General features: G+C 39.2%; 58 protein-coding genes (2 of these 58 cut by a window edge). 39 read left to right on the forward strand and 19 right to left on the reverse strand.

The annotated features are described in order from the left end of the window. Positions 1 to 497 carry the 5' portion of a DUF5723 family protein gene (locus CLV81_RS07175; protein ID WP_170068327.1) on the reverse strand. Its footprint begins 1,669 nt before the window's first position, so the window shows 497 of its 2,166 coding nt (coding positions 1-497); its start codon is at positions 495 to 497; its stop codon lies beyond the left edge, outside the window. Positions 498 to 1,173: 676 nt separating this feature from the next. Here CLV81_RS07175 and CLV81_RS07185 point away from each other — a divergent pair. Then, on the forward strand, positions 1,174 to 3,012 hold the full coding sequence (locus CLV81_RS07185) for a glutamate-cysteine ligase family protein (protein ID WP_245911949.1): 1,839 nt from the start codon (positions 1,174 to 1,176) through the stop codon (positions 3,010 to 3,012). Continuing rightward, positions 3,012 to 4,211, forward strand: coding sequence for a succinylglutamate desuccinylase/aspartoacylase family protein (locus tag CLV81_RS07190; protein WP_106144346.1), 1,200 nt, complete (start codon positions 3,012 to 3,014; stop codon positions 4,209 to 4,211). Before CLV81_RS07185 ends, CLV81_RS07190 begins: the two co-directional genes overlap by 1 nt. A 6-nt stretch (positions 4,212 to 4,217) precedes the next feature. Here the strand turns inward: CLV81_RS07190 and CLV81_RS07195 are convergent, their stop codons facing one another. Continuing rightward, positions 4,218 to 4,958 carry an HAD family hydrolase gene (locus CLV81_RS07195; protein ID WP_106144347.1) on the reverse strand — a complete coding sequence of 247 codons (741 nt, stop codon included), beginning with the start codon at positions 4,956 to 4,958 and terminating at the stop codon, positions 4,218 to 4,220. A gap of 80 nt (positions 4,959 to 5,038) precedes the next feature. Between CLV81_RS07195 and rpiA the strand changes: the two genes are divergently transcribed. After that, complete coding sequence (rpiA, locus tag CLV81_RS07200; protein WP_245911950.1) at positions 5,039 to 5,782, forward strand: ribose-5-phosphate isomerase RpiA; 744 nt, start codon at positions 5,039 to 5,041, stop codon at positions 5,780 to 5,782. A 13-nt stretch (positions 5,783 to 5,795) separates the two neighbouring features. Here rpiA and CLV81_RS07205 read toward each other — a convergent pair whose 3' ends face one another. From CLV81_RS07205 to CLV81_RS07215, 3 genes are read right to left on the reverse strand one after another with little or no spacing between them, the layout of a single operon-like run. Next, positions 5,796 to 6,659 carry an MORN repeat-containing protein gene (locus CLV81_RS07205; RefSeq protein WP_146129853.1) on the reverse strand — a complete coding sequence of 288 codons (864 nt, stop codon included), beginning with the start codon at positions 6,657 to 6,659 and terminating at the stop codon, positions 5,796 to 5,798. 30 nt (positions 6,660 to 6,689) lie between these two features. Next, a complete protein-coding gene (locus tag CLV81_RS07210) occupies positions 6,690 to 7,517 on the reverse strand; it encodes a DUF2490 domain-containing protein (RefSeq protein WP_106144349.1) in 828 nt (275 codons plus the stop codon). Next, positions 7,514 to 9,472: a hypothetical protein gene (locus CLV81_RS07215; RefSeq protein WP_106144350.1), complete on the reverse strand. Its 1,959-nt coding sequence runs from the start codon at positions 9,470 to 9,472 to the stop codon at positions 7,514 to 7,516. Before CLV81_RS07215 ends, CLV81_RS07210 begins: the two co-directional genes overlap by 4 nt. Before the next feature lie 226 nt (positions 9,473 to 9,698). Here CLV81_RS07215 and ggt point away from each other — a divergent pair, with 226 nt between their 5' ends. After that, entirely contained in the window at positions 9,699 to 11,402 is a 1,704-nt protein-coding gene (gene ggt / locus CLV81_RS07220) for a gamma-glutamyltransferase (RefSeq protein WP_245911952.1), read from the forward strand. Positions 11,403 to 11,457: 55 nt separating this feature from the next. Here the strand turns inward: ggt and CLV81_RS07225 are convergent, their stop codons facing one another. Then, positions 11,458 to 11,949, reverse strand: a complete 492-nt coding sequence (locus CLV81_RS07225; RefSeq protein ID WP_106144352.1) for a PAS domain-containing protein — start codon at positions 11,947 to 11,949, stop codon at positions 11,458 to 11,460. 158 nt (positions 11,950 to 12,107) lie between these two features. Between CLV81_RS07225 and CLV81_RS07230 the strand changes: the two genes are divergently transcribed. The 6 genes from CLV81_RS07230 (at position 12,108) to CLV81_RS07255 (ending at position 17,198) form a co-directional block, all read left to right on the forward strand. Then, positions 12,108 to 13,328: a GTP-binding protein gene (locus CLV81_RS07230; RefSeq protein ID WP_106144353.1), complete on the forward strand. Its 1,221-nt coding sequence runs from the start codon at positions 12,108 to 12,110 to the stop codon at positions 13,326 to 13,328. Between the two features lie 113 nt (positions 13,329 to 13,441). Beyond that, on the forward strand, positions 13,442 to 13,942 hold the full coding sequence (locus CLV81_RS07235; RefSeq protein ID WP_211297990.1) for a DinB family protein: 501 nt from the start codon (positions 13,442 to 13,444) through the stop codon (positions 13,940 to 13,942). Positions 13,943 to 13,992: 50 nt separating this feature from the next. Next, entirely contained in the window at positions 13,993 to 14,706 is a 714-nt protein-coding gene (locus CLV81_RS07240; protein ID WP_106144355.1) for a hypothetical protein, read from the forward strand. A gap of 94 nt (positions 14,707 to 14,800) precedes the next feature. Further along, the gene (locus tag CLV81_RS07245) at positions 14,801 to 16,084 is read left to right on the forward strand and encodes a dipeptidase (protein WP_106144356.1); all 1,284 of its coding nucleotides are present in this window, start codon (positions 14,801 to 14,803) and stop codon (positions 16,082 to 16,084) included. A 27-nt stretch (positions 16,085 to 16,111) separates the two neighbouring features. Beyond that, positions 16,112 to 16,612 carry a DUF6702 family protein gene (locus CLV81_RS07250; protein ID WP_158259090.1) on the forward strand — a complete coding sequence of 167 codons (501 nt, stop codon included), beginning with the start codon at positions 16,112 to 16,114 and terminating at the stop codon, positions 16,610 to 16,612. Position 16,613: 1 nt separating this feature from the next. Beyond that, entirely contained in the window at positions 16,614 to 17,198 is a 585-nt protein-coding gene (locus CLV81_RS07255; protein WP_106144358.1) for a HupE/UreJ family protein, read from the forward strand. Between the two features lie 70 nt (positions 17,199 to 17,268). Here CLV81_RS07255 and CLV81_RS07260 read toward each other — a convergent pair whose 3' ends face one another. From CLV81_RS07260 to CLV81_RS07285, 6 genes are read right to left on the reverse strand one after another with little or no spacing between them, the layout of a single operon-like run. Continuing rightward, the gene (locus tag CLV81_RS07260; protein ID WP_146129855.1) at positions 17,269 to 19,134 is read right to left on the reverse strand and encodes a DUF7800 domain-containing protein; all 1,866 of its coding nucleotides are present in this window, start codon (positions 19,132 to 19,134) and stop codon (positions 17,269 to 17,271) included. 28 nt (positions 19,135 to 19,162) lie between these two features. Beyond that, positions 19,163 to 19,567, reverse strand: coding sequence for a Fur family transcriptional regulator (locus CLV81_RS07265; RefSeq protein ID WP_106144360.1), 405 nt, complete (start codon positions 19,565 to 19,567; stop codon positions 19,163 to 19,165). A gap of 10 nt (positions 19,568 to 19,577) precedes the next feature. Next, on the reverse strand, positions 19,578 to 20,015 hold the full coding sequence (locus CLV81_RS07270; RefSeq protein WP_146129856.1) for a hypothetical protein: 438 nt from the start codon (positions 20,013 to 20,015) through the stop codon (positions 19,578 to 19,580). 4 nt (positions 20,016 to 20,019) lie between these two features. After that, positions 20,020 to 20,460 (reverse strand): hypothetical protein, encoded by a 441-nt coding sequence (locus CLV81_RS07275; RefSeq protein ID WP_106144362.1) that lies wholly within the window; start codon positions 20,458 to 20,460, stop codon positions 20,020 to 20,022. Further along, positions 20,453 to 21,847, reverse strand: a complete 1,395-nt coding sequence (locus CLV81_RS07280; protein ID WP_106144363.1) for an ABC transporter permease — start codon at positions 21,845 to 21,847, stop codon at positions 20,453 to 20,455. The genes CLV81_RS07275 and CLV81_RS07280 overlap by 8 nt, the downstream gene beginning before the upstream one ends. After that, on the reverse strand, positions 21,844 to 22,470 hold the full coding sequence (locus tag CLV81_RS07285; protein WP_245911953.1) for an ABC transporter ATP-binding protein: 627 nt from the start codon (positions 22,468 to 22,470) through the stop codon (positions 21,844 to 21,846). The genes CLV81_RS07280 and CLV81_RS07285 overlap by 4 nt, the downstream gene beginning before the upstream one ends. 128 nt (positions 22,471 to 22,598) lie before the next feature. Here CLV81_RS07285 and CLV81_RS07290 point away from each other — a divergent pair, with 128 nt between their 5' ends. Both CLV81_RS07290 and folE read left to right on the forward strand, forming a co-directional pair. Beyond that, positions 22,599 to 23,006, forward strand: a complete 408-nt coding sequence (locus CLV81_RS07290; RefSeq protein ID WP_106144365.1) for a MerC domain-containing protein — start codon at positions 22,599 to 22,601, stop codon at positions 23,004 to 23,006. 17 nt (positions 23,007 to 23,023) lie between these two features. Beyond that, positions 23,024 to 23,689, forward strand: coding sequence for a GTP cyclohydrolase I FolE (gene folE, locus CLV81_RS07295; protein ID WP_106144366.1), 666 nt, complete (start codon positions 23,024 to 23,026; stop codon positions 23,687 to 23,689). A 37-nt stretch (positions 23,690 to 23,726) separates the two neighbouring features. Here the strand turns inward: folE and CLV81_RS07300 are convergent, their stop codons facing one another. Together CLV81_RS07300 and CLV81_RS07305 are read right to left on the reverse strand one after the other, a co-directional pair. Further along, complete coding sequence (locus CLV81_RS07300) at positions 23,727 to 25,058, reverse strand: alkaline phosphatase D family protein (protein WP_106144367.1); 1,332 nt, start codon at positions 25,056 to 25,058, stop codon at positions 23,727 to 23,729. A 161-nt stretch (positions 25,059 to 25,219) separates the two neighbouring features. Next, the gene (locus CLV81_RS07305; RefSeq protein ID WP_106144368.1) at positions 25,220 to 26,428 is read right to left on the reverse strand and encodes an FG-GAP repeat domain-containing protein; all 1,209 of its coding nucleotides are present in this window, start codon (positions 26,426 to 26,428) and stop codon (positions 25,220 to 25,222) included. Between the two features lie 357 nt (positions 26,429 to 26,785). Between CLV81_RS07305 and CLV81_RS07310 the strand changes: the two genes are divergently transcribed. The 13 genes from CLV81_RS07310 to CLV81_RS07370 all read left to right on the forward strand — a co-directional run bounded on the left by CLV81_RS07310 (position 26,786) and on the right by CLV81_RS07370 (position 38,990). Continuing rightward, positions 26,786 to 27,745, forward strand: a complete 960-nt coding sequence (locus CLV81_RS07310; protein WP_106144369.1) for an NADH-quinone oxidoreductase subunit B family protein — start codon at positions 26,786 to 26,788, stop codon at positions 27,743 to 27,745. A gap of 26 nt (positions 27,746 to 27,771) precedes the next feature. Then, on the forward strand, positions 27,772 to 29,364 hold the full coding sequence (locus CLV81_RS07315) for a nickel-dependent hydrogenase large subunit (RefSeq protein ID WP_106144370.1): 1,593 nt from the start codon (positions 27,772 to 27,774) through the stop codon (positions 29,362 to 29,364). Between the two features lie 99 nt (positions 29,365 to 29,463). After that, complete coding sequence (locus CLV81_RS07320) at positions 29,464 to 29,943, forward strand: hydrogenase maturation protease (protein WP_106144371.1); 480 nt, start codon at positions 29,464 to 29,466, stop codon at positions 29,941 to 29,943. Continuing rightward, positions 29,940 to 30,257 (forward strand): hypothetical protein, encoded by a 318-nt coding sequence (locus CLV81_RS07325; protein WP_106144372.1) that lies wholly within the window; start codon positions 29,940 to 29,942, stop codon positions 30,255 to 30,257. Before CLV81_RS07320 ends, CLV81_RS07325 begins: the two co-directional genes overlap by 4 nt. Then, entirely contained in the window at positions 30,254 to 30,520 is a 267-nt protein-coding gene (locus tag CLV81_RS07330) for a hypothetical protein (protein ID WP_106144373.1), read from the forward strand. Before CLV81_RS07325 ends, CLV81_RS07330 begins: the two co-directional genes overlap by 4 nt. Beyond that, positions 30,495 to 31,970: a hypothetical protein gene (locus CLV81_RS07335; RefSeq protein ID WP_146129857.1), complete on the forward strand. Its 1,476-nt coding sequence runs from the start codon at positions 30,495 to 30,497 to the stop codon at positions 31,968 to 31,970. Before CLV81_RS07330 ends, CLV81_RS07335 begins: the two co-directional genes overlap by 26 nt. Before the next feature lie 4 nt (positions 31,971 to 31,974). Further along, entirely contained in the window at positions 31,975 to 32,322 is a 348-nt protein-coding gene (locus CLV81_RS07340; RefSeq protein WP_106144375.1) for a hydrogenase maturation nickel metallochaperone HypA/HybF, read from the forward strand. Positions 32,323 to 32,325: 3 nt separating this feature from the next. Beyond that, entirely contained in the window at positions 32,326 to 33,024 is a 699-nt protein-coding gene (hypB, locus tag CLV81_RS07345; protein WP_106144376.1) for a hydrogenase nickel incorporation protein HypB, read from the forward strand. 5 nt (positions 33,025 to 33,029) lie between these two features. Then, complete coding sequence (gene hypF / locus CLV81_RS07350) at positions 33,030 to 35,285, forward strand: carbamoyltransferase HypF (RefSeq protein ID WP_106144377.1); 2,256 nt, start codon at positions 33,030 to 33,032, stop codon at positions 35,283 to 35,285. A gap of 3 nt (positions 35,286 to 35,288) precedes the next feature. Beyond that, positions 35,289 to 35,564 carry a HypC/HybG/HupF family hydrogenase formation chaperone gene (locus CLV81_RS07355; RefSeq protein ID WP_106144378.1) on the forward strand — a complete coding sequence of 92 codons (276 nt, stop codon included), beginning with the start codon at positions 35,289 to 35,291 and terminating at the stop codon, positions 35,562 to 35,564. A 3-nt stretch (positions 35,565 to 35,567) separates the two neighbouring features. After that, positions 35,568 to 36,662: a hydrogenase formation protein HypD gene (gene hypD, locus CLV81_RS07360; RefSeq protein ID WP_106144379.1), complete on the forward strand. Its 1,095-nt coding sequence runs from the start codon at positions 35,568 to 35,570 to the stop codon at positions 36,660 to 36,662. Positions 36,663 to 36,820: 158 nt separating this feature from the next. Further along, complete coding sequence (gene hypE / locus CLV81_RS07365; protein WP_245911954.1) at positions 36,821 to 37,894, forward strand: hydrogenase expression/formation protein HypE; 1,074 nt, start codon at positions 36,821 to 36,823, stop codon at positions 37,892 to 37,894. Position 37,895: 1 nt separating this feature from the next. Continuing rightward, entirely contained in the window at positions 37,896 to 38,990 is a 1,095-nt protein-coding gene (locus tag CLV81_RS07370; protein ID WP_106144380.1) for an NHL repeat-containing protein, read from the forward strand. On the opposite strand, the gene CLV81_RS07375 is transcribed toward CLV81_RS07370, so the two are convergent. After that, positions 38,987 to 39,694 carry an urease accessory protein UreH domain-containing protein gene (locus CLV81_RS07375; protein WP_106144381.1) on the reverse strand — a complete coding sequence of 236 codons (708 nt, stop codon included), beginning with the start codon at positions 39,692 to 39,694 and terminating at the stop codon, positions 38,987 to 38,989. The two genes, CLV81_RS07370 and CLV81_RS07375, sit on opposite strands and share 4 nt — an antisense overlap. A gap of 302 nt (positions 39,695 to 39,996) precedes the next feature. On the opposite strand from CLV81_RS07375, the gene CLV81_RS07380 reads away from it, so the two are divergent. The 6 genes from CLV81_RS07380 (at position 39,997) to CLV81_RS07405 (ending at position 45,746) form a co-directional block, all read left to right on the forward strand. Further along, positions 39,997 to 40,827 carry a sigma-70 family RNA polymerase sigma factor gene (locus CLV81_RS07380; RefSeq protein ID WP_158259091.1) on the forward strand — a complete coding sequence of 277 codons (831 nt, stop codon included), beginning with the start codon at positions 39,997 to 39,999 and terminating at the stop codon, positions 40,825 to 40,827. A 58-nt stretch (positions 40,828 to 40,885) separates the two neighbouring features. Continuing rightward, positions 40,886 to 41,542 (forward strand): FMN-dependent NADH-azoreductase, encoded by a 657-nt coding sequence (locus CLV81_RS07385; protein WP_106144383.1) that lies wholly within the window; start codon positions 40,886 to 40,888, stop codon positions 41,540 to 41,542. A 51-nt stretch (positions 41,543 to 41,593) separates the two neighbouring features. Next, on the forward strand, positions 41,594 to 42,229 hold the full coding sequence (locus CLV81_RS07390) for a cupin domain-containing protein (protein WP_211297991.1): 636 nt from the start codon (positions 41,594 to 41,596) through the stop codon (positions 42,227 to 42,229). Between the two features lie 53 nt (positions 42,230 to 42,282). Further along, on the forward strand, positions 42,283 to 42,603 hold the full coding sequence (locus CLV81_RS07395) for an antibiotic biosynthesis monooxygenase family protein (protein ID WP_106144384.1): 321 nt from the start codon (positions 42,283 to 42,285) through the stop codon (positions 42,601 to 42,603). Positions 42,604 to 42,952: 349 nt separating this feature from the next. Then, on the forward strand, positions 42,953 to 44,206 hold the full coding sequence (locus CLV81_RS07400) for a S41 family peptidase (protein WP_106144385.1): 1,254 nt from the start codon (positions 42,953 to 42,955) through the stop codon (positions 44,204 to 44,206). Positions 44,207 to 44,522: 316 nt separating this feature from the next. After that, positions 44,523 to 45,746 (forward strand): site-specific integrase, encoded by a 1,224-nt coding sequence (locus CLV81_RS07405; RefSeq protein WP_106144386.1) that lies wholly within the window; start codon positions 44,523 to 44,525, stop codon positions 45,744 to 45,746. 240 nt (positions 45,747 to 45,986) lie between these two features. On the opposite strand, the gene xerA is transcribed toward CLV81_RS07405, so the two are convergent. Next, positions 45,987 to 46,787: a site-specific tyrosine recombinase/integron integrase gene (gene xerA, locus CLV81_RS07410; RefSeq protein WP_158259092.1), complete on the reverse strand. Its 801-nt coding sequence runs from the start codon at positions 46,785 to 46,787 to the stop codon at positions 45,987 to 45,989. A gap of 208 nt (positions 46,788 to 46,995) precedes the next feature. Here xerA and CLV81_RS07415 point away from each other — a divergent pair, with 208 nt between their 5' ends. The 8 genes from CLV81_RS07415 (at position 46,996) to CLV81_RS07455 (ending at position 54,908) form a co-directional block, all read left to right on the forward strand. Further along, positions 46,996 to 48,669, forward strand: coding sequence for a MutS-related protein (locus CLV81_RS07415; RefSeq protein ID WP_106144387.1), 1,674 nt, complete (start codon positions 46,996 to 46,998; stop codon positions 48,667 to 48,669). A 269-nt stretch (positions 48,670 to 48,938) separates the two neighbouring features. Then, entirely contained in the window at positions 48,939 to 49,685 is a 747-nt protein-coding gene (locus tag CLV81_RS07420) for a transporter (protein WP_158259093.1), read from the forward strand. A 270-nt stretch (positions 49,686 to 49,955) separates the two neighbouring features. Next, positions 49,956 to 50,330, forward strand: a complete 375-nt coding sequence (locus tag CLV81_RS07425) for an ArsR/SmtB family transcription factor (protein ID WP_106144389.1) — start codon at positions 49,956 to 49,958, stop codon at positions 50,328 to 50,330. Further along, the gene (gene merTP / locus CLV81_RS07430; RefSeq protein ID WP_106144390.1) at positions 50,327 to 50,932 is read left to right on the forward strand and encodes a mercuric transport protein MerTP; all 606 of its coding nucleotides are present in this window, start codon (positions 50,327 to 50,329) and stop codon (positions 50,930 to 50,932) included. The genes CLV81_RS07425 and merTP overlap by 4 nt, the downstream gene beginning before the upstream one ends. Before the next feature lie 47 nt (positions 50,933 to 50,979). Next, on the forward strand, positions 50,980 to 51,336 hold the full coding sequence (locus tag CLV81_RS07435; protein WP_106144391.1) for a heavy-metal-associated domain-containing protein: 357 nt from the start codon (positions 50,980 to 50,982) through the stop codon (positions 51,334 to 51,336). Continuing rightward, on the forward strand, positions 51,336 to 52,988 hold the full coding sequence (gene merA / locus CLV81_RS07440; RefSeq protein ID WP_106144392.1) for a mercury(II) reductase: 1,653 nt from the start codon (positions 51,336 to 51,338) through the stop codon (positions 52,986 to 52,988). Before CLV81_RS07435 ends, merA begins: the two co-directional genes overlap by 1 nt. Positions 52,989 to 53,310: 322 nt before the next feature. Continuing rightward, on the forward strand, positions 53,311 to 53,844 hold the full coding sequence (locus tag CLV81_RS07445) for an acyl-CoA thioesterase (protein WP_106144393.1): 534 nt from the start codon (positions 53,311 to 53,313) through the stop codon (positions 53,842 to 53,844). Positions 53,845 to 54,011: 167 nt separating this feature from the next. Next, the gene (locus CLV81_RS07455) at positions 54,012 to 54,908 is read left to right on the forward strand and encodes a 3-hydroxyacyl-CoA dehydrogenase (protein WP_106144395.1); all 897 of its coding nucleotides are present in this window, start codon (positions 54,012 to 54,014) and stop codon (positions 54,906 to 54,908) included. Positions 54,909 to 55,143: 235 nt separating this feature from the next. Here CLV81_RS07455 and CLV81_RS07460 read toward each other — a convergent pair whose 3' ends face one another. The 3 genes from CLV81_RS07460 to CLV81_RS07470 form a co-directional block, all read right to left on the reverse strand. Beyond that, a complete protein-coding gene (locus CLV81_RS07460) occupies positions 55,144 to 55,602 on the reverse strand; it encodes a hypothetical protein (protein ID WP_106144396.1) in 459 nt (152 codons plus the stop codon). A gap of 7 nt (positions 55,603 to 55,609) precedes the next feature. Continuing rightward, the gene (locus tag CLV81_RS07465) at positions 55,610 to 57,220 is read right to left on the reverse strand and encodes a GMC oxidoreductase (protein ID WP_106144397.1); all 1,611 of its coding nucleotides are present in this window, start codon (positions 57,218 to 57,220) and stop codon (positions 55,610 to 55,612) included. 106 nt (positions 57,221 to 57,326) lie between these two features. Beyond that, positions 57,327 to 57,671 carry the 3' portion of a nuclear transport factor 2 family protein gene (locus CLV81_RS07470; RefSeq protein WP_106144398.1) on the reverse strand. The gene runs 81 nt beyond the window's last position, so only the last 345 of its 426 coding nucleotides appear in the window; its start codon lies off the right edge, out of view; it ends in the stop codon at positions 57,327 to 57,329.

Raw genomic sequence — 57,671 nt, forward strand, 5'->3', positions numbered from 1 at the left:
ATACTTCCTGTAAAACTTCCTTCATTTATAAAAAAGCTTTCATTTTCATTAAAACCACCTTCTTTATCAATGATTTCCCCGTTCACATCATTTAAATTAAAAAAGGTTCTAGCTCTGGAATATAATGCTATTGAGTTCTTCTCATTTAAACTCAACATAAAGGATGGACCCAGTATGTCGAGATTACTTGCTAGGAAATTACTTTCATTAGCTGTTTGACTCGCTTTATCAAAGACATCATCGATGTCATCAAATGCGTCACTTAGATTTACCCCTATGTAGTCATTTCCGAAGAAGCCACTCACTCCTATGAGGTTAATGTCTAACTTGGTTCTTGAGTCAGCAATAGTGGCGGGGTTGGAAAGCACTCCGTGTACTCCGTTATAGTTATCTGCTAAATATCCAATATATGATTGCGCACTACCCATGCAATAGCATAAAAATGCGATACTAAGCAAACACTTCTTAAAATTTATAGTTCTTGGTCTTTTATGCATGATTCTTGGTTTTAAGATTGTTTATTGATAGGATTAAGATTGACTTAAAACTGGAGCAAATAGAAGACAAATAGAGTTTGTTTTATGGGTAAAATCCACGTAGCAAGGCTTTCAATTGATGGATTAACGGTTTGGCTTAACGGTATGGTTTTGAGTTGGGAAAAGGATGGCATCAAAATTTGAGGTTTTGCCTAATGCTACATACCTGTAAACAAAAAACCATTGTCACCAAGGAATTTCAATTCCTTGGTGCAATGGAAACCTCAACTAAACTAAACACTTTTTTGACCAAACAATCCAAAAGTGCATTACTAACTACTAGTCCGTCAATTGATTTACAAAACCAAAATAAAGACGTAATTGCTATACAAATGTAGAAAGGTGATTTGCCTAATACTGACTTCAATTAACGAATGTAGGGTTTCACTTTACGGATACAGGAGATGGACCAGTAACTGGATAACCTAATCGTATGTTTTTTCTCTAGTTCGAAATCGATTCATCATCTTTAAGAGTTTCAATCAACCAAGTCATAGCAATATGATATATCAACGAGTATATGGTAATCCGCATATAGCAATAAGCGCGCTTTGGATGAATCCTACTGATAATTGTCATGTTTTCATCAATATTGGATGGTTAGCTTTGTTCGTCAAGTAGTTATACCATGGGTGAAATGATAAAACAACGCTCTCAGAATACTACGGAGCGTATGGCTTTTGTGCAACACCTAATCAATGACGTAAAGGCTTTGGAGTTGCTCTTAAAAAACGGAAGTTTTGAGGATGATATAGTACGTATAGGAGCCGAACAGGAGCTATGTCTTATTGATCAGGAATATAGGCCATATGGTGTGAATCTAAAATTACTTGAGGCCATTAATGATGACCATTTTACCACAGAATTGGCCAATTACAACATTGAAATCAATTTGGACCCTTTTGAACTCAAAGGGAACTGTTTCAACTTGGTGGAGCAGCAGTTACGAAGTTTGTTGCAAAAAGCTGCTGAAAAGGCGGATGGCATGGGTGCTAAACTACTACTGGCTGGAATTTTACCGACCATAGGAAAAAAAGAGGTAGGGTTGGAATACCTAACCCCGATACCTCGATATTTTGCCTTGAACGATATGCTCAAAGCATACAAGGGTGGTGATTTCAACTTGAAGATTCGAGGGGTAGATGAGTTGTTTTTAAAGCATGATTCGGTAATGTTTGAAGCTTGTAATACCAGCTTTCAATTACATTTGCAAATACCCACATACGATTTTATCTCAAGCTATAATTGGGCCCAGGCCATTGCCGGCCCAGTACTTTCGGTATGTTGTAATTCGCCCATGCTCATGGGCAGGGAGCTTTGGAAAGAAACCCGTATTGCTCTCTTTCAGCAGAGTCTGGATACCCGAAAAACAGCGCATGCCCTTAAAAATCAGACACCCAGAGTAGGATTTGGGGATGATTGGGAAACTGGTAGCGTTGCAGAAATCTTCAAAAAAGATATTTCCAAGCACAGAATTCTTTTGACAAAACACATCGAGGAAAATTCTTTGGATATAGTTAAAAGTGGAAGAATTCCTAAGCTGCCCGCCCTATGCTTGCACAATGGTACGGTCTACCGATGGAACAGACCCTGTTATGGTGTAGGAGGTGGAAAACCACACCTCCGCATAGAAAATCGATATATCCCTTCAGGGCCGTCGGTATTGGATGAGATGGCAAACTTTGCATTTTGGGTGGGATTAATGAGAGGGAGGCCACGGTCTTTTGATGATATGGCTTCCCATATGGACTTTAAATCGGCCAAGACCAATTTCATAAAGGCGGCGCGTACGGGTAAGGAAACTCTCTTTTCTTGGTGTGGAGAAGCCTACAGTGCCAAAAAATTGGTTTTGAACAAATTACTTCCTATAGCTTACAAAGGATTACATAGATGTGGAATTGACGAGGAAGACGTTGAGCGGCTTTTGGGTGTAATTGAAGCCAGAACCAATGGTAGGACCGGTGAGCAATGGCAAGTGGCCAATATAAGAGAGCTGAAAAAAAGGTATAGAACAGATAAGTCTTTGGTGTTGTTGACAAAGCATATGGTGGAGAACCAGACGGAAAATCTGCCTATTCACCTTTGGAAAGATATTGACCTAAAGGAAATCAAGAGAAAACCAAAACTGGTCAAAGAAATCATGACCTCACATGTACTAAAACTCTATGAGGATGATTATGTAAGTATGGCCATGGCCATTATGGAGTGGAATCAAATCCATCACATTCCAGTGGAAAATGATCAAGGCGAATTGGTTGGACTTCTTACATGGAGTTATTTGGAATCTTTGGACAAATCAATTGATTTCGAAAAAACGACTGTTGCAGATGTTATGATAACCAGGATAGTTTCCGTTTCTCCGGACGAAAAAATTGAAAGTGCCAGCGCGATTCTGAAAAAGCATGAAATAGGTTGCCTTCCCATTGTTCTTGGTAAAACTATCGTTGGAATTCTAAGTAAATCTGATTTAGTTTGATGACTCAGCATTCTAATCCTTATACTTCCGTCACAGAAAATGTGCATCGTGTTATTGGCCATTTAAAGGGAGCTAAAGATGGTCCAACCATTGTTTTTTTTGGAGGAATCCATGGGAATGAGCCGGCTGGAGTAATTGCTTTGAAACAAGTATTTGAAAAACTGCAAGGAAGCAAGGAATCCCTCCACGGTGAGTTTATTGGACTAACAGGAAATCTAAAAGCCCTGAAAGAAGGGGTCCGTTTTATTGATGAGGACCTAAATAGAATTTGGCTTCCAAATCAATTAGAGGCACAGAAAGAAATTTCTAAAACCTTAAACGCCGAAGAGGAGGAAATGGTCGAACTCCATTCCCTTATTGAGCAAATTATTAATGGATTAAGCCCCCCCTTTTATTTTATTGATTTGCACACAACTTCTGGGGAAACGGAACCTTTTATTGTGATGAATGATAGCTTGCTAAACCGAAGTTTTACCTCAAATTATCCTTTGCCTGCAATATTGGGTATTGAAGAATACCTTACAGGTGCTTTGTTAAGTCATATTAATGAAATGGGGCATGTTGCCTTTGGTTTTGAAAGTGGACAACATTCCGATGAAAAGGCCATTGTGAACGCTTTTCACTTTATTGAATATACACTTGGGCTTGTAGGGTTTATTCCTATGGAGAAAGTTGATCTTAAAGGAATAAGAGCAAAGCTTCAACAGAATAGTGAAGCACCCCATCGCTTTTTTGAAATTTATTATCAGCACCTAATTCAAAAAGGAACCTCGTTCAAAATGCTCCCTGGGTTTGTCAATTTTCAGTCTGTACCCAAAGGGATGTCCATTGCCATGAACGGAAATGGACTAATAAAAACAGATAAAAGAAGGCAAATTTTTATGCCCCTATATCAGGACAAGGGATATGAGGGCTTCTATTTTATAAGAAGAATCCCTCTGTTTTATCTTTGGCTTTCCAAATACCTGAGAAAACTTAAAGTTGATGGATGGTTGTCCTACTTACCTGGAGTACGTTGGGCTTCATCAAAGAAGGAGGCTTTGATCTTGGATAAAAGAATCGCCCGTTTTTTTGCAAAATCTTTCTTCCATTTATTGGGGTATAGAGCTCGGGAAATGGATGAAACCCAACTTCTGCTTAAAAATAGGGAGCGCAATTCCAAGACTGCTTTTTACAAGAATGCGCCATGGCGCAAGTAAAACATCTTAACCTTCGGTACCAAGACTCTCAATAAAACCAAAAACTCTGGATTCCAATTCTTCAAGCTGATCGACAATGAACTTTGGTTCCAAAAGATTACAATCATGAACCGACTTTCTCGTAATATCATTGGTAACTGCAAAAACGGACATGTTAGCATTTTGAGCGGCCTTTACGCCATTGGCCGAATCTTCAATCACCAGACATTCTTCAGGTTTTAATCCCAGAATTTTTTTTGCTTTGTTATAAATATCGGGTTCTGGTTTTCCTTGTTCAACATCATCACGAGTCAATACCAAATTGAATTTGTCAAAAATCCCCATGGTTTGGGTGACTTTTTTAGCTTCTGGAAGATGAGACATTGTAGCAAGCACAAGAGTATATTCTTCGCTATACAATCTATGAAACAAACCAAGGGTAAAGGAACAGAAATGATTGGACAAGAGTTCAGTGTCATCTAGGATTTCCCTGTATACTTTTAGTCGTTTTTCTATTAGTTTTTCTTCAATCGACAGAACATCCTCTGTATCCAAAAAATGGGTTAACTGAGGCATATATCGTTTTGCCAATCCGCTCACTACCTCCTGTCGTGATAGACCCACGAATTGGTAGAAAACATCCAAAACGTGTTCCTTTGCCACCTTATTTTGGGTCAATTCATTAATTGCCGCAGCATAAGAAGTGGCTTTTAGGACCTCAGTTTGGATTAGTGTTCCATCCAAATCAAAAATTACCGCTTTGATCATGTTACTCAGGATTTTCCGAAAGTACAGCAAGCTAGGGGTTTCAAGTGGGAAAAAGAAACGTATTACATCTTCATAACAAAATGATAAGCTATGAATGCTCGCAATTCAATACTTTTAATGCAAAAGAAAGATATCCCATGCCGAACACTGAAAAAGAAAAGCAATTGGCGGCTGAAGCTTCCGTGAAATTTGTAAAGGATGGAATGGTTGTGGGGTTGGGAACGGGTTCTACAGCAGAATTCATGATTCGGCAGCTTGGAGAAAAAGTTGCAAATGGCCTTTCGATGACAGGGGTTCCTTCTTCGGAAAGAACAGCAAATTTGGCTCAGGAGCTTGGAATTCCCTTGACCCCCTTGGACAAAGTGGATAAGCTTGACCTCTATATCGATGGGGCTGATGAGATAGATGCACAATTCAACATGATAAAAGGAGGAGGAGGAGCGTTACTACGTGAAAAAATATTGGCCTACAATTCAAAATTCAATGTTATCATTGTTGATTCCAGTAAAAAAGTGGAAAGTTTAGGGAAGTTCAGATTACCCTTGGAAGTAATTCCTTTGGCACACAAAAAAGTAGTTGACCAACTTATACAACTTGGACTAAATCCTATACTGCGGAAATTGGATAATTCGGAGTACAGGACAGATGAGAACAATTTTATTCTGGATATTAATATATCAGGCCAGAAAAACCTGAAAGATCTAAATACAAGGCTTTTGGAAATACCGGGAGTGGTTGAAACCGGACTTTTTTTAGACTACGTAAATGTTTTGATTTTAGGAAGAGCTGGGGATGTTGAAGTCACCCATGTTAATAGAAATTAAAACCAAGACTATTTTATTTACGACGCCTATTGGGTTCTTGTACAAGTTCGTCATCTTCCCAAATCCCGCTGGCAACTATATCTCCTTTTTTGCCATAGAAAATACCTTCTCCAAAGCGTTCATCCGCTTTCCAATGACCTACGTATTTTTCCCCATTTGGCCAGTAGTAAGTGCCTTGGCCATCTCGTTTGTCATTAATATAAGTGCCCTCATAGGATTGACCATCGGGCCAATAAAATGTGCCTTGGCCGTGCCTTTGATTATTTTTCCATTGTCCTTCATAACGACTTCCTGTGCTAAGTAAGGCAACCCCCATACCGTTGGCTTTTTTGTCCTTAACATCACCAACGTAGTGCACAACGCTACCTTTACTGGTAATGAATGTCAAGTACTGTCCGTTGGCCTTTTTTCTCAATTGTTTTTGAAGTCTGGAGACCTGTGCTCGCATTTTTTCCATTGCAAATGTCAAAGAATCAATCGTATTGATTTCATCAGAACTAAATTCATTGACAACCTGCGGAGTCGTGTCCAAAACCGCCAAGTGATTGGAATCGGTATTATTTTTTTTGGTTTGAAGGGCCAAAAAAGTCTTGGCAAAAGCCATTCGCATTTCCAAGGCCGCACCATCACTTTCCGTTTTAGGTTCTTGCCCTTCACTGTACGACTGAATCGCATCATCGTAATTTCCACGTATTAGCAAAGAATCACCTTGTAACAGTGCTTCGTGCATAGCCAAACGTGAAAACAGATTTTGTTCGGTTTTTTGATTGACTTCAAGTTGCTGTTTTAGTGTTCTCGAGTTGGACCAAAAGTACAATGCCAAAGCTCCAAAAAAGAGAACCAAAACGTAGGTTAGTAGAGGGCGTATTTTTTTCATAGTGTCTGTCAACTATATGGATGTACGAGATTAATCACCAAAATGGATGGATGGTAGCTTATTTTTAACTTTTCTGAAATCTGGAGAGAAGTATAGATGAATACGAAATGTCCAATTTTGCTTGTAAATTCCACCATTTTCCAAGGTCTGTCCGGTTGAGTACATCAAACCAGCGGCAACAGTCAATCTCGGTTGGATAATGTACCCTAGAGTAGTGGTCAATCGTAAGTCCTCCATGGGGCTTGCCACAACAGCCTTTCCACTTTGCATGATAAGCTCTGCTTCAGGAGAAACGTAGAAAGTACCCGGTTCGAACTTATAGTTGTTCAATGGCACTTTGGCCCTGAGCATATACCTCCAGCGATTGCGGAATATATATTCACTGTTCTCGGCAAAACCTTGGGTCCATCTATGCTCTATTCGTATCCTATGATAAAACATAGTACTTCCCAACGGCATGGCATACTGATATTGATGCCAAATACGCCACTCGGGAACCACACTTCGGTCCTCAGAAGATTCATCAGTGTTGAAATTGACACGTAATACCCCTCCTAGACTTACATTAAAGCTTTTTGAATAAATATAACCAATGGCATGTCTGTTATAAATCTGGCCAATTTGTCCAATGAAGGGCGTGCTTTCAGTTTCTTCAAAACGAAAGTGGGTCTGTGCATCCCAGAAAAGTCTTTTCGAAATCCGAATATTACCATAGGTATTGAACCATACCCTGCCCACAGGATCCTTGAATTCTGCTTCCTCGGGGAGTACATTTCCCTCCTGAGTGTATCCCAATGACAAGCCAAACAACAGAAATAGACTCGCTATTATACTGCTAAAAACAAAATGATTTTTCAACGTTCAGCAGTTTTAGAGTTTGACACTATCCCCAATAATTCCAGTACAGTTTCTGGGTCCTGTTCCTTTCTAAGTTTCCGTTCCAATTTCTTGGTGGGTTCATCCCGAAGCTGCAACAGACGTGTTTGAATGTCTTTGAACAATTGAAGCATGTTGGTAACGTCTTCGCATTCTACTGGTGAAGCTACCAGATCTAAAACATAAGGAACAATGATATTTTGATGGGCGGAAGTGATACGCTTCTTGATATCCTCGTCCATAATGGTAGCGGTAAAAGGATTCCAAAATGTATCTTGGTAGGCTTCATTGATGACACGCTCTCGCTCAGGAAGATTTCCTACTTCCAATGCCAGTTCTCCCAAATTTTGAAGACAGGTCAACGTGTTTTGCCCATATTCCAGTTTTTCATCCGATTCCGGCATTTCAGCATAGGTCTTCAACGTGTTTTCCTTAGTCGCTAGAATTCCATTCAAAGCCCTTTTAATGCCTAGGCGATTTGTAGTTAACAAAGTGTCTATATTGTTTTCCAAAACCTGGGTTTCCTTAACAATCAGTTCGTCAAGCTTCAAAAATTGCTGTTGTTTTTCGGCTTTTTCAAGCCATTCAGACAAACTCTTGGAAATGCTATCAAGGCTTTTCTCTGCATATGTGGCCATCTTTTGAACATTATCCAAGTCTGTTGCTCCCCTAGCGTATTCTTGAAAAGATTCTAAATCCCAATAAGAATCGGAATCCGTTTCATTGGACAATTGTATGCGTTTTTGTGGAAGTCCATTTGGCCAAATTTGGTTAGCAAGCGTTTCTTTGGGTAAAAACTCAATGATTTTTTCATCGTAAAATGAGATGAAGGCCCCGAGGGGTTCCAAGAAATCATCTTGTAATCGCGAAACTACTTTGTAGTAATAATTGGCTTTATCATTTGATCGCGCTAAAAGTTCGAGTTGCGGATTAGTTAGCAGTACATTGCTCATCTCAGCAGCGGAGCTATACGCTTTCTTTGTATTGTTAAATTGGGAGATTTCTAGACTATCGAGGGGGTAAAAGGGAGCCTTAACTTTGAAGCTGGGCATGAATTCGGATTTACCCAAATCGTTGAAAAAGTGATTGATGCTTTGATAATGTTGCGAATTCTGGCGTAAAAGCTGGTACATACCCATATCTTCTGGGTCTAAACCAGGTTGCTGTTTTTTAATGTACCACGTTACAATTTTCAAGTAGCTGTCATCCAATGCTGTAGGTTTATAAGACTTAGCTGATGTGTCAAAAACTTCTAACGTTAAGTCTCCTTCTGGGGCGGCCTTTTCAATCTTTTCCAAAAGACCATTATTGAAGTACCAGTTTTCTGAAGGTTCGTCAGATGCATCTGAATACACGGCCCAAATATCATGGGCAAACCCATCACGCAGAAAACGTCCCACGAGGGTAATTGAATCGTTTTCAATTTGAAAGCTTTTTTGAGGTATCCCTTGTTCAAAAGAAATACTACTGGAAAACAATTCCTCACTAACTTCTGAATTCTCAATTCTTGAGATTTTATAGGCCCAATCCCCATCAGGCTTTCCCTTGGTAAGATTACCCAATGCATCATGCTGAATACCGCTTACATTTACTCGATACTGGTACCCTACTACCTGACTGGATTGGTTTGAGCTGAACTCACCAAACTGAAATTTCCAAAAGCCTTCAGGATATCCTTCGTTAAAATTGCCGGAAAAAGAAAAGAAACTGTCCTTTTCTTGCAAAAGTGCATTCAGGTTGGATTTGTACATCAAGAAGCTACCCACTGGAATTGAATCGCCTTCCACTACCTCAAATGGATATTCGGCTGTACCCGTAAAACCTCCGGCGCTCAATTCTCCAGAAAAGAGTTGGGTTTGTGACTCTCCTTGGGTGGAGTAAAAGGAAAATAAAATACCTAGAATTATGCGTATAACTCCTTGGTTGAAATATTTCATGTGTTCTATACTTTTTTCTTTCCAAACTCCAAGTAGGCAGGATTGAAAAACATACGTCTTACATACGTGAAAAAATGAAGTTCGGTCTATAAAAAAATGAAAAATGTTGGATTTTTGTTTTTAGCGCTAAAAGTGTTCCCAATCGCTCAACTTATTAAGTAGAAATGAGATACTTTTTTAGGTTGAGGTTTCTGGCCGATTTTCGTACTTTACAAAGCCTAAAAAAATGATGATGAAAAACCTTTTCAGCTACCTATTTTCCTTTTTTCTTTTTATTCAATATTCCATAGCCCAAGACCGCATTACTGGTGAACCTTTTGCTACCCGTTCGGAAGTTTTAGGACAGAATGGAATGGTGGCAACAAGTCATCCACTCGCAACCCAGATTGGTCTCGATGTTCTCAAAAATGGCGGAAATGCTATTGATGCCGCTATTGCTGCAAATGCCGCATTGGGACTTATGGAGCCAACGGGATGTGGAATAGGAGGAGATTTATTTGCTATCGTTTGGGATGGGAAAACCAAAAAGCTTTATGGTCTCAATGCCAGTGGTCGTTCGCCCCAAAAACTTACATTGGAATATTTTGAAAAACAAGGGATGACTAAGATTCCATCACATGGGCCGCTACCAGTTAGTGTGCCTGGAGCAGTGGATGGATGGTTTGAACTACACGGAAAGTTTGGGTCTAAACCTATGTCAGAAATTCTCGCTCCAGCCATAGATTATGCCGAAAAGGGTTTTCCTTTGACCGAACTTATTGCTTGGTACATGCAACGTACCATTCCTTTTTTTGAATCTAAGGGCTTTCCAAATATTGAGGACACCTACAAGTCCCAAAACGGAGGTAAACTCCCAAATGAAGGGGAAATCTATAAAAATCCCTATTTGGCAAGTACTTATCTAAAAATTGCCGAAGGTGGTCGAGATGCCTTTTATAAAGGTGATATTGCCAAGGTCATTGGTAAGTTTATCAAGGAGCAGGGAGGCTTTTTATCAGCTAAAGACCTTGCGGCGCATAAATCGGAATGGGTGGAACCTGTTTCCATAAACTACAGAGGTTACGATGTATGGGAACTTCCTCCAAACGGTCAAGGAATTGCTGCTCTCCAAATGCTCCAAATATTAGAAGGTTACGATTTCTCAAACATCGAATTTGGAAGTACAGAACATCTTCATCTGTTTACCGAAGCCAAGAAACTGGCCTTTGAAGACCGAGCCAAATACTATGCTGATATGGATTTCTTTGACGTTCCGGTGGAGGAATTGTTATCAGATAACTATGCCGAAAACAGAAGGGAACAAATCGGTGAACGTGCAGGGACCTATTCCGCGGGAGAAATCTCCGCTGGGGAAACTATCTATATGACTGTGGCCGATAATGAAGGTACTATGATATCATTGATTCAAAGTAATTATAGAGGTATGGGTTCCGGTATGGCACCTCCCAAACTAGGTTTCATGCTGCAGGATAGAGGTGAATTGTTTAGTCTTAAACGGGGACAAGCCAATACCTTCGAACCTGGAAAGCGCCCCTTTCACACGATTATTCCAGCTTTTATAACCAAAGATGGCAAACCGTTTGTGAGCTTTGGTGTAATGGGTGGGGATTTTCAGCCCATGGGTCATACCCAGATTGTGATGAATCTAGTCGATTTTGGTATGAATCTACAGGAGGCTGGTGATGCTCCGCGTTGGGATCATACCGGAGGGGCAAGTCCGTTGGGAAGTACAACCGAAAATACCGGACTAATACGAACGGAGTCCGGAATTCCTTATTCAACAATTAGAGGATTAATGGATAGGGGCCATCGCATGGGAACGGCGAGAGGTATATATGGAGGGTATCAAGCTATTCTTTGGGATAACGAGAATAAGGTCTATCATGGGGCTTCAGAAAGTCGGAAGGATGGGCAAGCCGCTGGATACTAAAAGTAAGGTCATTTTTGCTTTACCTGGCAGAGAGTAAGATTTCTTTAAGGTGCGGTTATGCTGCAGCTATCTCTTTTTCCATAGCTAGGAAATGAGTAACCATTTTTTTGTCATTGAACAGGGGTAGTACGTCAATATGGCAAACGTACTCTTCACCATTCTTTCTGTAATTTATGAGGGCTTTGGTGAACCTTTTTTGTTGCTTCAATAATTCGCGTATCTCGGTTTTTGTTTCTTCAGACGTCTTTCTGCCCTGCAAAAAAGTTGGGCGCTTTCCAACAGCAAAGCTCTTGGAGTAACCTGTCATTTGATTAAACCCATGGTTGGCCCATATAATTGTTTTCCTCACATCGGTAACCACCAAAGCCTGATAAGGGGTTGTTTGTAATATATTAACGACGGAAGGTTCCAAATCGCGTTTCAGTATACCCTTTAACTCTGATAAGTCATTTTCAAGTCTCAACTTTTTGCACAAAGCGTGGAAGTTCTCAAGATAAAAATCAAGACTTTGAATAGGTGATAGATAACTCTTTCCTTTATTTTCCATGGAAAACTCTTAATGATTCATTCTAAAGGTAATAATTGTACATCCAAAATAACATAAGATTTATCATTCTTTAAAGTGTAAATGCAACTGTGTTGCATTTGAAGATAATGTATTATTTTTGTGGATACTATTCTTGATACACTTTTAAGTCTTTGTTTATGATAGAAAAGAAATTGCCCGTCACGGTTCTAAGTGGCTTTTTGGGAGCAGGAAAAACAACTTTGCTCAATCATGTCTTGCACAATAAGGAAGGCATGAAAGTGGCCGTTATTGTAAATGATATGAGCGAGGTTAACGTGGATGCAGCCTTGGTTCAAAGTGAAAATACCCTTTCCCGTACAGAAGAAAAATTAGTGGAAATGAGCAATGGTTGCATTTGCTGTACACTACGGGAAGATCTGATGATTGAGGTTGAGCGCTTGGCCAAAGAAAATCGATTTGATTACCTACTTATTGAAAGTACGGGAATCAGTGAACCGGTTCCAGTGGCGCAAACTTTTTCTTTTGTCGATGAAGAAAACAATATTGACCTATCCCGCTTTAGTTATGTGGATACCATGGTGACCGTAGTGGATGCTTTCAACTTTTTCAAGGATTTTGGAAGTCCTGAAACCCTAATGGACAGGGACCTTACGGATATTGAAGGTGACTATAGGACCATTGTTAATTTGCTAACCGATCAAATTGAGTTTGCAAACGTCATAGTACTGAATAAAACTGATTTGGTTTCTGATGATACTTTAAAAGTATTGCGAGCCATAATGAAGAAACTCAACCCAACAGCTCAAGTTATAGAATCTGAGTTCAGCAAAGTGAATCCAAAGTCAATTCTAAATACCGGTCTTTTCGATTTTGAGGAAGCAGAACAGAGTGCGGGATGGATTGAAGAACTCAAAAAGGACGAGCACACCCCAGAAACTGAGGAGTATGGAATAAGTTCTTTTGTATACCGCAGTAAAAAACCGTTTGACCCGGTTCGTTTTTGGCAATATGTACAACATAAATTCCCAAGTACGATTATTCGAAGTAAAGGATTGTTTTGGCTTGCCTCGCGTCCCGACCAAGCTTTGATTTGGGGCCAGGCAGGAGGGTCTTTGAGAGCCGATAGTGCTGGTGTGTGGTGGAGTAGTATGGAGTTTAGGCAACGTGCGCAGTATCTAGCGTTTTTGGAGAATCAAGAGCAAATTGAAGAGGATTGGGACTCCAACTTTGGAGACAGGAAAAACGAAATTGTGTTCATTGGTCAGAGTATGGACGAACAGAGTATTCGACATCATTTAGATGCTTGTTTGGCAACGGATGAAGAAATTGAGTCAAATGTGTGGAGACAGGGTTATGATGATGAATGGCCTGTGGAACGTGCTTACGCTATAGAATAAGAAAGTGATTTCTGTCGGGTATGAAAAGAACACATTTCGTAACAAACCTTCTGGGATTAAGTATACTTCCGTTCTGGGCATGCCAATCGGAGGATAAAACAAAGCAACCTCCCATGTTAACAAGTGATGGGGACGTTAAAAACAAAGGACAAGAAAAGGCCAAAATAAAGGAGGAGCTGCATTTGGCATGGGTGAAATCAGAAGAGATGACTCTGATCAATGTGGAGCAAATGCCTCCTGACCTTTTTACATTCAAGTATACCGAGGAAGCGATGAGTTTTTCCGAACAATGGAGACATTGTGTTATCTACACCTGCGGACAGTTAGCAGGAAGAGCCGGATTAAAAAATCCGTATGAGAATGTTAAACTTCCGGTTCAGATGACCAAAGAATCCGTGATTGAAGAGCTTAAAAAAATGTATGCTTTTGTCCGGAAATCCATCGAAGGGATGTCTATGGAGAAATTGTTATCCGAATGTGAATTTGCTGGAGATGTTATTCCAGTTTGGCGCTTATTCTATGCTATGGAAAACCATATCATTCATCATCGAGGTCAGTGTGTTGTGTACTTGCGTCTAAATGGAGTGGTCCCAAAAGGCTTTTATGGGTGGTAATGTATCACATGCAGAACGGATGAATTAAATAAACACTAAATAATACAACTATGTTACAGAGAAAATTTGCCGAAGTGGTAAAAAGTCACTTCCCTTCAGCCATTGATGCCAAAGATACTTCCATTCAATACCTCGGAAAGATGCAAATGGAGCATGATATTGACATTTCTAAGGTCCTCATGGCAACCTCTGTTTGTTCGGATGATATCAATGTACCTTCCACAACATTCTTTAACGTATTGTTCGGTCCCTTCATCATGGGTGGTCTGGGTGGACTACCGTTTGCTGGCCAAACGGGAATGACCGCTTTTGCCCACCATATTCCTGATGGAGGAAGTGCTTTTATATTCTATGGACCTCATATAGGTATCACCTTGGATGGTGACTTAGGTAAAATGTACAGACCTCGTCAGGAAGAAACTGGTAATTCTTGCGGAGCATTAATGTTGGCTTTGAACCGATTTCACGATAGCAGTTATCGCCCTGTTATTAATGATGATGACTATCAACAGATAAAACTAGAGGAGAGTCTATTGGACTATCGGGAAGATATACTTAAGAGTGAAAACAAAGAAAAGGCGATTACTGAAGCGACGTACAATATAATTGACAAAAAGATTCATAAGCACATTGTGTCATGCAAGAACGAATTCCACGTGGATAAAGTTACGCTCTTAGGTGGTATAATCATTAATACAGACTATGGACTTGATGATTATTTTGTAGCTAAGAACTTTGAGGTAATTGACTTGAAAAGCGTATAACCCTGATTGAATTGAGCTAGTGTCGGTTGCATAGTAATGTATGTAGCTTATATTGTTGTATTTTTAACTCAAACCATTCAAAAAGCTGTATACTATGAGAATTTCGTATCCATTTTATCTTGTTTTCTTTCTCTTTGCCCTCTGTTTAACCAGTTGTAAAGAGAAGAAGTCTGCCGAAAACGACAGTGCTGTTGAAACCGAAGAGGAATTGGTTGCGAGGGCTCTACAAATCCACAAAAGAGTCCTTACAGTGGATACCCATGCGGATACTCCTTTACGGATGATTGAACCGGGGTTTGATATGGCCGAAAGACATGACCCGAACGAAACAGGCTCCAAGGTTGATTATCCAAGGATGAAGGAAGGAGATTTGGATGCTATTTTCTTCGCGGCTTTTGTGGCACAGGATATTCGTGATGATGATGGCAACACAAGGGCTAAGGCTCTATGTCTTCAAATGATAGATTCTGTAGTTGCCTCCACGGAAAGAAACTCGGATGCTGTTGGTTTGGCTTTGAACCCTGATGACGCGTATGCTTTGGAAAAGGAGGGGAAAAGGGCCATTTACATTGGTATCGAAAATGGCTATCCCATTGGCAAAGACCTTTCCAACGTAGAAGAATATTTCAACAAAGGTGTACGATATATCACCTTGGTACATTCCTCAAACAACGATTTGGCCGATTCGGCGACCGACCCAAAGGGAACGGAACATGATGGTATTAGTGAATTTGGTTCCAAAGTCGTAGACGAGATGAATAGATTGGGCATTATGGTGGACGTTTCCCATGGTAACGACAGTGTATTTTATGATGCGATCAAAATGTCCAAAGCCCCGATTATTGCAAGTCACTCCAATGCTAGGGCTGTAACAAATCACCAGCGTAATATGACTGATGAAATGTTGACGCTGATGGCAGAAAATGGCGGCGTTGTACAATTGACCATGTTAGCGGACTACCTTAGGGAGGCCCCTCCAAATGCTCAGAGAGACTCCGCAATCGCTGCATTGAGGGCGAGCATGAAACCCATTAGCGAAATGACAATGGATGAACGAAAAGCCATGCGAGCATCCTTTCAGGAACTGAATGAGAAATTTCCGAATCCTCCAGCTACTGTTAAACATGTTGCCGATCATATTGACCATATCGTAAAAGTGGCAGGCATTGACCATGTAGGTATTGGATGTGATTTTGATGGTGGTGGAGGAATTGAGGGCGTCTTCGATGCCAGTGAAGTAATGAATATCACGATAGAACTGGTTAGACGTGGATATACGGAAGAACAGATTGAAAAAATTTGGGGAGGAAATCTGATTCGGGTATTTAAAGAGGTCCAAACCGTTGCCGAACAGATTCAGGCCGGTGAATCATCTTAAATCATAGGTTGTCCATTAGTGGTTAGATTGTTCTTTCTTCTTATTATGATGAGTGGCACTGTGCAGGCACTTGCACATCCTTTACGATTGTCTTTGTGTGAGATAGAATATGCTGGCAACAAACAACTACTTACCATCAATTTAAAATTGTTCCTAACCGACGTTAACGAGGCGTTGGTTTTTGACCCTTACAGTAAGGAATTAGCTTTTTGTCAACCCAATGAATCCAGCAAGGCCAATGAGCTCTTACTGGACTATTTGGACCAATTTTTTTATGTAAAAGCAAATATGCAAGTAGTTGATTTAAGAATAAAGAGCAAGAAGCTTAGTGGGGAAGGGGAGAATACTGCCCTATGGGTTTATTTTGAAATTAAACAGACCACACCTTTGAAGACTTTGGAGGTCAAAAATGCTGTTTTCACTGATTTGTTTTTTGATCAGAACAACATTGTATACGTTCATGTTAACGGAGAATCCAAAAGCATGATGCTGAATAAAAAAACACCCGTTCATCAATTGAAATTCTGATATGCATCCCTTTGAATTCTACTTAAAACTTGGATTTGAGCATATTTCCAATCTTGCTGGGTACGACCACATACTTTTTTTGGTGGTATTATGTGCTATCTATAGAATTCAGCAGTGGAAAAACATCTTGATATTGGTAACTGCCTTCACCATTGGCCATAGTGTTACTTTGGCGTTGGTATCCATGGATATTTTCACCATACCATCCAGCATCATCAAATTCCTTATCCCGGCGACCATCTTCATTACCGCATTGCATAATGTAATTGGTGTAAATCCTACCCTGGAACCCAAGCGAATGGGCCGAAATTATGTAATGGCCCTTTTCTTTGGCTTCATTCATGGAATGGACTTTTCCAATTATTTTAAAGCACTGATAATGGGAGATTCCTCTATTTTGGTTCCCTTGTTGGGCTTCAACATAGGAATCGAGTTGGGGCAATTGCTGGTTGTTTTCTTTATTGTTGGAATTGCCTTTCTATTCCTAAATGTTATTGGTACAAAACACCGCGATTGGAATGTTTTTATTTCTGGAGCTGCGGCCGGAATGTCCTTGATTTCTATGTTGGAGTACAAGTTTTGGTAAACGGGCGTGCCACAACATTTCAAAGCCCATGGTGAAGGGGCAAAAGCTTCTTCTACTTACCCTAAATGGATTATCGCAATACTATTTCATCAATAAGATTCAAGGTGTCAGGATTAACCACTTTCATTTTTACCGTTTTTCCGTCCACATAAAACAGACAAACGGCATTTTCTACACTAAAGGCTTTGGTGTGTTCACTCCAAGGTAATACTTCCTGTGCGTAGTATGGTGCTCCTGCAGCCCCGTTGTTGATTTGATAAATAGGTCTTGAAACGTTCAGTTTTTCATGTGGATAATCCTCAGGGTATATAGTAACCTCGTCTGTTAATTTCAACCGATTGTAGTTGTGTTCATCTCCTGTTAAAATTGCAAGTACCTTTTTGCTTTTGTTTATGAGAATGTTGAGGTATTGGTCGCGTCTTTCAATAATTCCTTTTTCCAATGGTTTCCCAGCAACAAACGGTCGTTTTTCATTGTTTCCACTGTACCACATATCATCACGGCTATGGCCCCCATTCGGAAAAGCTGGGGTGTGCTGGGTCACAAAAATATGATCAATGGTGTCATCCTTTTCAAGTGAAAGAATGGTATTTTCCAACCACTCCAGTTGATTGTCCATAATATAACCATGTAGACCTCCAGAGGTAGCCGTGTTTCTTGAGAGACTTGGAGCGTACCAATAATCACTGTTCAATACTACTACGGCTACATTGTCGTATCGATAGTGAAAAACATTTTCCGAATATGAAGGGAAATCGATTGTTTGTGGAGAAGGGTCATAAGTACTTCCGTCTTCACTTTTTAAGGTGGATATAGGGTTTACAAAGGCTTGGGCAAAAGAAGCCTCGGCGGATTCAGTATCATAAGGAAATTTGTCAACAAAACCTTTACTTCTTCCTGTACTATCTCGGAATATATGCCCCAAGGCTTCATGATTTCCCATACCTACCTGAAACGGCATATAATGCCAAAAAGGCTCCACGGCTTTCTTCCAATTGGTATACTGCACTTGGGTTTCAGCATTGGTTTGCAAGTATCCGTTAATCAAGTCTCCGCTGAATTGCATGAAGGCGGCATCATTTGCGTATGCGACCGCAGCAATTTTCTTCATTATATAGGCATTGGCTCCATAAATCTTGCGCTCACCACCCCCTGAAGCATGCCTGCTATCGCTCGTGTAAGCAAACACGAATGGAGTTTTGCTTCCAGGTTTCGGGGCTGTTTTCAAATGATATTCCTGTGTGAAGTTTCCGTATTTGATTGAATACTCGTATTTAGTATCCGGCTTGAGGTTGGATACTGCAATCTCATGGTGGGTTGCAGAGGGACTGGTAATGGATTCGTCGTTTATCTGTAAGGTTACCTCTATAGGTTGTGTAGTGCTGAACCAAATAGTGGCACTGGCATCTGTCAACAAATTAATAAAAGGGCCTTCATAGATGGAAGGTGCCAATGAAAATGGGCCTGCACCGGTTAGGGAAACCTCTCCATCATACACCACCATACCTTTTTCATCAGCGAGGCGATAGCCTATGGAAAGTATTTGATTCTTCTGCCAATCGACAAAATCATATGGATAACGAAAATCCCGTTTGATATTGATATCGGCCTTTCCCGACTCCAAAGTTTTTACGAATCGGAAAACCGGTAGCGGGTGAGGTGCTTTTCCATAAGGAATAAGCCCATAGGTAATAGTGCCTTCAAAATCTCCAAAATCCATGGTGACTCCTTCTTCGGTTCCTTGAGGATTGCCAAACAATTGTTCAAGACTGTAACGTGCTTTACCTGCTGAAGCATAATAGCGTTGACCGTTATCTTCCAGGAAAAGTCCATTTTCATCATTTTTGATATTGCTATGACTTTTTGGTACGACAATGTTTTGGGCAAAAATCATGTTCACCAGTACCAGGGAAAGGAAGGTAATGTGTTTTTTCATTGTTTGTTTTATTGGTTTCGTATAGTTTTTAGCATTTTGAGCAAATACCTTTTATTATTGTTTGGACATTTTTGGTTTTAAATCCTTTTGGTACGTTTAATTGAAGAGGGGTCGATACTTCCATACAATACACCGTTTCACAATTCTCACAGACAAAATGTGCGTGGTCCTGACCTCCTTTGGGCAATTCCCCGAACGCATATTTGGATGTTCCAGAATGGTCATTGATTCTGTGGATAATACCTGCTTGTTCGAAGCTGGTCAAGTTGCGATATAGCGTTGATTTATCAATCTCATTTTTTAGTGCAAGTTGTAAATCATTGTAGGATTGCGCATGTTTCAACTGCAAAAAATGATGGAGTAGGGCCATACGAACCTTCGTTTTTTTCAAGCCCTTCTCTTCCAAAATCTGTCCGAAGCTCATCTTTTCCATTAGTAAATCCTTATTTGAAACTTACTGCATTCGCATTTTCAATTCGATAGTAGGATGCATTTGGATCGTTACCATTCAAGTGAAACGTCCCTTCAACTGAAAGCAATGCATCCATGCCGTAGGAAACCTTTTTGTCGAATTGTAAATCCACAATGGATTCTGGCCCTCCATTTCCACAGAAAAAACAGGATGCCATTGGGTTTTTGGACAAAAGATATATGGATTGTTTGCCGTCCAAAACCAGCAAATATCCAGTAATACTGATTTTTTTTCCTTCTAAAGCTCTTAATCTGGCTGAAAACGTCGCCTTTTCAAAGCCTGGTATCAGCGCATTGGGAGTATGCGATTCCCAAAAAATCCCATCTGATAAATCTTCCCAAGTAAGGGTAGTTTGTGTTCGACCTTCGGCGGCCATCAAAAAAAACACTATGACTGCAAAAACCCGCATTATCTTAATTCACTAAACGACCAGTGGCTTCACTAAGAATATAATTGCAGTGGTCCACATCGTTGGCATTGAGTTCAAGTAGTCCCGTAATAACTACAATTTGATCGGTTTTAAAAGAAGGTTTTTCCTTAAAACTGACCTCAATTATGGTTTCTGGACCTGAACCCCCACAAAAGAAACAGGAAGCCATTGGGTTTTGGGACACCAGAAATATTTCTCCACTTCCGGAGATATCCAGAAAATAGCCTTTAATACTGACTTGTTTGCCCTTGTACGACATAATCTTATCACCAAAAGTGGGCATCAAAAAATGGACCCCATACTTTTCATTGAATTGGGCCTGAAAATTTACATCGGCAAAGTCTTCCCAGGTAAGCTGTTTCTGAGCAATGGCAGAAGTGCTAAAGCAAATTAGAACAAAGAAAAGCAAAAGACGATTATTCATTGGACAATGTTTTAGCTACGTTTAATTTAAAAATTGAAATAGAAGCCATCAAAGCGGCAAAAATTGCCAGTATTAAAATAACAACCATAAGTGAAAGCTCTATCATTTCGGGGCCATTTACTTGAAATGTGTACCCGTACGTGGCACTCATGTAACCAGATAAAATCCAGATGCCTAAGCGTCCTAAAACCCATCCTGATACAAATCCAATAAGTGCCAAAAACAATCCTTCCAACAGCGCCAATCCAAGGAGTTGTTTTGTCTGGAAACCATATGTCCTCAAAAGCGCAAGCTCCTGTCTTCTTTCCCGGATGGTCTTTAAAAGGCTTATAAAGATACTCAATCCTGAAACTAATAGGATGGCCAAAGCTATTCCATTTATGGTTGTGGCTCCTGAACCTAATAATCCCATTAATCTTTGTATTTCAAAACCTGGCAAAGCAGCTTGTACGGAAGTGTTTTCATTAATGAATCTGGGAAGCTGAACCATTCCCAACGGACTTTTAAACTTAACCAAGAGCGAGGTAATCTCTAAATTTTCATCTTCTTCATGGTCATGGTCATGTCCTTCGTGTTCTTTGTGGTCATGCTCTTCATGGTTGTGATCGTGTTCTTCATGTTCATGATGTTCGTGTGCCTCATGACCTTCATGGCTATGTTCATGATTTTCGTGCTCGTGGTCATGTTCGTTGTGGTTGCCGTGCTCTTCTTCATTTTCATGAGAATCATGGTCATGATGTTCGTTACTGGATTCATTATGTTCTGAATCGTCATGGCTATGGGCTTCCCAAACACTTTCTAAGTTTGAAATCAATAACTGATCTACTACTGATCCTGTGGGCTGAAGGATACCTACCACTTCATACGGGTGGTGGTCGTGTCCCTCCCCTCCATCAACTAAACCATGTGAACTGGTGAATGTGTCGCCTAAAGCAAGGTTTAACCTTGTGGCTGCTCCATTACCTACTACGACTTCGAAAGATTTTTGGAAAAGTCGTCCTTCTTGTAGTTTCGCGTTATATTTTTCGAGGTATTCTAGTTCGGTGCCCAACAATCTATATCCTTTATAGTTATCGCCATAAGAAACAGGAATGGTTTTTTCTACAAAAGGATGATTTTGCAGCATGGCAACGTCCTTTAACTTTATATTTCCTGTAGGGGCATCTATGTGAAGTACGGAGGATAGAACCAGTTGTAATGGACTTCCTTTCGCACCTACGACCATATCAAAAGGTGCAATGTTTTTGTTCAGTTGACCACTTAATTGCTTGTTTAGTTGCAGGACAAAGGTTACCAAGGAGACGCTCAAGGACAGGAGCAATAAGCTCAGTAGTAAATTAAGCGGTTTGGATACCATGTTTTTATATGCCAAATACCCTAAATTCATAGCTCAACCCGATTTTGAAAGTGAGACATTACTCGGAGGTCATGTGTGATAATTACCAAACTGCTTTTACAAATCTCGGCTTCTTCTTTGAGAAGGTTTATGACCTTAACACAGTTCATATCGTCCAGATTGGATGTTGGTTCATCTGCCAATATTATTTTAGGCCTATGGATTAAACCAAGTGCAATGGACAGGCGTTGTTGTTGTCCTTGACTTAATTCGGTAACCTTTTTGTCCAAGTATTCAGATAGTCCCAATCTCTTAGTAAGTTGAAGTCTCCTTTGTTTATCAATAGGGTCTTTAAGAACACTCTGGCGGAGGAGAAGATTGTCCTGTACGTTTAGGGATTTGATAAAATGATACTGTTGGAAGATAAGTCCTATTTGTTCACCTCGAAATTTATCCATTTCTCTTCGTGAAAGCGAGTCCAGTTCTTTTCCGTCGATTGCCACATTCCCCTTTAGGGGGGGCAATAGTCCTGCCATTAAATATAGAAGTGTTGTCTTGCCTATTCCTGAAGGGCCTATTATTAGCAAATGCTGCCCTGGGGAAAGGTCTATGTCTGGAAAAACCATTTCTTGTCCATCCCCATATGCGTATGTGAGACTTGACGTTTTAACCATTTGTTTGTTTTGACAAAAATAAACATAAATGCAACGTAGTTGCATTTAAAAATAAGCACTAACTTTGCCAAAAATCTGATTTTTGTTTTTTTATGTTCTAAAAGAGCATGTTAAAAAAGTTATAATTAATGACGTTTACGCAGGTATCACTTAAATCTGATTGGATTGGAATGTTTGCCAGTGGGCTTTGTTTAGTTCATTGTTTGGCAACGCCATTCCTTTTTATAGCACACGCTGGTATAGGCATTCACGGGGAGGCGCACCCATCTTGGTGGGGGATTTTGGATATCGTTTTCTTGGTTCTTTCCTTTTTTGCGGTGTATTGGTCTATCCGTAAAACCAGTCAAAGTTGGATTAAGTTTGGTTTTGGTATTATTTGGTTGCTCTTGGCGTTAATTGTATTGAACGAAAAATTTGAAATGCTTTACTTGCCCGAGGCGGCCATATATCCACCGACCCTAGGTTTAATATTTCTTCATTTCTATAACCGACGGTACTGTCAGTGCGATGACGATACTTGTTGTGCCGACAGTTAGACTTCAAAACTATATTTATGGACAAATCCCAAATAGAACTCTTAGGAGACAATCATATTGCTACATCTGTAAAAACTCCTATGAGGGCGGATGCCTTCGATCGTTCGGATGATGAAAAAATAGAGAACATCCAATCTCATTTTTACAAAATTATGGAGGAGTTGGGTCTTGACCTTACCGATGAAAGTTTATCCGGCACGCCCTATCGATTTGCAAAGATGTACGTAAAGGAATTGTTCTATGGTTTGAACCCCAACAACAAACCAAAAATATCCACTTTCCCTAACACCTATGGGTATCAGCGGATGCTCGTGGAACAGGATATAACTATAGACTCTTCTTGTGAACATCATTTCTTACCCATAGTGGGAAAGGCACATGTGGCCTATATACCAAAGGATAAAGTGGTGGGTCTGTCCAAAATCAATCGTTTGGTGGATTATTATTCGCATCGCCCACAAGTTCAGGAACGACTTTGTCTTCAAATTCTTACCGACTTACAGGAAACACTGGAAACCGAAGATGTAATTGTAATGGTTCATGCGAAACACCTTTGCGTTTCTTCACGTGGAATCAAGGACAAAGAAAGCTTCACCACGACCCTTGAATATGGTGGCAAGTTCAAGGATGATAAACTTCGGCAAGAATTCTACGGGCTTTTGGAAAACAATTTCAAAGAGTAAAAGCCTCAACGGCACGAAGAAACAGTTATTTGCCCTTTCATTTGTATTTCAAATCTTGGGCTTTGATGTCTTTGCTCCATAGCTCTTTTCCATCTTTATCCAATATTTTAATGTTAAGAACCCGATTGGAGCGAGGGCCACTAACATTTAGAATGCCAAAGTTATGTTGCCCTACCACGGTTCCTTCCAACTTGTATTTGTTAAGTTCCTCTTTGTTATTATTAGAGCCAGCAGTTAATGAGGAACAGGTCAAATCATAGATGGGATAAACCTCTTCACTTTCCTGCATTCTACTTAAAACGGTATGGTGTCTATCGCCATCTAAGAAAACCACTCCCTCGATCTTGGCCTCCCTTATCTTATCGAGTAGATATCTTCTTTCCTTCGGAAAAGTGGCATAGTTCTCATAATCGGCTTCGGTACTAAGCACCTGCCCACCAATGGCAATAAACTTGAAGGGAGCATTACTGGAAGCCAAAGCGTTGATAAGCCAATCAATCTGCGCCTTGCCCAAGATTTCACGTTCTCCGGTAAAGTTGTCGTTTGATGTTCTGAAATATCGATTATCCAACAAGAAAAACTGCAAATCGGCCCACTGAAAAGTGCCGGTTATCCCGCCTTTATCGATTACATCGTAATTGGGATTGCCCCAAAAAAGCTTAAAGATTTCTGCTGTAGTTTTCTTCTCCCAAAAACTACTATCTGCATTGTTTGGACCAAAATCATGGTCATCCCAAATGGCATAGTGGTGCGTTGAGGCAAGAAGAGCCTGAAGTTGAGGTAGTGAACGGGTATGGGTGTAATGATGCAAAATTCCTGTTCTGGAATTCCAATCGGGTTCTCTTAAGTACGTATTGTCTCCCAACCAGAGCATAAAGTCCGGTTTTTTTAGATGAATGGACTCAAATATTTCATGTTCACTGCCATAGGGCTTACCTGGTCTATCAAAACGCTCTTCATTCACATAATTGCAACTTCCAATCGCAAAACTTACTTCAGGTGGATCTGTCCTCCATTGCCAGAGTGTTTGCGATTGGAATTCCATGGGGTAATTCCTCTGAATCCTTTCACCGTTCACAAATAATTCATAGTTGTATTTCTTTCCTGGCATGATTTTATCCGCTATCAACTTTGCGACAAAACCACTTTTAGATTCAGTTTTAAACGTTTCTGTTTTGAAACGATCACTAGGATTTCCTTTATCAAAATACTCGAAATGAACATCGGAAGAGGTGGTAGTTTGGACCCAAAGAAGTGCTTCGCGCATGGTGGAATATCCTACCATAGGTCCAGATTGAACTAAGTCCTGTGCAAGACCGAAATGGACATTGATAAGTAATAGAAGGATAAAAAGCAATCTGTTTTTCATTACAAAATAGTTTTGCCGTTGGTAAACTAGTAAGGAAAACAAAAATAAAGGTATTCCGTCACTCAATGTTTTGATAAGCTGAAGAAAATATTACCATTAGGTATACCGTGGTCAAATGTGACAAGGAATTGCACCCATTCTTCTTATTTCTACGGAACATTTCATTGCTTCTTCCCGAAAAGCAGAAAATCCTGTGAGCCACGATTACTAAGAAAAAGATCTTTGATTCCGTCTCCATTCAAATCCACAAAATCGATATCAAAACCTCTTCCACTTATGCTTTCTGGGATTATTGTTCCTGTTGCATCGGTAAACGAGCCTTTGCCATTGTTCAAATAGACACTGAAGGGTGTTAAACCGCCAAATCTGGGCCCATTGGTATTGCCGGTCATAATGTCCGCATCGCCGTCATTGTCAATATCCAAAAACGTGACCCCAAAACAACGGTTGTTGTCTTTGGGTAAATGGGTTTCGGTGATATCTGCGAAAAAACCCTTACCATTATTTAGAAGCAATCGGTTCTGTCTAGAAGCATTCTCAACAAAAGCCTGTACATTACCGTATAAAATATCCAAGTCCCCGTCTCCATCAATATCCGCCACGTCTACTTCACGTGTTTCCTCAGGTGCCGTTCGGTAAGGTAATCTATCTGAAGATTGGTCTTCAAAAAAGCCTTTTCCATCATTGATTAATATACGATTCGCATCTTCGTTACCAAGTAGTAAATCTTCATCCCCATCATTATCAATATCGGCAAGGGTAAGGTCTTGCGTTACGTCTGTAAATTCACCAAATCTCTGTGCAGTTTCATCCTTGAAGTATCCTTTTCCATTATTTATCAGTACGTTGTTCTGTCCATTATTTCCAATCAAAACATCCGGAGAGCCATCGTTGTTAATATCAAAAACAACCACGGAATTGGATATGCCCTCCACAGGAATCCTGTTGCCTTCATCCCTAAAAGTACCATCTCCATTGTTTAGGTACAGTTCATTGGTTTTATCATCCTCGCTCACCACTATAATGTCCAAATCCCCGTCTAAATCAAAATCAGCAATACCAATATCTTCGCTGTCGTAATCTACCTGAGGTATGCGCAAACTGCTTTCATTGGTAAACTTTCCCTTTCCATCATTAATCAGCAGGATATTCGGTCTATGCTCATTGGCAATCAAAATGTCCAGATCACCGTCGGAGTCCAAATCTGCAATTCCTGCGTCCATTGAAAGTAGTTGCAAGTCCTCATGGGGCAAATGTGTTTGGGTTGCATTTACATAAATAGAAGCTGAAGAATTCGGGTTGATCCTTTTTTGACCGTAGTTGAGTTGCCAAAACCCAATTGCCAGAGATAGTATGATTATCTTTTTCATGTATTGATTTTGTAGGGATTTAAAAACCTATCACTGTTATAAAAAAAGAGCTAGTTCTTGATGGTTTCTGGAATTCTCAAGAGAGTACTTTTTAAATGATAATACTACTTCAAATTTATAACTATAAAATCAGTTTTGGCCTCATTCAGTAAAGGTTCAAAGGGGCAGTAAATTTGATTCTAATTTGACTCATTCTAAATAACTTTCAACTCTTTGAATTCTCCCAGTAATTTGCCATATTACTAATAAATTAACAAATTTTGGCATTCTGTGTAATTGAAATTCAAAAAATATTAAACAAAATTCAATTTTGTTTAAGGATTTCTAAAGGTCGCCAAACATCTTAACTAAAAAATTATGGCAAACGTTTTATGGTTACAAGGAGGTGCATGTAGTGGTAACACCATGTCCTTTTTGAATGCTGAAGAGCCCACCGTGGTCGAATTGATTACGGATTTTGGACTGAAAATTCTTTGGCATCCGACCACGGGTCTTCAAATTGGAGATCAAGTGCAGGACTTATTAAAGGATATTCTGGATGGAAAAGTCCAAATGGATATTCTGGTGTACGAAGGCTCTTTGATTCAAGGACCTAATGGTACGGGAACTATGAATTATTTTGCAGACCGGCCCATGATGGATTGGATTAAGGAACTTTCCGAAGTGGCGGGTTACGTGGTTGCCATTGGAGATTGTGCGACTTGGGGAGGTATCCCAGCCGTGCCGCCAAATCCAAGTGAATCTACTGGGCTACAATTTCACAAAAAAGCCAAAGGAGGTTTCTTGGGGGCAGATTACGTTTCCAAGGGAGGACTTCCAGTTATCAATATTCCGGGATGCCCAGCGCACCCTGATTGGATTACCCAAATTTTGGTAGCCATTGCCGTAGGAAGAATCGGAGATGTTTTAATCGATGAATATCACAGACCAAAAACGTTCTTCACCAATTTCGTACAGGACGGTTGTACCAACGTAACGAATTTTGCCCAAAAGGTTGATGGCGGATTTGGCAGACGAGGCGGATGTCTCTTTTATGAGGTAGGTTGTAGAGGGCCAATGACCCGTGCAAGCTGTAATAATATCCTATGGAACAGACAATCCAGTAAAACTCGGGCAAACCATCCTTGCTTAGGTTGTACTGAACCTGGTTTTCCCCATAACGATCTTCAGAAGGGGAGCGTCTTCAAAACTATGAAGTACTTGGGCTTTCTGCCTAAAGAAGTCCCAACAGGTAGAACAAAATTGGCCTATTACATGGAAGCTGGATTCCAAAAAGTGCTTCCAAAAAATCATAAGGTAATGGAGGCCTCAAAATAACTGAAAACAAACTATAACAAAATAAAATGGCTGTTAAAGAATTAAATATATCTCCCGTTGGCCGTGTTGAAGGGGATTTGGATGTAAAAGTGTACATCGACCAAGGTAAGGTCACCAAAGCCCATACCCAAGCGGCAATGTTCAGAGGCTTTGAAAAAATAATGGCGGGAAAAGACCCTCAATCAGGACTAATTGTAACTCCAAGAATTTGTGGTATTTGTGGTGGTTCGCACCTTTACTGTGCATCTTCTGCGTTGGATACTGCCTGGGGAACCAAATTGACTCCTAATGCATTATTGTTGAGGGCAATTGGTCAAGCTTCAGAAACATTACAAAGTATTCCAAGATGGTATTATGCCATTTTTGCAACTGATTTGGCTAACAAGAAATTTGCCAACAGGCCCTTATATAAGGAAGTGGTAAAACGCTGGTCTGCCTATGTTGGGGAAACTTTTCAAATTGGACTTACGGCAAGTGCGCTTCCGGTTCAAATCTATGCATTATTCGGCGGACAATGGCCGCATTCCAGCTACATGGTCCCAGGTGGGGTAATGTGTGCGCCAACCCTGAAGGATATTACCAGGGCACATGCCATATTGAAGCAGTTTAAAAATGACTGGTTGGAACCCGTTTGGTTGGGCTGTTCAATCGAACGCTATATGGAAATCAAGTCCTGGGACGATATGCTGGCCTGGGTAGAGGAAAACGAGTCACAAAAAAATAGTGATTTAGGTTTGTTGATCAGAGCAGGTTTAGAATTTGGATTGGACAAATTTGGACAAGGAGTTGGTAAGTTCTTGACCACTGGCACCTATCTGCATAAGGACTTGTACAACAATCCAACCATTGAAGGTAGGAACCATGCTTTGATTTCTTCAAGCGGTTTCTTTGATGGTGAAAATTGGCATGAGTTTGACCACCTAAAAGTGAGTGAGCACGTCAAGCATTCCTGGTTTGGTGATCAAGAAGATGGGTTGCACCCATGGGACGAGCCCATTCCTACCCCTGTTGAGTCCAGTCCGTTGGAGCATACTGACTTTAGTGGTAAGTATAGTTGGGCCAAATCTCCAAGATACGATGGGTACGCCTGCGAAACGGGACCATTGGCACGTTGCGTAATGAACGCTAATCCTAACAATAAAGAACATCAGATTCGAGATCCTTTATTTGGGGACATCATAAAGAAAATGGGACCAAGTGTGTTCACCCGTGTTTTGGCAAGGGTTCATGAAGCGCCCCGCATTTATAAATTCATCGAGCAGTGGTTGTCAGAGATTGATTTGGATGGTGAGTTTTATATCAAACCGGAAGAGAAGGATGGAAAGGGCTTTGGAGCAACCGAAGCAGCAAGAGGAGCTTTGGCGCATTGGATTGAAATTGAAAATGGTGTTATTAAAAACTATCAGGTTATGGCGCCCACCACTTGGAATGTTGGCCCACAAGATGGTAATGACAACCCTGGACCTATAGAAAGTGCCTTGATGGGCACAACTATTGAAGACCCTCTGGATCCAGTAGAAGTGGGAATTGTTGCCCGTTCATTTGATTCTTGTTTGGTATGTACGGTACATGCCCATGATGAAAAAAGCGGTGTCGAACTTTCAAAATTCAAATTATAGGAATTTAAAGGTTAAACAAAACAAGAATATTTTGAGACCTGTTGGGAATAATTAACCCAACAGGTCTCACTTTTCAAAAACCGATTTTAACTGTAAGCTATGAAAACAGCCATTATGGGCTTTGGAAACCCAGTAAGAAGTGATGACGCCATAGGTATTTACGTGATTGAAGAGCTCAGTAAAACTGTTGAAAATACTGACGAAATCAGCATTTTTGATATGGGCACTTCTGCTTTTGAAGTCTTGTTCGGACTTAAAGGACATGACAAAATCATCATGGTTGATGCGGTTATCAACTCAAATGAACCCGTTGGAACTTTGTTTAAGGTTCCAGCTGAGGAAGTTTTGAGAGCTCCGCAAGATGACCCCCTTGTTTTTTTGCACGGAATGAAATGGGACCAAGCGCTTTCCTATGCAAAGAAAATATTGGGCGAATCCTATCCGAAGGACATCAGCGTGTATCTAATAGCAATCGACAACACAAAATTGGAAATTGATTTAAGCGCTCCGGTCAAGGATGCTGGAGATAAAGTAGTTGTACATATTCTTGAAGAATTAAAGCAATTGAAGGTATCATGAGTTCAGGTCTCTCTTTGCGTTCATCGCACGTTTATTTAAGTGCAGAGTTGGCCAAAAAGGTATTTCAACAAGTGCACTATGCCTATGTCACGTATGTCAAGGACAAAGGACATTTATTGATAACGCCTGTAAGTAGTCAATGGTTTGTAAAAATGTACGAACCAACTCAGTTTTTACTGAAGGACCGAAATCTAAGGGGAGATAAAACCCTTGCCCTACGGGAAATTTTTATTGATAATGAACTTGATAGTACGGATCGCGATTTGGATTATGAGTGGATTGAAAAAACAAACCTCATTAAGGTAGCCATGTGAAAAACAAGACTGATAATAATGATGATTGGTTACTGGATGCTGAGGTACAAACAAGAGTTGTTGAAGAGAAAGGAAGATGGGTGGTCTCGCTTGTTTTTATTGACACCAAAGACCCTTCTCGAATTTTGGTCAACGAGATTGCGGATTATAGGTCAAAGCGATTAGCTGAAATTGCAGCTTTGAACATGAAACAAACGGCAGAGAAAGACCCAAGGGGCACTCAAAAAGTGAAAAAGGATGATTACGATATTAACAACAACTGAGCACGAATTCCATATTAAGGAAATGATTGATTCGGTGGACCGGTTAAATGAATTGGTCCAAGTATCGATTGAGGATACACCTTCGGAAAAAAGCGATAAAATACTTCGCATAGAAGGGAAGAAAATCCATTCAACTATTGATTGGTTCGATACCGAACCTCCTTACCTTTTTCCTTCCGTGGAATTGAGTGAAGGCAATTTGTTAGCTATCCTTTTCTATAAAATAGGAAACGAGCAACAAGCCTTTCAATATGTTTCGGAATCGGATACGCTATACAAGCATTTGTTGTTAGCCACCAAACTGAAGTTTGGTTATGAAATTGAACAGGAAGAGCAATCCGATTTGAGTGCGCATAACAAAGCCATTCTACATCACTATGGCAATCTCTCTCCAAGAATCAGTTTTAATGAGTTGCGAGAACTTTACGCAAATGCCCTTCAACAGGCGAATAGTGCCGATGTAAAAAGCTATACGGCCAAACACTATCTCAATCTGTTATTGGATGCTCAATTGTTTGAAGATACCATAGTGGCGAGTGAAGCCTTCCTTAAAGAGGCAAAATCGGAGGCTGCCCAAATAGCCTTATCAATTCAATGGTGCACCGCTAGGTTTAAAAATTTACAGCTTCCCTACGATTCAGATACGCTAAAAAGCATCTTAGTAAAACAAGAAGAATGTATTCAATATCTTCAATCACATGATTTACATTTAAATGCAGCCCTATTGGCCATGGAAGCCTGTGATGTAGCCAATTTTCTAGGGGATTTTCCTTTGGCCAAAGAACACATCAATATGGCTATCAAAACATTTAAAGTCGAAGAGGCCACTGAATTTTTGGGGGAGGCCGGTTTGAAAAAAGCACATTTGCTATACCACTGGTCCAAGAATGGAAGTCCACAATATTACAAGGCTGCGATTAATGCCTTTCAAGACACCTTGAAGGTCTTTAAAAAAGATAGTTATCCAGATTACTTTGCAGAAATCCAGCATTCCTTGGCATTAATTTATTCCGAGATTCCTGCACCGCCAGATGAAAAACCGATGTGGACCGCGTTTTGCGCTTCGGCTTTTAAGGAAGCGTTGGAATTCTATACAAAGGAGACACGCCCCTACGAACACGCCATGGTTTGCCATAATTATGCTACCGCTTTGATGGATTTTCCACCTGCAAAACTTCACAACAATCATGAAAAGGCCTATGGTCTTTTTGAAAAGGCTTTGGAAATCCGAACTAAAGAAAAATATCCTACCGAACGTGCATTGACCCTTTTGAACCAATTGGAACTGGGTTGGCTGATGCACAATGAAGATGGAAAAGAGGAGGAAAAAAGGTTAGAATCCATGCGAAGAAAGGCAGAAGAAATAACATCATTGGTGACCGATGAAAATCTATTGAATCGAGCCAAGGAACAACTGGAAAGATTAGATAGATTAAAGACCATAATTTAAGCTTATGCACGAGACATCCATAGTAAATAGCATTATGAAGACCTTGGAATTGGAGTTTGAAAAAGAAAAGCTCGATAAGATGAAGTCCATTCACCTAAAGGTGGGCATTCTTTCCAATATCGAACCTAGGTTACTTCATAACGCCTATAGTGCATACCATATGATGCATCCGGAGTACAGTGCTGTTACCTTGAATATAGAATCCACAGAGCTCAAAATTCAATGTGAGGTCTGTAATCATATCACCCAGATTAAGAATTATCGGTTCCTCTGCGAAAACTGTGGACGACCAAGCAAGAATATTATCCAAGGAGAAGAATTGTTAATACATAAAGTTGAATTTGAAGATTAAATCATGATAGAAAAGTCACCCAAAACCGCTAGAGGTTCCGTACAGTGTGAAAACACCAACATACACTTATTAAAGGCCAACGATTTTGTTGCGGATATCATCCGTAAAGAAATCGCAAAGACCAAAACCCTTTTGATTAATGTTACCTCTTCGCCGGGAAGTGGTAAAACCACGTTGATGCAAAAAACCGCTGAAAAGTTGAAAGACAAAATCAACATGGCCGTGATGGTTGGGGATTTGGAAACCGAACGGGATGCCGAACGCATTCGTGAAACCGGAATTCACGCCCTTCAAATCGTTACAGGGGGTATATGTCATTTAGAAGCACAGATGGTGCATCAAGTACTAGATAAGTTTGATTTGGAAAACTTGGACCTATTATTCATCGAGAATGTTGGGAATTTGGTTTGTCCTGCTTCATTTGATTTGGGAGAAGACTACCGAGTGACCTTGTTGGCCACTACAGAGGGAGATGACAAACCTAAAAAGTATCCTAAAATGTTCTTGACCACGGATTTAATGCTGGTCTCCAAGTCGGATTTATTGCCTTATCTACCCTTTACGTTGGAAGCAGTTACAAAGGATGCTCGAGAGGTAAATCATGAACTGGAAGTCATCCAGATTTCTTCCCTAACGGATGAAGGTATTGATGAATGGTGTGACTGGTTAGTGGAAAAAATAAACGATAAGAAAGGCTTTTAAGCCGAATGCTTAAAACCTTCAAAATACAAGTAGGAGGTCAAGTACAAGGAGTCGGGTTTCGTCCCTTTGTCTTTAACTTGGCCCAAAAACACCAACTAAAAGGTACGGTAAGCAATAATGCCAATGGGGTATTGATTTATGTGAATGGAACAAAAGAGGAGTTAATGAATTTTATGGAGGACATTTTGGAAAAAGCACCAGATGCTGCCATCATCCAAGGTCATTCTATGGATGAAATTGAACCCAGGGAATTTGAAAACTTTTCCATTGTTCCCTCTCAAAAAACCGCCAAAGTAGCGATACCGCTCACAGCGGATTTTGCCATTTGCAACTCCTGTAAAAAAGAAATTCAGGACCCAAGCAATCGTAGATATCGTTACGCCTTTACCACCTGCACACAATGTGGACCAAGATATGCCATCACACAAAAGTTTCCTTTTGAAAGGGCGCTTACCACAATGGGCCAGTTCACTATGTGTGAGAGTTGTGTGATTGAGTATAAGAACCCAAAGGATTCCAGATTCCATTCCCAAACCAATAGTTGTATTGATTGTGGAATAAAGATGAAGCTACTAGCGAATTCAGGAGAACCGATTTCTGTCGAAAATGAAAGAGAGATATTGAGTACTGTCGCACGTTTCCTAAAGGAAGGAGCGATAGTGGCTTTGAAAAATACTAGTGGTTATCTCTTATGTGCGGATGCCACAAATCCCGAAGTAGTCAAAAAATTACGAGAACGAAAACAGCGTCCGACCAAACCGTTTGCTTTGTTGTATCCGAACATGGAAAAAATCCGTGAAGCCTTCCATGTATCCAATCATGAACAGAGAGCTCTTGAATCGAGAGTTTGTCCTATTGTGCTTCTAGATGCCAAGCAACAAACAAAAGGGCACCTTGCTGAGGGAGTAGCTCCTGGATTAGACCGTTATGGGGTCATGTTACCCTCAAGTGCCTTGTTGACCTTACTTGCAATAGAAACACAAACCCCTTTGGTAGCTACAAGTGGAAATATTCACGGTTCACCTATTCTTTCCTCGGAAAAAGAGGCTAGAGAAAAGTTGAGTACTGTAGCAGACTACTTTTTGAACCATAACTTGGAAATTGTTTTTCCTCAAGATGATTCGGTAATGCATTTCGCTGATAAGCAACGAATTTTACTGCGCCGTTCCAGAGGATTGGCTCCTAATCTTATGGGATACACGCCCAAGCCTAGCGAGAAGGTGTTGGCTATGGGCGCACATTTAAAAAGTACCTTGGCATTTACTCCTAATGGACACACCTATCTAAGTCCGTATTTTGGAAATTTAGATTCTTACGAGGTATTGCAGCGTTACACGGACACCCTACAACGTTATACCCAACTATTTGAAGAATTGCCTGAAGTGGTTTTGGTAGATAAGCATCCTGCTTATCAAAGCACGATTTTAGGAAAAGAACTCGCCACAAATTGGAAAGTTACCGTGGTTGAGGTGCAACACCATAAAGCACATTTTGCAGGTGTTTTGGCAGAGCATGATTTGTTCGAAATCAAGAAACCTGTTCTCGGAGTGATTTGGGACGGAACTGGTCTGGGTGACGACGGTATGATTTGGGGTGGGGAGTTTTTTGTGTATCAGAATCACCAAATAGAACTGAAGGCACATTTTGAATATTTTGACACCTTGGCTGGGGATAAAATGGCTAAAGAACCTCGATTGTCATTGTTCAGTTTAGTCAATTCGGAAGCTGAGGTTGAAGACAAATTTTCAAAAGCTGAAATTAAGATTTACCAAAAACTTAAGGAGAACTCAAAACTCGGAACATCATCGGTTGGCAGATTGTTTGATGCGGTTGCTTCTTTGTTGGATGTATTGGATGTTTCCACCTATGAAGGAGAAGCTGCGCTGCTTTTGGAAAATCTGGCTTGGCAGTATCCAGGGGAATGTATCGATTTGTTAGAGGGCAAATCCTTTGGAAATGTTCCTTCAAAAGCAATTATGGAACGCCTTATTGCCTTAAAACATAAAGGAGAATCCAAAGCCAAATTAGCAGCCAGTTTCATTTATACCTTGGCAAGGGTAGTGGTTAAAATGGCAATTACTTTTAAAATATCAACGATTGCCTGTAGCGGGGGTGTGTTTCAAAATCGCCTTTTGGTACAGACTTTAATGGGTATGGCTGAAGAAGATGACATTAGCTTCCTGTTTCATAAGGAAATGTCAAGTAACGATGAAAATATAGCACTGGGCCAATTGGCCTATTACCAAAACATAAAAGAATAAGTTATGTGTTTAGCGATTCCAGGAAAAATTAAAAGTATTGAGACCATCCACAATGGTCTGGTGCGTATGGCGAAAGTTTCCTTTGGCGGTATTACCAAAGAAGCAAGTTTGGAGATGCTCCCGGATGCAAAAGTGGACGATTATGTATTGGTTCACGTTGGGGTGGCAATTAGTAAAGTGGATGAAGAAGAGGCCCAAAAAACGTTCAGCTATTTGGAAGAAATAGGAGAGTTGGGCGAATTGGAAGATGTGGACGAATATTTACCAAAAAAAGAGTAGGTTATGAAATATTTATCAGAGTATCGTGACCCAGAGTTGGCAAAAAAGTATTTGGAGGAAATCAAGAATACGGTTTCAAGACCGTGGTCCATTATGGAAGTCTGTGGCGGTCAGACCCATAGTTTGGTGAAGAACGGAATAATTGAGATGTTGCCGAAAGAAGTCACTATGATTCACGGCCCGGGTTGCCCTGTTTGTGTTACCCCTTTAAACCTAATTGATAAAGCGGTTTATTTGGCACTGGAAAAAGGAGTTATTCTCTGTTCATTTGGAGATATGCTTCGCGTACCCGGTTCAGAGAAAAGCCTCTTGGAAGCAAAAGCAGAAGGTGCGGATGTTCGTATCCTTTACTCTCCGCTGGAAGCTGTAAAAATTGCTGAAGATTATCCTGAAAAGGAAGTGGTCTTTTTTGCAGTCGGGTTTGAAACTACGGCACCAGCCAATGCCCTTTCGGTGATTCATGCACACCGAAAAGGATTGAAGAACTATTCCATATTAGCTTCGCATGTGCTTGTACCACCCGCAATTAAAGCCGTAATTGATGATGAAAAAAGTCGAATCGATGGTTTTTTAGCGGCAGGTCATGTTTGTACCATTATGGGTAATGCAGAATACCATCCGCTTTCTGCAAAATATAAGGTGCCTATTGTTGTCACCGGTTTTGAACCTTTGGATGTGCTTCAAGGTATTTTAATGGTAATTCGCCAGTTGGAACAAAGCCAGTCTGAAGTGGAAAATCAATATGCGCGTATCGTCCGTGAAGAGGGTAATGTCGAAGCACAAAAAGTAATCCACGAAGTATTTGAAGTTCAAAATCAAATGTGGCGTGGTATTGGGGAAATCCCGATGAGTGGATACGGTGTAAAATCGAAATATGCGGACTTCGATGCCACAAAAAAATATGAAGTTTCCATTGAAGAAGCACCGGAAAATCCGGAATGTATATCGGGTCAAATCATGAAGGGTATCAAGAAACCTTTTGAGTGTGCCCAATTTGGTAAAAAGTGCAAACCTTCCAATCCGTTGGGTGCTCCCATGGTAAGCAGTGAGGGTGCATGCGCCGCATATTATCATTTTTCGGGGATGGTGGAGGCGTAAAGAAATTAATTAGGTTGTTTCTTGAAATGGTGGGAGTAGCAGAAAACCGTCATTCTGAACTTGTTTCAGAATCTCATCCAGATGCCGTCAATCATTTAAAAGAGATGAGACCCTGAAATGAATTCAGGGTGACGAAAAGTATCATGATTAAAACAGATATGCAAAAAATAAAATCAAGAGAGAAAAAGTTACGCATGCAGTTGCAATGTCCCATGCCCAAATTGGATTTTGATGTCATTACTTTGGGTCACGGTAGTGGTGGTTTATTGACCAACAAATTGTTGGATAGTGGGGTTTTTGACCTCTTATCGAATCCCATTTTAGATACTCGCCATGATGGTGCATTTCTAGAGCTTGAAGGTAAAACCGCATTTTCTACGGATAGTTTTTTGGTATCCCCTATATTCTTTCCAGGAGGAAATATTGGCGAATTGGCGGTTAACGGTACGGTGAACGATTTGGCCATGTGTGGGGCTATCCCTAAGTATTTATCCTTAAGTTTTATCATTGAAGAAGGACTTAAAGTTTTAGAGTTTTGGGAGGTCTTGGTAGCCGTGAAGTTTGCTTGTGAAAAAGCAGGGGTGCACGTAGTAACTGGCGATACCAAAGTGGTTGAAAAAGGGAAGGGAGATAAAATCTTCATCAATACTTCGGGGATAGGAAAGGTTCATTCCAAAGCAAATATCTCAGCTAGCAACATCAAAAAAGGAGATAAAATCATCATCAGTGGACAAGTGGCTACCCATGGTATGGCGATTATGTCCGTTCGGGAAGGATTGGAATTCGATTCTGAAATACAGAGTGATACGACCAATTTAAATCATACCATAATTAGTCTTTTGGACCAGTTTGGGGAGAGCATTCATCTGTTAACTGACCCGACTCGTGGAGGTGTGGCCACCGTGTTAAAGGAAACGGCGCAATCCATTGATTTGGGTATTGATATTTTCCAAAAGGATATCCCCATCGATGATCAGGTTGCCAGTGCTTGCGAATTATTGGGGCTTGACCCGCTTTATGTCGCCAATGAAGGTCTTTTTATTGCTTTTGTGGCGGAAGAAGTTGCAGAAGACTTCCTGTCAGAATTGCGGGAAGACGGGAATGGATTGCACGCAAAAATAATAGGCACGGTTACAGAACAACATCCTAGACAGGTCATTTTGGAAAGCGCCATTGGTGGAAAACGGGTGGTCAGCATGTTACCTGGGGAACAACTACCACGGATCTGTTAGTATGGATTTTTCTACACTAGGTAAACATATATCCAACCCTTATATTTTTAAAGGCTCTGAACAAAAACCTTTTTTGGCACCTAGAGGGGTGCACTTGGTGAATGATATGTTATTTGTTTCAGATACAGGTCAGAACCGTGTTTTTATTTGGCACAAATTGCCCACCTCACTACATCAAGAACCCGATGTTGTTTTAGGCCAACAAGATGTAGTGGGTTCCGGAAGAAACGCGGGAGGTACAGTAGCAGCTGAAAGTTTACACTATCCTTCAGGAATTTGGAGCGACGGAAAACGTTTGATCGTTGCGGATGCTTGGAACCATCGTGTACTGATTTGGCATCAATTACCAACCAAAAATGGTCAAGCTGCAGATGTGGTTTTGGGGCAACCTGATTTTAAATCGAACGAGGTGAATGTAGAAGGGATTTCAAAAAGTCCTACCTCAAAAAGTTTACATTGGCCTTATGGTGTTTTTTCAGATGGGAAACGACTTTGGGTGGCTGATACAGGTAATCGAAGAATCCTTTATTATAAAACCATTCCTTTAGAAAATTATACTGCCGCTGATAAGGTTATCGGAAAACCTGATTTTTCCACTCGAGATTATGAAAACAACCAGCCTATCTGGCCGTATTCAGTTAAAACAAACTCAGATGGAGTCTTGGCTGTAGCCGATACGCAGTTTTACCGAACCTTGATATGGAGCAATTGGGAGACAGCTTTCAATACACCAGCAGATGTTATCATCGGGCAACCTGATTTTGATGCTTGCGGTCAAAACCAATATGGACTTTTTCCTGATGCCCACACCCTAAATTGGACCTATGATGTTTGCTTCTATAAGAAAGGATTGTTGGTCAACGATACAGGAAATAGTAGACTGCTCTATTTTGAAAGAATTCCCAAGACTAATAATCAGGTTGCTGATGCAGTTATTGGCAAACGTGATTTCAAAACTGGAAGTGAAAACAGGGATACAATTGTGGGAACAGATAGCTCCTTGTATTGGCCTTTTTCCATTTGTACACAAAAGGATAAATTAGTGGTTGCCGACACGGGAAATCATCGTTTGGCAGTAATGGGTCTTTTACTTTAAAAGCCGAGATACAGCCAGTAAACCCCAATAATTATAGCAAATAATCCTCCGGCAATTCGAATGCTCTGGAATGCATTTGGGCTTTGTAGTTTTTTTGAGCCATTGGATATTGTTCCAAGGATGTAAGCATAAATCACCATAGCCAATACGGTTCCCAAGGCGAATCCAATAATATAGAGTATCCCTTCAAATTGACTTTCAAAACCTAATACAGGGAGCAACAGTAAAAAGTGTGCTATTCCTGCCAAACCATGTAGGACTCCTATGAAAAATGAAGACCAACTATTTTGTTGTAGTGCTTTGGAGTGAGTGTGCTCATGTTCCAAGGTATTGTCTGCGTGGTTGTGGTCGTGAACATGTATATAAGGCTTATCGCCTCCATGGATATGCGGGTGCTTATGGCCTTTTCCTTTGAAAAAAATCCTAAAAATGGCCCATATCCCTACCCCTATAAGTACAAGACCCACCAGTTGTTCGCTATACTCGGATATCAATTCAACCGGAATAACCTCTTTAAAGGCTAAAAATAGTAGTCCGATGACCAACATTCCGGTGAGATGTCCAAAGCCCCAAAACAAACCAATGCGCCATACCCTTTTTCGGGTCTCAATCGCCAAAGGGGTAATTGCAGCAAGGTGGTCTGGTCCGGATACCACATGAAGTACTGAGGCTAAGATTCCAGCAAAAAGGGATTGAACAATCATTGCTACAATATATCAACAATCGCTGACATTAGCATATTTTGCAGCAAATGAAACGATTTTGATATGAAATACATAATTTCAATCTAATATAGAAACAAACCAATTATGTTAAGAACTAAAATTTTTTTCTCATGACCGTAGCAACCTTCTCGGAGAGTGTCTCTCCCAAGCTGTTAGTAAAGAAAAGTGTTATTTATCAGTTGAAAAATACCAAGAGCCTCCTAATTTCATCTTAATTAATATTCTTGAATTAAAATGTCACTTTTTCATTGTCCACATTGTCATACAATAAGAATTTAGATTTGAAAAACTATAGCGACATACTATTTCCATACGCTTATAACATCCTTGGCTCTTCTGAGGATGCGAAAGACACTGTGCAGGACATTTTGATTAAGTACCTTTCTATCGATAAGAATCATATAGAAAATGAAATTGGTTTTTTGATTAAATCAGTAATCAACCAATCCATCAATCTGAAAAAGAGGCAAAAAAAGATATCCGCTGATAGCATTTGGTTGCCGGAACCCATATCAACAGAAAAGGCAGACGACAATATCAATAAAGAGGAAATCCTATCCTATTCCATGCTCACGCTTCTCGAAAAATTATCGGCTAAAGAACGCGCTGTTTTTATACTGAAGGAATCATTTGACTATTCTCATAAAGAAATTGCTGAAACTATAGGTTTTACCATTGAAAACTCCAGAAAATTATTAAGTAGAGCCAAAAACAAACTCAATACTACCAGAGTTTTAAAAAATAAGGCTCATCAACAGGACACATCGCAATTGAAGTATTATGTTGAAGCCATGAAAACCGGGGATGTTGCAACCCTTAAAAAATTATTGTCAGAAGATATACTGCTGGCTGCTGATGGTGGCGAAAGTGTTAAAGTGGTTAGAGCTGTAACAATGGGTATAACGGACGTATCGAAGCTATTGCTTTATGTATTTAAGGCGTTTTTGACTGGATTGGAAGTTAGAATGAGCTCTGTTAATCATCAACCGGCGATTTTGTACTATAAAAACCAGGCTTTATACAATTGTCAGGTCTTTGAATTCGAAAAAAATCGGATAAAAAGTATCTATTCCGTGGTCGACCCACAGAAACTAAAGGCACTTTTCGGCTAAAACATGTCACGTTTTTTACTCTGGGTTTGTCAGTCTATAGAACATAAAACTTCAATAGATGAAAACACTGTTAAGATTGGATGCCAGCTTAAGAAAGGAAGGTTCACATTCAAGGGCACTGGCGGATTTTTTTGAAACGAAATGGAGAAAAATCCATCAAAAAGGAAATGTCATATACCGAGATTTAAATGAATTGCAAGTGCCTTATTTACGAAATGAAACTGTGCAAGCTTTTTATACACCAGAGGCGGAATACACAGAGGAAAATAGGGAAGCTATTGCTTTATCCAACCAATTAATTGAAGAGTTGAAATCTGCGGACCATATTTTGGTGAGCAGCCCCTTGTATAACTTGAATATTCCTTCCACACTGAAGTCTTATTTGGACCACATCGTTAGGGTAGGGCATACTTTTAGGGTGAGAGAAGATGGTAGTTATGAAGGACTGATTGAGAATGAAGCGGCATACATTATTACCTGTAAAGGAGAAGTTTATAAGGACACATCAATGCAAACGCTTGATTTTCAAGAACCTTATCTAAAGACAATTTTTGGGTTTATTGGTTTAAAACTGAATGCCATTTTCCCTTTAGAAGGTACAGCACATCGCAATCTACTTGAAAGTAATCTGAGGGTACAAAAAGAGAACATCATAAAAGAACTTGAGAAGAAGCTGGATTTAAAGGAACCACAGAAAATACCTAATCAAGTTTAGAAAACACATCGAAATTCAAAAAATGGTATTGTCTACCAAGAACTAAGTTAAATGGTACGAAATGAGTTTGTAAAGTCTATGGGATTGGGGTCTATTCTTTTAATGAATCCAAGAATTCTTTTCAGCCAAAACATCACAAATAAAATGGATACAACAATGAAGCATAAAGAACCTAAACGGATAGCGCCCAATTATTTTGAAGACGAGTTGGTTGATAGCGCAAGTGTTATTCATCCCGGGGAAGGAGAAATGTTAACTTTAAACAATCTCTCAGTGACCTTTAAGGTCACCAGTGAATTATCTAACAGTCAATTGGGAGTCTATGAAATATCCCTTCCTCCTCATGCCATTGGAGCTAAGTTGCACTATCATCGCTTTATGGATGAAACCTTTATTGTAAGTCAAGGGACACTTACCATTGAGTTGGGAGATGGCTCGCAAAAAGCAAAATCAGGAACCGTAGTCTACGTACCCAGGTTCACACCTCATGGGTTCAGAAATGATACAAATGAGACGGTTGTGGTGACACTGATTTTTAACCCCTCTGAAAAGCGCGAAGGATTCTTTAAGGGTTTGTATGAAACATTGAATGAAGTACCGGTAAACCCTGAGAAGTTTTTAAAGCTTTACAATAAGTATGATAGTTTCCCGGTAGATGTTGACAACATGATACCTACAGAAGAATAAAATTGATAGGTAGGTATTGTCATCAACAAAAGAAATAATAAAACCTTAAACGAATGATTGCCGAGACACCAGAACCGCCGTATTATGCGGTTATTTTTAGTTCAACAAGAACGGAAGGAGATCATGGATATTCCGATATGGCCGATAGAATGATTGAATTGGCAAAGCAGCAGAATGGATTTCTAGGCATTGAAACCGCAAGAAATGATTTGGGAATAACTGTTTCGTATTGGAGCAGTTTGCACGCCATAAAGAATTGGAAGGAAAATGTAGAACATTCGGTAGCAAGAAATAAAGGGAGAAAAGATTGGTATAAGAATTTCGTTACTAGAATTGCTAGAGTAGAACAGGATTACAGATTTGATAAAGAATGAAAAAGGCAAACCCAATTAACTGGCTTGAAATCCCAGTCTGGCATTTCGAAAAAAGAATGAAGTTTTATTCCAAAGTATTACTATAGGAAATAAAAGATATGCCTACTGTAAGTGGAAATATTAACGTATCCAATTCCTATTAAAAATCCCTGACCGAATTTATATATAGGAGATAATGAAACGAGATTGCACTTTAATCAGTAATAAGGATAGTAGATGGTTTACTATGTCAGTTTCTTTTCTAACATCTCAGTTCAATTAATTCTTATGTACAATTAAAACAAAAAAAACTTAATGGGACGGTCCAACGTCTGTACTTTAGTACATCCGTAAGTAAGAAAACAAAAACATGATTAAATTTTTGACTTTTTGTCTCTTTGTACTAGTTCTTTCAAACTCCTGTGGTCAAACCAATAAGTTAAACAACAAAGAGATTGATTGGACTCAGGACCTTGATTTGTACAAAAGGAACCTTGAGCAAAATCATATCGATTTGTACAATACCATCGACAGCGTGGAGTTCGGAAAAGAACTTCAGAAAATTACATCCGCTTTACCTGATAAAAGTGACACCGAGATAATTGTGGACTTAATGCAGTTAACGCGCAAGATTGGTGATGGACATACAGCAGTGTCTTTACGAGGGGTTGAACCACATTTATTTCCTATAGAAATCTATAAAATGAATAGGAAATGGAGAGTCATCAAAACGTCAAATGAATACAGCAATCTGTTGGGTAAAATCTTGACGGAAATCGATGGCAAGCCAATCAGTATCATCGAAGAAGAGGTTAGTAAAGTTGCGCAATATGTTGAAAATGAACAATCAGAAGTTTATAGAACAGGAAGATATCTAGTAATTTCAGAAGTTTTGTTTGGTTTGCAATTGACCAATACTAAGCTTAAGGCAAAATTCACTTTTTTAGACGATACGGGTACTAAATCTACTCTGTCCTTAGACGCCAGTGATAGTGAGGAATACTATGAAAACACAGATTTCCAGACACTGAAAGTAGCAACACCACAAATTCAAAAACCTATCGATTCAGGATATGATTTTCTCTGGTTCAGTCCAATACAAAATATAAACGGGATTTATATCAAGTTTGAAAGCTATCCATCTTTTGAAGGAATGGAGGAATTCGGAGAATCCGTTCTGGATTATGTGAATGAAAATCAAATCGAACAAGTAGTAATAGATTTAAGAAACAATGGAGGTGGAGACTTTTTTGTGGGAACTTTTTTGGCCTATTATTTAAATTTAGCCGACAGTATTGACTTTAAGTCAGGGGTTTATCTTTTAACCGATAGAGTGACTTTCTCTGCTGGGACAAGCAATGCTTCGCAATTCAGACAAATCCTAAATGCCAAAATTGTTGGTGAACCTACAGGTTCAAATCCAACCGGGTATCAAGATATGGGGCAATTCACATTGCCCAATTCTAAACTGATAATTACATATTCCAAAAGACTCTTTAGATTCCAAGACAATGTCACGGCGGGAGTTCAGCCTGATGTTCTGATTGAATACAATTGGGAGAACTATTCCAATGGAGTTGACAATATGCTGGAATGGATTATCAAGGATATCAAACAGAAGTAGTTAGCACATATATCTGATAACAGTTTATGATAAAAAACAAAAGACCTGTACTTGAAATTTTTAAAAAGCTGAAAACCAAATCCTAAAAACGAAAAAAGCTCCGTATTTACGGAGCTTTATGCGGTCTGGACGGGACTCGAACCCGCGACCCCCTGCGTGACAGGCAGAATTTATTTGAATTCATATGGATTAAAAAGTCAATAAACACAAGGGGTTTCGGCGATTTTCCATATCTTTAAGTACAAACAAGACCGTATAAAACCAATTTTTGCGTGCAATCTGCGTGCAAATTTGCACGCAGATTTTAACATTCAGTATGGCTACCTATCTAAAACTCTCTTTGGACACACGACGAAAAGATACCAAAATCTTCCCTTTAATCTTTCGCTTGACCCACAATAGAAAAACCACAAGCATCGGAACCGGACATAAATTGGCTACATCTGAATGGGATGAAAAACGGCAAAAAATAAGACTATCATTTAAGGGTACGGAATCTCCTGCACGACTGAACAATCTTTTACAGAAGAAAATGGCTCACATGGTAGACATCCTTACCCAATTAGAAGATAAAGACAGGCTCAAATATATGAGCATATCTGAGGTGCGAAGCCATATTACAAGAACTACCAACAAGGTAACCTTTTACCAGTTTGCCGAGCAGCAAATTGCGGATCTGGTCAAATCAAACCGTATTGGAAATGCCAGGGCTTACAAACATGCACTCAAAGCAGTCAAGAATTTTAGGAATGACAAAGATTTTTCTTTCGATGAACTTAACCTTGATTTCCTTAACCGATTTGAGAAACATCATTTGGCCAAGGGCAACAAATTGGGCGGTCTGAGTGTATACTTAAGAACCATACGCGCTATAAATCGAAAAGCCATCAAAGCAGGGGTTGCAGACAAAGAAGGGTACGCTTTTGATGATTATGTCATTCGGAACGGGAAACCTGAAAAACGAGCATTGCCCATTGATGCCATTCGAAAGATTGCCGAGCTTGACCTTGAAAAAGATACTGCCCTGTTCAGGGATAGGAATATTTTTATGATGAGCTTCCTGCTCAACGGCATGTCCTACGTTGATATGGCCCATCTCAAACTGTCCAACATCGTTGATGGTCGTATCAGATATTCAAGAAAAAAGACTGATGAGCCGTACAACATAAAAATCCATGACCAACTTAAACCCTTGCTTTCCTATTTTACAGAAGGCAAGAAAAGAAGCGATTATCTGTTGGATGTTGTCAAGAGTGAAAATCCGATTGAAAGCTACAATCAAATCGTTTGGGCTAGAAAAAGGTACAACGACAGTTTGAAAAAACTAGCCAAGCTTGCTGGGATTGATGAAAACATCACGAGCTACGCGGCCCGTCATTCCTTTGCTTCAAGTGCCAATGATATGGGGATTCCCCTGACGGCCATTTCCCAAATGTTGGGACACAAGCGCATTAGCACCACACAAGCTTACTTGGCCGGACTTAAAAAAGCCAAAATCGATGAGTACCAAGACGAAATTATGGGTAAACTTTCGGGATAGCCCCAGTCCTTTGTAAGTATTTTGAAAATCCCGGTTTGTCTTCTTTCCCCCTAACCACAAAAAAGTGCCCGAAAGGGCACTAGATTCAAGGTTGGAACTCCAATTTATTGGTTGAAGATTTCAGTCCCGCAAAAAGTCAATTTAAAATACTACTAAAAAAGACCAAGAAAGGGACTTAATCCTTCTGAGGATATTCAATTCGGAATTTTGTCTTTTAAATCGGCCAATTTATGGAACGGTTCAATCATCAAAAGGACTTGTCACATTCAACAAAGTAGGTTCAGTAACTTGGGTATAAATCATGGTCGTCTTAATGGAATTGTGCCCTAAAAGTTTTTGGATGATTCTAATATCGGTACCATTTTCCAATAGGTGCGTTGCGTAACTGTGCCTCAAGGTATGCGCGGTGATGTTTTTATTTATTCTGGCCCTTTTGGCAGCAGCCTGGAGAAGCTTGTTGAAACTTGACGAAGAATACCTGTCTCCCTTTTGGCCTTCAAATAGGTATCGTTTGGGCGTATATTCTTTATAGTACTCACGAAGCATTGACAAGGTTTTTTCAGATAAGGGTACTATCCTGTCCTTGTTGCCCTTTCCTGATTTAATATGTATCACCATTCTGGATGAATCTATATCCTTGATTTCAAGTGCAATCAACTCGCCTACCCTTAAGCCTGCACTGTAGACCACGGCTATCATGCTCTTATGCTTGATGTTGTTGGCTTTTTCAATGATTTTAAGAACTTCCTTTCTTGCGATGACTACGGGAAGTCTGTCCGGTTTTCTACTTGGGAACAGAAATTCCAGGTTAATGTTTTGATCGAAAACCTCCCTGTAATACAGCTTCAAGGCCATTGCTATCTGTTTCTGATAGGAATAGGATACTTTCTTAGTGTGTACCATATGATAGAAGTACCTGTGAAGTTCGGTTTCATCAATCTTGTTCAGTGGCTTTTCGAAAAATTGAATGGCCATCTTTACGATTGAGGAATAACTCTCTATGGTATTCTTACTATACCGCTTAACCTCCAGTATTTTCACAAAATCAGGCAATGGCATAATAATGTGAAGATATCTATTTATGATGAAAAAGTACTATTTTTATTCCAAAATGGTATGGTTATCCGGGATTGTTCGGATATCCAATAGTTGCCAGTAATGCAAAAACACCTCGTTAAAATTGACCAAATGAACAGTAATCTGAACATTTCTTTGTAACATAAAATAAAAAAGCTACACTAATTGCTTGATGATTAAAGACATACTATTTCAAATAAAATACACCTTCTCTCAAATAAAATTTAACCGAAAAAAAGAGTTAAATCAAAGGCTGAAAGAATCATTCGGAAAACTGAAAGATGATTCCTTTGACTTTGACAGTATCGAAAAATACTTCAGAAAGAAAGACAACTCAAAAGCTTATCAAATATTATCAGACAAAACCTGTAACGACTTGGATTTTGATGATTTGTTTATGTTGCTTGACCGAACTCATTCAAAAGTTGGGCGACAATATTTATACAATCATCTTCGAACTATAAAATTAAATGAAAAGCAAACCAAATTAAACGAAGAAATAATAACTGAATTGTCAAAAAATCCCAAACTAAGAATTTCGGTTCAAAAAAAGCTTGAAAAACTAAAACATAAAGATGCGTTTTATATATCCACTTTATTTCAAGAAGAGCATCTTAATCCACCAAAATGGTTTATTGTAATAAAACTATTATCGTTTGCAAGTTTAGTGTCGTTGATTTTAGGTTTCTTCAATCCTATATTTTTCATCGTTCTTTTAGGTGTTTTTTGTGTGAATTTTGTCCTTCATTATTGGAATAAAAATAATTTAATTCAATATGTAGGTTCAATTCCACAACTTTTAAAACTTAATAATGTTGCATCACATTTATTTACCAATCCCTTATTTAAAAAACTAAATCCTGACTTACTAAAGTCAATCAAACTGATAAATGAAGTTAAAAATAGAATGTCTTTTTTTTCAGTCGAAGCCAAACTACAAGGTGAATTTGAAATAATAGCTTGGTTTTTGTTTGAGATTTTTAAAACAATGTTTCTGCTAGAGCCTCTATTGTTATTTGGTGTTTTAAAAAGAGTAAACACAAAAAGAAGCGACATAGAAAGCGTTTTTAAATTTGTCGGTCATATTGATATGCTAATTTCCATAGCATCTTTAAGAAAAGGACTTAAAACATTTTGTTTTCCAATTATTAATGATAAAGATAAAATCATTGCTCAAGATATAAGCCATCCTTTAATTTTTAATTGCACAACTAACAACATTGAAATAGCGGAAAAATCGATACTTCTTACAGGCTCAAATATGTCTGGAAAAACCTCTTTTATTCGTGCAATTGGACTAAATGTAATAACAGGTCTTACAATTAATACTTGTTTTGCTAAATCAATTACTTTTCCTTTATTAAAAGTGTTTTCAGCTATCCGAATAAGTGATGATTTAATGAACGATAAAAGTTATTATTTTGAAGAAGTATTAACCATAAAAGAAATACTGAAAGAGAGTAAAAACGGAAATAAAAATTTATTCCTGTTAGATGAAATATTTAAAGGCACAAATACCGTAGAACGCATTTCTGCTGGAAAATCCGTTTTATCTGCTTTAACGAAAAATAAGAACAAAATATTGGTTTCAACCCATGACATAGAATTAACTGATATGTTGTCAGATGAATATGAACTGTACCATTTTAGTGAAACAGTAAACGAGAAAACTGTAGGATTTGATTACAAACTGAAAGAAGGAAGACTAAAAAAAAGAAATGCTATTAGAATACTTGAAATTAACGATTATCCGAAAGAAGTTGTGAAGGAAGCAATCGGAATAGCTAAGGAATTAGACCAAACATATTTAAGGAAAAACACTACTGGCAACACGGCGTATAGGTAATAGCGGTTTAAGTGATAAAACGAAATTATAAACATAAAACAGCGGTTAGTGTAAAACCGAAAGGCTTATGATTGTGTATCCGCTACTACTCATACACTTGACCGTTGTGGGCAATCCCCCATAGACGGTCGCCTTTAGTCCATCGGTTAACGTAAACTGAAAAAATGGGGATTGAGCGTAAAAAAGTCGCAAATTTGAGAAAATTATAAATGACTGATTTACAGCGTAATAGGTTTACGTTAGTCAGAATAAATAGAAACAAAATAAGAATGCGAGAAATAGCAATAATCGTGATACTGACAATTGGAAATTTTAGTAAAAAAATAAATGCACAAATTGTAACAGATAGACCAGACCAAACAGAAAGTTCTTCAACTATTCCTAAAGGAAGTTTACAGTTAGAAAGTGGATTATTAATTGGATATGAAGGCGAAAATCAAGAAAGAACACGACAACTATTATTGCCAACTAATTTATTCCGATATGGGATTGCAAATTGGATGGAATTAAGGATTTTAAATCAATTCGAGTTGCTCAAATTAGGGGAAAATCGATTTGAAGGAATTAGCGATTTAGAATTAGGAACGAAAATACAAATAGTTAAAGGCGAGGATAAATGTACTGAAGTGGCATTTTTGACACACTTGATTATACCAACAGGTACGGACGGATTGACAAGCGAAAAATTTGGAAGCTCAAATAAATTAAGTATTTCGCATACAATAAATGAAAAAGTTGGTTTAGGATACAATTTAGGGTACAATTATTTCGGAGAAGAAAAAGGAGATTTTACTTATTCAATAGCATTAGGAATAGGAATAAATAGTGAAGTTGGAATATATGTTGAGCCATATGGTGAAATAGCAAATATGGAAGAACTTTTAGCAAACTTCGATACAGGATTTACATATTTGGCTAACGAAAACTTGCAATTTGATTTTTCGTTTGGAACAGGAATAAATTGGACGATGAATTATATGTCGATTGGATGTAGTTGGTTAATTGAAAAAAAATAAATACTGCCCACAACAATGTGTATGATGTTCATAGCTGCTAAACGCAGCTACGCCACATACACTCAACGTTGTGCGTCACCCTGAAAACCCACCACACATTTAGCACATTTGGTTTTTTGCCGACACGAAAGCCAACCCTAAAAAAACCAAAAGAGCTAAATCATCCACCGCTGACAAATCCGATTTATTGGGAGTTATATTTAAGTGTTTGCTTAATTAAGAAAACAATTTGTATCTTTGTTGCGTTATTAAACCCTAAAGAGGAAAATTATGGAAAATAATCAATCGTGTATAAGAGTGTTTGCTGACAAGGTTCAAATAGAAAATTGTAGGGAAACACTACAAGCCAACGAAAAAGCATTTAGTCAACTAAGTGGACTTTTGGCATTAGCAGGAAACGAAGTAAGACTCAAAATCTTATTTCTTTTAGAAGAAGAAAACGAACTCTGCCCTTGCGACCTTTCAGACATTCTCGGAATGAGCATCCCTGCTGTTTCTCAACATTTGCGAAAACTTAAAGACGGTAACGTCATTGAAGGGAGAAGAGAGGGACAAACTATTTTCTACTCTTTGAAACAAGAGCAACTGACTTTACTTCGTCCATTTTTTAAACACATCATTAATCAAAATTTGAAAACAGCATGAACAAGAGAAACAACAGACTTGTCGGAGCGGGAGCGCTTTCGGCAGTAGCAGCATCGCTTTGCTGCATTACCCCAGTATTAGCTCTGATTTCAGGAGCATCAGGTATTGCTTCCACTTTTTCGTGGATGGAACCTGCAAGACCTTATCTTATCGGCATCACCGTTTTGGTTTTGGGATTTGCCTGGTATCAGAAACTCAAACCACGAACAGCTGAAGAAATAGAATGTGCTTGCGAAGAAGACGAAAAGAAACCTTTTATGCAAACCAAAACTTTTTTGGGAATTGTAACCGTATTTGCAGCCCTGATGCTTGCTTTTCCGCACTATGCACACATTTTCTATCCCTCAAACGACAAGAAGGAAGTTGTAATCGTCAATGCCTCTGACATTCAAACGGTAACTTTTGATGTGAAAGGAATGACTTGCAATGGTTGTGCTTCGCACGTAGAAAATGAGGTGAACAAATTACCGGGCATTCTTAAAGTGGATGCAAGTTATGAAGAAGCGACTGCCAAAGTAGAATTTGACCAAACCAAAGTGAGTTTAGCTCAAATTGAAAAAGCAATCAACGGCACAGGTTATAAAGTGGTTGGTAAGAAATAGTATTTTTTTGCTTTACATATTTAAGAACTTAATTAAACAATTACATAATGAAAAAGAATTTGATTCTATTGAGTGCCTTTTTCCTGATAGGAATTACTCAGGTCAATGCTCAATGTTGCAAACCAACTGACCATAAAGCAAAAACAACAAACACAATCCAAGAAGCTGGCAAAGCCCTAAAACTGAGAATCACGGGAATGACTTGTGCAGGTTGTTCCAACCATATTTCAAATGCCCTAAAAGAAGTGGACGGGATTATGGAACACAAGGTGGAATACCCAGGGGATTTGGCAACTATTCAATACGACCCGAAAAAAACGAACCCTGAAGCAATCATCAAAGTGATTGAAAAGACAGGCTATAAAGCCGAGATTATTAAAGAAACTCCAAAAAAGAAATCCTAATGATGCAAGAAACAATAAAACTCGACATCACAGGCATGACCTGCGACCATTGTGCCATAGGCATTGAAAAACTTCTTTCTAAAAACGAGGGAGTAAAAGAAGCCAATGTGAGCTATCCGAAAGCCACTTGCGAATGTTCTTTTGACCCTACTAAGACAAGCAAAGAAGAAATCATCAACACCATCAACAGCACAAAAAACTATCGTGTAAAAGATGAAATCTCTGAAAATGGAAACAGTGAAAATAATCAATTTGATTTAATCATTATCGGTGGAGGTTCGGCTGCATTTTCGGCAGCTATCAAAGCAGAAAGTTTGGGGTTAACCACATTAATGGTAAACGGTGGGCTGGACTTTGGCGGAACTTGTGTCAATGTGGGTTGTGTTCCTTCAAAAAATCTGATTAGAGCAGCTGAAACCGCCTATCACGCTACGCATTCCAACTTTGAAGGCATACGACCAAAAGGCGTGGACATTGATTTTGCCCAAGTCATCAAAGACAAGAAAAAATTGGTAGCCACACTTCAGGAGAAAAAGTACATGGACGTGGTGAGCGACTTCCAGAACCTAACCTTGCTAAAAGGTTGGGCGAAATTCAAAGACAATAAAACAATTGAAGTCGATGGAAAGGACTACAAAGCTCTCAAATTTTTGATTGCCACCGGAGCTACCACCAACATTCCCAAAATTGAAGGATTGGACGAAATTGACTACCTGACCAATGTTTCGCTTTTCGACCTGGAAGAAAAGCCGGAAAGCCTCACCATTATGGGAGCAGGTTATATAGGTTTGGAAATCGCCATGGCTTACAACCGCTTGGGTGTAAAAGTCCGCATCATTGAATTTACAGACAGAGTATTAAGAACACAACCCCCCGACATCAGTGAAGCATTAGAAAACCAAATGCGAGAAGAAGGCATTGAAATTTTACCCAATTTTAGAGCTGTAAAATTCGAGAAAGAAGGAAATGGATCCATCATTCATTGTAAATGTCCTGATGGCTCATTTACCAAAATCATAGAAAAAGGGAAAGTAGTTATTGCCACAGGCACAAAACCTAACACAAGCCAATTGGGATTAGAAAATATTGGTTTGGAACTCACTCAAAGTGGACACATTGCCGTGAATGAAAAAATGGAAACCAATCTATCCAACATTTACGCAGCAGGTGACGTAACTAACACCCCTGCCTTTGTCTATACAGCTGCATTTGAAGGTAAAATTGCGGTTGAAAACGCATTCTCAGGAGCAGAAAACAAAGCGGACTATTCTTCTTTGCCTTGGGTAGTTTTTACAGACCCACAAATAGCAGGTGCAGGTTTGGATGAAACACAAGCAGAAGCAAAAGGCATTCGTTATGAAGTTTCTAAATTGGAACTTAAAGGCGTGCCGAGAGCGATTGCAGCAAACGACACAAGAGGATTTATTAAACTCATTCGCAACACCGAAACCGACAAACTAATAGGCGCAAGAGTAATCGCACCTGAAGGCGGAGAACTTATCCAACAGTTAAGTATGGCTATCAAATACGGAATAACCGTAAAAGATTTGGCGGACAGTTTTTATCCTTACCTGACTTTAGGAGAAGGCATCAAATTAGCAGCGATAACTTTTGGAAAGGACGTATCGAAATTGAGTTGCTGTGCTAGTTAGCCCGACCCAAAGGCACACACTCTTGCAAGTCGCACCAGCCAACGCTTGACCAAAACTTGCAAGAGAGAGTGCCTTCCCCATCGCAAAATATCCTACTTTTGAACATTGACCAAACCGACTGAAAATAAAGGGCGAACGCACAACATTGTGTATAAGCAATAGCGGGTACAGTGGTAAATTCAAGGTTTGTGCATCTAAGAAACTTTAGTGGTAGCGGACAGATAAGTGTCCTGAAATCCGCTACTGCTCATACACGAGACCGTTGTGTGCAATTATGGCCCGTCCTGAATAATTATGTAACCTGCAAACTAAATTTTAAAAAATGATTTACTATTGGTTACATATGCTTTACATTTATATTGGAGCAAAATTTTTTTGGAGTAAAGTTAGTTTAGAATCTGACCTATCTCGCATTAGAACAGTTAATATTCTTGATTGTGATAGTTTGAGATATATGGCAAACTCGAAATACTTCTATTATATGGATTTTATCAGGTTTGAGATTTTGTTCAGGTCTAAACTTTACGAAAACACATTTAAAAAAGGAATATTTCCAGTTCTTGGTTCGCAAAAGATTATTTACAAAAAACCTCTTAAGAGATGGACAAAATTTAGCATAACTCTTATTCTAGATGGATGGGACGAAAAGTGGGGCTATCATCGTCAAGTTTTTAAGCAAAATAATGAAATTTGTGCAATAGGATATACGAAATTTGCTTTCTGGAAAAATGGAAAAGCACTTTACTTACCAAAAATATTAGCTGATAGTGGAGTCAAAAAAACAGAAATGAATCCATCTTCAGAAATGCTAAATATGTTCAAAAATGATTATGAAATGATTAAAAATCAAAATTAATAGTTGAATAAAACTGCACACAACAATGGCTATAAGTAATTGCTTGTTCTCGCCTACTTCTGAAAATCCTCGCGGATTTTCAGTTTGGTGTGTACTTATAAAGTTAACCGCTAAATCACTCAACTGCTCATAGCCGAGACCGTTGGGTGCCATTTAAGAACAGACTAATGAAATATAAAAATGTAACAATTGCAGGAGGTGGAATATTAGGAAGTCAAATCGCTTTTCATACTGCTTTTCACGGCTTTTCAGTAACCGTTTATGATATTTCTGATTCTGCTTTGAAAAACTGTAAAGAAAGAATGACGCTATGGCAGAAATTCTATCAAAAAGACTTGGGAATATCGAATGACCAACTTCAAAAGATTTATAAAAGTATTGCATTTAAGATAGACTTAAAATCTGCCGTGAGTGAAGCAGACCTAGTTATTGAGGCAATTCCTGAAAACATAAAAATAAAGTCTGATTTCTATGAAAAACTGAATCAATTTGCACCCAGCCATACTGATTTTGCCACAAATTCTTCTTCGCTCCTACCAAGTTATTTTGCAAAAGACACAGGAAGACCAGAGCAATTTATCGCACTCCATTTTGCAAATCGTATTTGGATTAGAAATACTGCTGAAATTATGGGGCATTCTAAAACATCACCAAAGCTATTTGATGATATGATATTATTTGCGAAGGCGATTGGAATGGTTGCTATTCCTGTAAAAAAAGAACAGCCAGGCTATGTGCTTAACTCATTGTTAATGCCATTATTGAGGGCAGGACTTAATCTTTGGGCAAATGATGTGGCAGAACCTCATTTAATAGACAAGACTTGGATGATAGCTACAGGGGCGCCAAATGGACCATTTGCTACATTAGATACTGTTGGATTAAAAACATCATTAAACATTACTAAAGCACATTTAAATGAAAATTCAGATATAGAGACCACAAAACGAATAATTTCTAAATTGGAAGGAATGGTTGCTGAAGGTAAACTTGGCACTGCCTCTGGACAAGGATTTTATAAGTATCCGAATCCTGAATTTCTTGAGGATGACTTTTTGAAATAAAATATTAAACAAATAAAAACGGACACCCAACAACGTATATCCTCAATGGTGAGATTTTGTACAAACCCAAACGTCCAAGAATTTTTACTACATTTGGCTTAATCTGAATTGGTAAAGGCTTATTTGCCTCACCACTGAATGTTATACGAAAACGTTGTAGTGTCATAAAACGAACATTTTTGGGGAATCAACTAATTTACTTCTAAATGTCTCAATAACTCGCCGTTTTAATATATTATTTTGGAATTCTCGTATGCCATCTAGAATTATTTATGCATTGTCCCCATGGAGGTTCTTTTGAAATATAAAGCCGTACTTCTACAAAACTGTAAAGTTGTTTTGATAAATGCATTAATAGATCTTGTTCTTCTTTAGGCATATTTGCCAAATTGATTTCTTTTATAGCCATTTTATCTCTGGTCATTTGCTTTGAGAGACTTTGAATTAATTGAACGGATTTCGGTAAAAATTTATCTGCATGGTTCGATTTAATAAATCGTATTGCAAAATCTTCTGCAAGTATTTTATCCTCCAAAGTCCAGGGACCAATAATATAGATTAACCTTTTTAAAGAATCTTCCTTTCTGAATTTTGAATCATGATCTGAAATACAGCCCATACTACTTACAAAAGGAAGAAATGCAAGTAATCGAGAACTTTGGATTACAAATTGACGTCTTGTGCTCTTTTCCATAATTATACTATTTTTCACCTTTTAAATGAGCAGCTAACCTCATAGCCAAGGCAACAATTGTTAAAGTAGGTGGATTAGAGCCCATATGAGGAAATACTGAGTTACTAACAAGATATAAGTTAGCCAGCCCAAACACCTTGAGGTTTACATCACAAACACCTTCGTCTGGATTTTTTCCCATAGCAGAGGCACCGGAAGGATGATCACCTGATCTTCCAAATCCCGAAGGAGTAATATCAGAAGCATTGATGGCGTCCATGGCATCACCGATCTTTGAGATCAATTCAGCTGCTTTCGTATGTACCCGCATATCTCGATCTGTCATCCTCATTGTTATTTTTACCACAGGTGATCCAAATGCATCTACTTCTTTTTCATCCAATTCAAGAATACCTTTACCTTCTAGCTCCATCATAACCCAAAGAGATACTAGCTGTGGTATTCTCTTACGAAGATTAGTTAATGATAGCGTGTTAGAGTACGCCTCCCATTGTGTCGCCGTAGCACCTACAGGGTACCAATCGGCTGCAGGACTGGCGGATAAAATGAAAGTAGATTGCTCCTTTCTGTTTAAATTAATTCTAAAATGATCCGTAACCATGGTTTCAAATCCAAGGCGACCTCCAACATGTCTACCCGCATCATAAAGAACCGCAAAATTTGAATGATCAGTGAAACCCTTTCCTAATTGATTTCCCATGTTACCCAGTCCGTTTCTATGAATTCCATTGTCCGACGACAATAGCAATAACCTTGGGGTTTCGACACCCCCCATAGCCACAATAAAAATCTCCGAACGAATCAAAACAGCTGATTTGTCTTTGGTACGAATGGCGTGAGCAGCAACAATTTTTTTTCCATTTGAATCGGTCTCCAATTTACGAACGCTTAAATTTTCAATTATCCTGACATTTTCATTCTTTTCCAACAGCGGAAGATGAACTCGATCCGGAGAATAGCGCGCTCCGGAAGGACAAAACCTACAGGCTCGACAGGCTAAACAAGCTGATCGTCCTCTATACTGTTGCGAGTTTATTGAATAAGGGCAGGAATGTCCGACAATACCCAATTTCTCCAATGCAGGATAAAATATTTCCTTGTCAAAATACGAGAATGAATGTGCGGGCATTGGAAATGGACCAGATCTTTTTGAAGCATATGGATTGTCTTCCATTCCCACTACACCAACCTCAATTTCCGCCTTTAAAAGCCACGGCTCTAGTTCGTTATATGTAATTGGCCAATCTCGCCCATAGCCAAACAAGGACTTAACCTTTAGGTCATTTTCAATTGGACGCATCATTATCCCTTGAAAATGAAGTGCAGTACCTCCAAATCCGAACAGTCTGTTATTCTTGTATTCAATAACCTGATCATTAGCTGCAGCAGAAGTGTGAGGTGTAATTGTATCAAAATCTTCTTCATCGTTATAATCGACAAAATCGTTTAGGGTCTCTTTACTTTTGAGCATCATATTTGCACGTTGTTTTTCTGAATATCGTGGTCCTTGGTCCAGTATTAAAATCTTTTTACCCGAAGATGCCAGTTTACTGGCTAAAATAATTCCTGCGATTCCAGCTCCAACTATGCAGTAATCTGTTTTTATTTCTTCTTTCATTTCAATCCTTTTCTAAATGTGCTATAACGGCCTCGGCTCGTATGTTTATAGCCTAATGTGTTACTTATATTAAAACTATAACTGCCAAATGCATTAAAACCACAAATCAGCGTTTACGAAATAGAATATTGACAATCTGCCATCCTTCATTTGTTTTCGCCAAATGGAGATAATCAAGATATTCGGGTGATAATACCCTTGCCGTGGCTATATCCTTTTCGATATCATCAACAAAGATTTGATATTCTGCATCTGGATTTTCCCCACCGCCTTTGCCAGTTAATTCAACCATAACTGATTTTGGTACCATTCTCAACTTTATATCAGAGTCAGAGCTATCCTTAATCGGGATTCGTTTTACAAGATCATCGTGCAGAGAACGGTCGATACGCACAGTATCACCTTTATACCAGCCCTCAATATAATCGAGGAGCGCGTTTTCAACTGCTGT

The sequence above is a fragment of the Flagellimonas meridianipacifica genome (assembly GCF_003001695.1).
GTDB classification, from domain to species: Bacteria; Bacteroidota; Bacteroidia; order Flavobacteriales; family Flavobacteriaceae; genus Flagellimonas; species Flagellimonas meridianipacifica.

Bases quoted from the DNA above. Each gene is read 5' to 3' on its own strand.
- hypD (WP_106144379.1), top strand. From the start codon at position 35,568: ATGAAATATTTATCAGAGTATCGTGACCCAGAGTTGGCAAAAAAGTAT.
- CLV81_RS07205 (WP_146129853.1), bottom strand. From the start codon at position 6,659: ATGAAAAAAATACGCCCTCTACTAACCTACGTTTTGGTTCTCTTTTTT.
- CLV81_RS07395 (WP_106144384.1), top strand. From the start codon at position 42,283: ATGATTGCCGAGACACCAGAACCGCCGTATTATGCGGTTATTTTTAGT.
- CLV81_RS07270 (WP_146129856.1), bottom strand. From the start codon at position 20,015: ATGCGGGTTTTTGCAGTCATAGTGTTTTTTTTGATGGCCGCCGAAGGT.
- CLV81_RS07230 (WP_106144353.1), top strand. From the start codon at position 12,108: ATGATAGAAAAGAAATTGCCCGTCACGGTTCTAAGTGGCTTTTTGGGA.
- CLV81_RS07305 (WP_106144368.1), bottom strand. From the start codon at position 26,428: ATGAAAAAGATAATCATACTATCTCTGGCAATTGGGTTTTGGCAACTC.
- CLV81_RS07190 (WP_106144346.1), top strand. From the start codon at position 3,012: ATGACTCAGCATTCTAATCCTTATACTTCCGTCACAGAAAATGTGCAT.
- CLV81_RS07310 (WP_106144369.1), top strand. From the start codon at position 26,786: ATGGCAAACGTTTTATGGTTACAAGGAGGTGCATGTAGTGGTAACACC.
- CLV81_RS07215 (WP_106144350.1), bottom strand. From the start codon at position 9,472: ATGAAATATTTCAACCAAGGAGTTATACGCATAATTCTAGGTATTTTA.
- CLV81_RS07235 (WP_211297990.1), top strand. From the start codon at position 13,442: ATGTTAACAAGTGATGGGGACGTTAAAAACAAAGGACAAGAAAAGGCC.
- CLV81_RS07460 (WP_106144396.1), bottom strand. From the start codon at position 55,602: ATGGAAAAGAGCACAAGACGTCAATTTGTAATCCAAAGTTCTCGATTA.
- CLV81_RS07415 (WP_106144387.1), top strand. From the start codon at position 46,996: ATGATTAAAGACATACTATTTCAAATAAAATACACCTTCTCTCAAATA.
- CLV81_RS07435 (WP_106144391.1), top strand. From the start codon at position 50,980: ATGAAAAAGAATTTGATTCTATTGAGTGCCTTTTTCCTGATAGGAATT.
- folE (WP_106144366.1), top strand. From the start codon at position 23,024: ATGGACAAATCCCAAATAGAACTCTTAGGAGACAATCATATTGCTACA.
- CLV81_RS07465 (WP_106144397.1), bottom strand. From the start codon at position 57,220: ATGAAAGAAGAAATAAAAACAGATTACTGCATAGTTGGAGCTGGAATC.
- CLV81_RS07455 (WP_106144395.1), top strand. From the start codon at position 54,012: ATGAAATATAAAAATGTAACAATTGCAGGAGGTGGAATATTAGGAAGT.
- CLV81_RS07375 (WP_106144381.1), bottom strand. From the start codon at position 39,694: ATGATTGTTCAATCCCTTTTTGCTGGAATCTTAGCCTCAGTACTTCAT.
- CLV81_RS07225 (WP_106144352.1), bottom strand. From the start codon at position 11,949: ATGGAAAATAAAGGAAAGAGTTATCTATCACCTATTCAAAGTCTTGAT.
- CLV81_RS07285 (WP_245911953.1), bottom strand. From the start codon at position 22,470: ATGGTTAAAACGTCAAGTCTCACATACGCATATGGGGATGGACAAGAA.
- CLV81_RS07255 (WP_106144358.1), top strand. From the start codon at position 16,614: ATGCATCCCTTTGAATTCTACTTAAAACTTGGATTTGAGCATATTTCC.
- rpiA (WP_245911950.1), top strand. From the start codon at position 5,039: ATGATAAGCTATGAATGCTCGCAATTCAATACTTTTAATGCAAAAGAA.
- CLV81_RS07275 (WP_106144362.1), bottom strand. From the start codon at position 20,460: ATGAATAATCGTCTTTTGCTTTTCTTTGTTCTAATTTGCTTTAGCACT.
- CLV81_RS07370 (WP_106144380.1), top strand. From the start codon at position 37,896: ATGGATTTTTCTACACTAGGTAAACATATATCCAACCCTTATATTTTT.
- CLV81_RS07355 (WP_106144378.1), top strand. From the start codon at position 35,289: ATGTGTTTAGCGATTCCAGGAAAAATTAAAAGTATTGAGACCATCCAC.
- CLV81_RS07445 (WP_106144393.1), top strand. From the start codon at position 53,311: ATGATTTACTATTGGTTACATATGCTTTACATTTATATTGGAGCAAAA.
- merA (WP_106144392.1), top strand. From the start codon at position 51,336: ATGATGCAAGAAACAATAAAACTCGACATCACAGGCATGACCTGCGAC.
- hypB (WP_106144376.1), top strand. From the start codon at position 32,326: ATGATAGAAAAGTCACCCAAAACCGCTAGAGGTTCCGTACAGTGTGAA.
- CLV81_RS07400 (WP_106144385.1), top strand. From the start codon at position 42,953: ATGATTAAATTTTTGACTTTTTGTCTCTTTGTACTAGTTCTTTCAAAC.
- CLV81_RS07340 (WP_106144375.1), top strand. From the start codon at position 31,975: ATGCACGAGACATCCATAGTAAATAGCATTATGAAGACCTTGGAATTG.
- merTP (WP_106144390.1), top strand. From the start codon at position 50,327: ATGAACAAGAGAAACAACAGACTTGTCGGAGCGGGAGCGCTTTCGGCA.
- CLV81_RS07335 (WP_146129857.1), top strand. From the start codon at position 30,495: ATGATTACGATATTAACAACAACTGAGCACGAATTCCATATTAAGGAA.
- CLV81_RS07185 (WP_245911949.1), top strand. From the start codon at position 1,174: ATGATAAAACAACGCTCTCAGAATACTACGGAGCGTATGGCTTTTGTG.
- hypE (WP_245911954.1), top strand. From the start codon at position 36,821: ATGCAAAAAATAAAATCAAGAGAGAAAAAGTTACGCATGCAGTTGCAA.
- CLV81_RS07390 (WP_211297991.1), top strand. From the start codon at position 41,594: ATGGTACGAAATGAGTTTGTAAAGTCTATGGGATTGGGGTCTATTCTT.
- CLV81_RS07240 (WP_106144355.1), top strand. From the start codon at position 13,993: ATGTTACAGAGAAAATTTGCCGAAGTGGTAAAAAGTCACTTCCCTTCA.
- CLV81_RS07385 (WP_106144383.1), top strand. From the start codon at position 40,886: ATGAAAACACTGTTAAGATTGGATGCCAGCTTAAGAAAGGAAGGTTCA.
- CLV81_RS07260 (WP_146129855.1), bottom strand. From the start codon at position 19,134: ATGAAAAAACACATTACCTTCCTTTCCCTGGTACTGGTGAACATGATT.
- CLV81_RS07245 (WP_106144356.1), top strand. From the start codon at position 14,801: ATGAGAATTTCGTATCCATTTTATCTTGTTTTCTTTCTCTTTGCCCTC.
- CLV81_RS07315 (WP_106144370.1), top strand. From the start codon at position 27,772: ATGGCTGTTAAAGAATTAAATATATCTCCCGTTGGCCGTGTTGAAGGG.
- CLV81_RS07300 (WP_106144367.1), bottom strand. From the start codon at position 25,058: ATGAAAAACAGATTGCTTTTTATCCTTCTATTACTTATCAATGTCCAT.
- CLV81_RS07265 (WP_106144360.1), bottom strand. From the start codon at position 19,567: ATGGAAAAGATGAGCTTCGGACAGATTTTGGAAGAGAAGGGCTTGAAA.
- CLV81_RS07195 (WP_106144347.1), bottom strand. From the start codon at position 4,958: ATGATCAAAGCGGTAATTTTTGATTTGGATGGAACACTAATCCAAACT.
- CLV81_RS07325 (WP_106144372.1), top strand. From the start codon at position 29,940: ATGAGTTCAGGTCTCTCTTTGCGTTCATCGCACGTTTATTTAAGTGCA.
- CLV81_RS07280 (WP_106144363.1), bottom strand. From the start codon at position 21,847: ATGAATTTAGGGTATTTGGCATATAAAAACATGGTATCCAAACCGCTT.
- CLV81_RS07290 (WP_106144365.1), top strand. From the start codon at position 22,599: ATGACGTTTACGCAGGTATCACTTAAATCTGATTGGATTGGAATGTTT.
- hypF (WP_106144377.1), top strand. From the start codon at position 33,030: ATGCTTAAAACCTTCAAAATACAAGTAGGAGGTCAAGTACAAGGAGTC.
- CLV81_RS07420 (WP_158259093.1), top strand. From the start codon at position 48,939: ATGCGAGAAATAGCAATAATCGTGATACTGACAATTGGAAATTTTAGT.
- CLV81_RS07320 (WP_106144371.1), top strand. From the start codon at position 29,464: ATGAAAACAGCCATTATGGGCTTTGGAAACCCAGTAAGAAGTGATGAC.
- CLV81_RS07405 (WP_106144386.1), top strand. From the start codon at position 44,523: ATGGCTACCTATCTAAAACTCTCTTTGGACACACGACGAAAAGATACC.
- ggt (WP_245911952.1), top strand. From the start codon at position 9,699: ATGATGATGAAAAACCTTTTCAGCTACCTATTTTCCTTTTTTCTTTTT.
- CLV81_RS07425 (WP_106144389.1), top strand. From the start codon at position 49,956: ATGGAAAATAATCAATCGTGTATAAGAGTGTTTGCTGACAAGGTTCAA.